The 57671-nt window shown below is 31.3% G+C and carries 58 protein-coding genes and 4 tRNA genes (1 of these 62 running past the window's edge); 34 read left to right on the top strand and 28 right to left on the bottom strand.

The features are described 5' to 3' along the window. Nucleotides 1-339 precede the first annotated feature (339 nt). Both VBY68_RS00005 and VBY68_RS00010 read left to right on the top strand, forming a co-directional pair. A complete protein-coding gene (locus tag VBY68_RS00005; RefSeq protein WP_415268466.1) occupies nucleotides 340-1395 on the top strand; it encodes an AraC family transcriptional regulator in 1056 nt (351 codons plus the stop codon). A 100-nt stretch (nucleotides 1396-1495) separates the two neighbouring features. After that, nucleotides 1496-2746 carry a nuclear transport factor 2 family protein gene (locus VBY68_RS00010; protein WP_415268467.1) on the top strand — a complete coding sequence of 417 codons (1251 nt, stop codon included), beginning with the start codon at nucleotides 1496-1498 and terminating at the stop codon, nucleotides 2744-2746. 66 nt (nucleotides 2747-2812) lie between these two features. Here the strand turns inward: VBY68_RS00010 and VBY68_RS00015 are convergent, their stop codons facing one another. The 6 genes from VBY68_RS00015 to tsaD all read right to left on the bottom strand — a co-directional run bounded on the left by VBY68_RS00015 (nucleotide 2813) and on the right by tsaD (nucleotide 9948). Beyond that, nucleotides 2813-4441 (bottom strand): pyruvate dehydrogenase complex dihydrolipoamide acetyltransferase, encoded by a 1629-nt coding sequence (locus VBY68_RS00015; protein WP_415268468.1) that lies wholly within the window; start codon nucleotides 4439-4441, stop codon nucleotides 2813-2815. Nucleotides 4442-4444: 3 nt separating this feature from the next. Further along, nucleotides 4445-5440, bottom strand: a complete 996-nt coding sequence (pdhA, locus tag VBY68_RS00020; RefSeq protein WP_099216561.1) for a pyruvate dehydrogenase (acetyl-transferring) E1 component subunit alpha — start codon at nucleotides 5438-5440, stop codon at nucleotides 4445-4447. Between the two features lie 142 nt (nucleotides 5441-5582). Beyond that, entirely contained in the window at nucleotides 5583-6257 is a 675-nt protein-coding gene (locus VBY68_RS00025; protein WP_415268469.1) for a hypothetical protein, read from the bottom strand. Between the two features lie 68 nt (nucleotides 6258-6325). Next, nucleotides 6326-6991 (bottom strand): M15 family metallopeptidase, encoded by a 666-nt coding sequence (locus tag VBY68_RS00030; RefSeq protein WP_415268470.1) that lies wholly within the window; start codon nucleotides 6989-6991, stop codon nucleotides 6326-6328. A gap of 57 nt (nucleotides 6992-7048) precedes the next feature. Further along, nucleotides 7049-8854, bottom strand: coding sequence for an LTA synthase family protein (locus VBY68_RS00035; RefSeq protein ID WP_415268471.1), 1806 nt, complete (start codon nucleotides 8852-8854; stop codon nucleotides 7049-7051). A gap of 65 nt (nucleotides 8855-8919) precedes the next feature. Next, complete coding sequence (gene tsaD, locus VBY68_RS00040) at nucleotides 8920-9948, bottom strand: tRNA (adenosine(37)-N6)-threonylcarbamoyltransferase complex transferase subunit TsaD (RefSeq protein ID WP_415268472.1); 1029 nt, start codon at nucleotides 9946-9948, stop codon at nucleotides 8920-8922. Nucleotides 9949-10144: 196 nt separating this feature from the next. On the opposite strand from tsaD, the gene VBY68_RS00045 reads away from it, so the two are divergent. From VBY68_RS00045 to VBY68_RS00065, 5 genes are all read left to right on the top strand, one after another. After that, nucleotides 10145-14533: a translocation/assembly module TamB domain-containing protein gene (locus VBY68_RS00045; protein ID WP_415268473.1), complete on the top strand. Its 4389-nt coding sequence runs from the start codon at nucleotides 10145-10147 to the stop codon at nucleotides 14531-14533. A gap of 12 nt (nucleotides 14534-14545) precedes the next feature. Further along, the gene (locus VBY68_RS00050; protein ID WP_415268474.1) at nucleotides 14546-15469 is read left to right on the top strand and encodes a polyprenyl-phosphate transporter; all 924 of its coding nucleotides are present in this window, start codon (nucleotides 14546-14548) and stop codon (nucleotides 15467-15469) included. A gap of 33 nt (nucleotides 15470-15502) precedes the next feature. Continuing rightward, nucleotides 15503-16510 (top strand): DUF368 domain-containing protein, encoded by a 1008-nt coding sequence (locus tag VBY68_RS00055; protein ID WP_415268475.1) that lies wholly within the window; start codon nucleotides 15503-15505, stop codon nucleotides 16508-16510. Further along, entirely contained in the window at nucleotides 16491-17252 is a 762-nt protein-coding gene (locus VBY68_RS00060; protein WP_415268476.1) for a shikimate dehydrogenase family protein, read from the top strand. The genes VBY68_RS00055 and VBY68_RS00060 overlap by 20 nt, the downstream gene beginning before the upstream one ends. Before the next feature lie 86 nt (nucleotides 17253-17338). Beyond that, nucleotides 17339-19183, top strand: coding sequence for a DUF349 domain-containing protein (locus tag VBY68_RS00065; RefSeq protein ID WP_415268477.1), 1845 nt, complete (start codon nucleotides 17339-17341; stop codon nucleotides 19181-19183). Between the two features lie 58 nt (nucleotides 19184-19241). Here VBY68_RS00065 and VBY68_RS00070 read toward each other — a convergent pair whose 3' ends face one another. After that, nucleotides 19242-19649 carry a hypothetical protein gene (locus VBY68_RS00070; protein ID WP_415268478.1) on the bottom strand — a complete coding sequence of 136 codons (408 nt, stop codon included), beginning with the start codon at nucleotides 19647-19649 and terminating at the stop codon, nucleotides 19242-19244. A 21-nt stretch (nucleotides 19650-19670) separates the two neighbouring features. Beyond that, nucleotides 19671-21341, bottom strand: coding sequence for a M1 family metallopeptidase (locus VBY68_RS00075; RefSeq protein WP_415268479.1), 1671 nt, complete (start codon nucleotides 21339-21341; stop codon nucleotides 19671-19673). 91 nt (nucleotides 21342-21432) lie between these two features. Here VBY68_RS00075 and VBY68_RS00080 point away from each other — a divergent pair, with 91 nt between their 5' ends. The 4 genes from VBY68_RS00080 to VBY68_RS00095 all read left to right on the top strand — a co-directional run bounded on the left by VBY68_RS00080 (nucleotide 21433) and on the right by VBY68_RS00095 (nucleotide 25142). Then, nucleotides 21433-22233, top strand: coding sequence for an SDR family oxidoreductase (locus VBY68_RS00080; protein WP_415268480.1), 801 nt, complete (start codon nucleotides 21433-21435; stop codon nucleotides 22231-22233). A gap of 125 nt (nucleotides 22234-22358) precedes the next feature. After that, the gene (gene fsa, locus VBY68_RS00085) at nucleotides 22359-23012 is read left to right on the top strand and encodes a fructose-6-phosphate aldolase (protein WP_099216550.1); all 654 of its coding nucleotides are present in this window, start codon (nucleotides 22359-22361) and stop codon (nucleotides 23010-23012) included. A gap of 65 nt (nucleotides 23013-23077) precedes the next feature. Continuing rightward, on the top strand, nucleotides 23078-24730 hold the full coding sequence (menD, locus tag VBY68_RS00090; protein WP_415268481.1) for a 2-succinyl-5-enolpyruvyl-6-hydroxy-3-cyclohexene-1-carboxylic-acid synthase: 1653 nt from the start codon (nucleotides 23078-23080) through the stop codon (nucleotides 24728-24730). Between the two features lies 1 nt (nucleotide 24731). Next, nucleotides 24732-25142 carry a S1 RNA-binding domain-containing protein gene (locus tag VBY68_RS00095; protein ID WP_099216548.1) on the top strand — a complete coding sequence of 137 codons (411 nt, stop codon included), beginning with the start codon at nucleotides 24732-24734 and terminating at the stop codon, nucleotides 25140-25142. 1 nt (nucleotide 25143) lies between these two features. Here VBY68_RS00095 and VBY68_RS00100 read toward each other — a convergent pair whose 3' ends face one another. After that, nucleotides 25144-26376: an alpha/beta hydrolase-fold protein gene (locus VBY68_RS00100; RefSeq protein WP_415268482.1), complete on the bottom strand. Its 1233-nt coding sequence runs from the start codon at nucleotides 26374-26376 to the stop codon at nucleotides 25144-25146. Nucleotides 26377-26469: 93 nt separating this feature from the next. On the opposite strand from VBY68_RS00100, the gene VBY68_RS00105 reads away from it, so the two are divergent. The 7 genes from VBY68_RS00105 to ftsY all read left to right on the top strand — a co-directional run bounded on the left by VBY68_RS00105 (nucleotide 26470) and on the right by ftsY (nucleotide 31311). Beyond that, nucleotides 26470-27309 carry a 1,4-dihydroxy-2-naphthoyl-CoA synthase gene (locus VBY68_RS00105; RefSeq protein ID WP_099216546.1) on the top strand — a complete coding sequence of 280 codons (840 nt, stop codon included), beginning with the start codon at nucleotides 26470-26472 and terminating at the stop codon, nucleotides 27307-27309. A gap of 104 nt (nucleotides 27310-27413) precedes the next feature. Continuing rightward, the gene (locus VBY68_RS00110; RefSeq protein WP_099216545.1) at nucleotides 27414-28022 is read left to right on the top strand and encodes a fumarylacetoacetate hydrolase family protein; all 609 of its coding nucleotides are present in this window, start codon (nucleotides 27414-27416) and stop codon (nucleotides 28020-28022) included. Between the two features lie 41 nt (nucleotides 28023-28063). Beyond that, nucleotides 28064-29308, top strand: coding sequence for a competence/damage-inducible protein A (locus tag VBY68_RS00115; protein ID WP_121147030.1), 1245 nt, complete (start codon nucleotides 28064-28066; stop codon nucleotides 29306-29308). A 166-nt stretch (nucleotides 29309-29474) separates the two neighbouring features. Then, on the top strand, nucleotides 29475-29714 hold the full coding sequence (rpmB, locus tag VBY68_RS00120) for a 50S ribosomal protein L28 (RefSeq protein WP_047790661.1): 240 nt from the start codon (nucleotides 29475-29477) through the stop codon (nucleotides 29712-29714). A gap of 27 nt (nucleotides 29715-29741) precedes the next feature. Then, entirely contained in the window at nucleotides 29742-29924 is a 183-nt protein-coding gene (gene rpmG / locus VBY68_RS00125; protein ID WP_013070733.1) for a 50S ribosomal protein L33, read from the top strand. 28 nt (nucleotides 29925-29952) lie between these two features. Further along, complete coding sequence (locus VBY68_RS00130; RefSeq protein WP_099216543.1) at nucleotides 29953-30105, top strand: DUF4295 domain-containing protein; 153 nt, start codon at nucleotides 29953-29955, stop codon at nucleotides 30103-30105. 252 nt (nucleotides 30106-30357) lie between these two features. Next, nucleotides 30358-31311 (top strand): signal recognition particle-docking protein FtsY, encoded by a 954-nt coding sequence (gene ftsY / locus VBY68_RS00135; protein ID WP_121147031.1) that lies wholly within the window; start codon nucleotides 30358-30360, stop codon nucleotides 31309-31311. Nucleotides 31312-31377: 66 nt separating this feature from the next. On the opposite strand, the gene VBY68_RS00140 is transcribed toward ftsY, so the two are convergent. Then, a complete protein-coding gene (locus VBY68_RS00140) occupies nucleotides 31378-31977 on the bottom strand; it encodes a nitroreductase family protein (protein ID WP_415268483.1) in 600 nt (199 codons plus the stop codon). A gap of 96 nt (nucleotides 31978-32073) precedes the next feature. Between VBY68_RS00140 and VBY68_RS00145 the strand changes: the two genes are divergently transcribed. Beyond that, nucleotides 32074-32430, top strand: a complete 357-nt coding sequence (locus VBY68_RS00145; protein ID WP_099216540.1) for a winged helix-turn-helix transcriptional regulator — start codon at nucleotides 32074-32076, stop codon at nucleotides 32428-32430. A 112-nt stretch (nucleotides 32431-32542) separates the two neighbouring features. Beyond that, on the top strand, nucleotides 32543-34189 hold the full coding sequence (locus VBY68_RS00150; protein WP_415268484.1) for an amidase family protein: 1647 nt from the start codon (nucleotides 32543-32545) through the stop codon (nucleotides 34187-34189). 45 nt (nucleotides 34190-34234) lie between these two features. Here VBY68_RS00150 and VBY68_RS00155 read toward each other — a convergent pair whose 3' ends face one another. Both VBY68_RS00155 and VBY68_RS00160 read right to left on the bottom strand, forming a co-directional pair. Then, nucleotides 34235-35338 carry an SMP-30/gluconolactonase/LRE family protein gene (locus VBY68_RS00155; RefSeq protein WP_415268485.1) on the bottom strand — a complete coding sequence of 368 codons (1104 nt, stop codon included), beginning with the start codon at nucleotides 35336-35338 and terminating at the stop codon, nucleotides 34235-34237. 67 nt (nucleotides 35339-35405) lie between these two features. Next, nucleotides 35406-35981, bottom strand: coding sequence for a Crp/Fnr family transcriptional regulator (locus VBY68_RS00160; RefSeq protein ID WP_121147035.1), 576 nt, complete (start codon nucleotides 35979-35981; stop codon nucleotides 35406-35408). Nucleotides 35982-36109: 128 nt separating this feature from the next. Here VBY68_RS00160 and rimO point away from each other — a divergent pair, with 128 nt between their 5' ends. Next, a complete protein-coding gene (rimO, locus tag VBY68_RS00165) occupies nucleotides 36110-37462 on the top strand; it encodes a 30S ribosomal protein S12 methylthiotransferase RimO (RefSeq protein WP_415268486.1) in 1353 nt (450 codons plus the stop codon). Between the two features lie 274 nt (nucleotides 37463-37736). Here rimO and VBY68_RS00170 read toward each other — a convergent pair whose 3' ends face one another. Further along, nucleotides 37737-38093, bottom strand: a complete 357-nt coding sequence (locus tag VBY68_RS00170; protein ID WP_099213874.1) for a winged helix-turn-helix transcriptional regulator — start codon at nucleotides 38091-38093, stop codon at nucleotides 37737-37739. A gap of 111 nt (nucleotides 38094-38204) precedes the next feature. On the opposite strand from VBY68_RS00170, the gene VBY68_RS00175 reads away from it, so the two are divergent. The 3 genes from VBY68_RS00175 (at nucleotide 38205) to ygiD (ending at nucleotide 40275) form a co-directional block, all read left to right on the top strand. Next, complete coding sequence (locus VBY68_RS00175) at nucleotides 38205-38717, top strand: NAD(P)H-dependent oxidoreductase (RefSeq protein ID WP_099213873.1); 513 nt, start codon at nucleotides 38205-38207, stop codon at nucleotides 38715-38717. A 16-nt stretch (nucleotides 38718-38733) separates the two neighbouring features. Continuing rightward, the gene (locus VBY68_RS00180; RefSeq protein WP_415268487.1) at nucleotides 38734-39309 is read left to right on the top strand and encodes a YceI family protein; all 576 of its coding nucleotides are present in this window, start codon (nucleotides 38734-38736) and stop codon (nucleotides 39307-39309) included. Between the two features lie 135 nt (nucleotides 39310-39444). Continuing rightward, nucleotides 39445-40275 (top strand): 4,5-DOPA-extradiol-dioxygenase, encoded by an 831-nt coding sequence (gene ygiD / locus VBY68_RS00185; protein ID WP_415268517.1) that lies wholly within the window; start codon nucleotides 39445-39447, stop codon nucleotides 40273-40275. A gap of 55 nt (nucleotides 40276-40330) precedes the next feature. Here the strand turns inward: ygiD and VBY68_RS00190 are convergent, their stop codons facing one another. The 6 genes from VBY68_RS00190 to VBY68_RS00215 all read right to left on the bottom strand — a co-directional run bounded on the left by VBY68_RS00190 (nucleotide 40331) and on the right by VBY68_RS00215 (nucleotide 45638). After that, entirely contained in the window at nucleotides 40331-42550 is a 2220-nt protein-coding gene (locus VBY68_RS00190; RefSeq protein ID WP_415268488.1) for a nitric-oxide reductase large subunit, read from the bottom strand. A 2-nt stretch (nucleotides 42551-42552) separates the two neighbouring features. Further along, the gene (ric, locus tag VBY68_RS00195) at nucleotides 42553-43275 is read right to left on the bottom strand and encodes an iron-sulfur cluster repair di-iron protein (protein ID WP_415268489.1); all 723 of its coding nucleotides are present in this window, start codon (nucleotides 43273-43275) and stop codon (nucleotides 42553-42555) included. Between the two features lie 65 nt (nucleotides 43276-43340). After that, complete coding sequence (locus VBY68_RS00200; RefSeq protein ID WP_306460126.1) at nucleotides 43341-43829, bottom strand: RrF2 family transcriptional regulator; 489 nt, start codon at nucleotides 43827-43829, stop codon at nucleotides 43341-43343. A 68-nt stretch (nucleotides 43830-43897) separates the two neighbouring features. After that, on the bottom strand, nucleotides 43898-44323 hold the full coding sequence (locus VBY68_RS00205) for a DUF2147 domain-containing protein (protein ID WP_273694813.1): 426 nt from the start codon (nucleotides 44321-44323) through the stop codon (nucleotides 43898-43900). A gap of 45 nt (nucleotides 44324-44368) precedes the next feature. Further along, the gene (locus VBY68_RS00210) at nucleotides 44369-44896 is read right to left on the bottom strand and encodes a KdsC family phosphatase (RefSeq protein ID WP_121148703.1); all 528 of its coding nucleotides are present in this window, start codon (nucleotides 44894-44896) and stop codon (nucleotides 44369-44371) included. Next, entirely contained in the window at nucleotides 44880-45638 is a 759-nt protein-coding gene (locus VBY68_RS00215; protein WP_415268490.1) for a Rossmann-like and DUF2520 domain-containing protein, read from the bottom strand. Before VBY68_RS00215 ends, VBY68_RS00210 begins: the two co-directional genes overlap by 17 nt. A gap of 152 nt (nucleotides 45639-45790) precedes the next feature. Here VBY68_RS00215 and VBY68_RS00220 point away from each other — a divergent pair, with 152 nt between their 5' ends. The 4 genes from VBY68_RS00220 to VBY68_RS00235 all read left to right on the top strand — a co-directional run bounded on the left by VBY68_RS00220 (nucleotide 45791) and on the right by VBY68_RS00235 (nucleotide 49281). Beyond that, nucleotides 45791-47200, top strand: a complete 1410-nt coding sequence (locus VBY68_RS00220) for an MATE family efflux transporter (RefSeq protein WP_415268491.1) — start codon at nucleotides 45791-45793, stop codon at nucleotides 47198-47200. Between the two features lie 75 nt (nucleotides 47201-47275). Next, nucleotides 47276-48433, top strand: a complete 1158-nt coding sequence (locus tag VBY68_RS00225; RefSeq protein ID WP_415268492.1) for a trans-sulfuration enzyme family protein — start codon at nucleotides 47276-47278, stop codon at nucleotides 48431-48433. After that, on the top strand, nucleotides 48434-49150 hold the full coding sequence (bshB1, locus tag VBY68_RS00230; RefSeq protein WP_415268493.1) for a bacillithiol biosynthesis deacetylase BshB1: 717 nt from the start codon (nucleotides 48434-48436) through the stop codon (nucleotides 49148-49150). Between the two features lie 55 nt (nucleotides 49151-49205). After that, nucleotides 49206-49281: transfer RNA gene (locus VBY68_RS00235), tRNA-His, on the top strand. A gap of 81 nt (nucleotides 49282-49362) precedes the next feature. Here the strand turns inward: VBY68_RS00235 and VBY68_RS00240 are convergent. Beyond that, complete coding sequence (locus tag VBY68_RS00240; protein ID WP_121148711.1) at nucleotides 49363-50274, bottom strand: lysophospholipid acyltransferase family protein; 912 nt, start codon at nucleotides 50272-50274, stop codon at nucleotides 49363-49365. An 89-nt stretch (nucleotides 50275-50363) separates the two neighbouring features. On the opposite strand from VBY68_RS00240, the gene VBY68_RS00245 reads away from it, so the two are divergent. After that, nucleotides 50364-51011, top strand: coding sequence for a rhomboid family intramembrane serine protease (locus tag VBY68_RS00245; RefSeq protein WP_415268494.1), 648 nt, complete (start codon nucleotides 50364-50366; stop codon nucleotides 51009-51011). 31 nt (nucleotides 51012-51042) lie between these two features. Here VBY68_RS00245 and VBY68_RS00250 read toward each other — a convergent pair. Together VBY68_RS00250 and VBY68_RS00255 are read right to left on the bottom strand one after the other, a co-directional pair. Beyond that, a tRNA-Gly gene (locus VBY68_RS00250) sits at nucleotides 51043-51115 on the bottom strand. 41 nt (nucleotides 51116-51156) lie between these two features. Beyond that, a tRNA-Gly gene (locus VBY68_RS00255) sits at nucleotides 51157-51229 on the bottom strand. 513 nt (nucleotides 51230-51742) lie between these two features. Here VBY68_RS00255 and VBY68_RS00260 point away from each other — a divergent pair. Next, the gene (locus tag VBY68_RS00260) at nucleotides 51743-51937 is read left to right on the top strand and encodes a cold-shock protein (RefSeq protein WP_099213861.1); all 195 of its coding nucleotides are present in this window, start codon (nucleotides 51743-51745) and stop codon (nucleotides 51935-51937) included. Nucleotides 51938-52162: 225 nt separating this feature from the next. Here the strand turns inward: VBY68_RS00260 and VBY68_RS00265 are convergent, their stop codons facing one another. The 3 genes from VBY68_RS00265 to VBY68_RS00275 all read right to left on the bottom strand — a co-directional run bounded on the left by VBY68_RS00265 (nucleotide 52163) and on the right by VBY68_RS00275 (nucleotide 53856). Beyond that, nucleotides 52163-52300, bottom strand: a complete 138-nt coding sequence (locus tag VBY68_RS00265) for a hypothetical protein (protein WP_164723440.1) — start codon at nucleotides 52298-52300, stop codon at nucleotides 52163-52165. Between the two features lie 841 nt (nucleotides 52301-53141). Beyond that, nucleotides 53142-53297: a hypothetical protein gene (locus tag VBY68_RS00270; protein WP_164723439.1), complete on the bottom strand. Its 156-nt coding sequence runs from the start codon at nucleotides 53295-53297 to the stop codon at nucleotides 53142-53144. Nucleotides 53298-53409: 112 nt separating this feature from the next. Continuing rightward, nucleotides 53410-53856 carry a GNAT family N-acetyltransferase gene (locus VBY68_RS00275; protein WP_099213859.1) on the bottom strand — a complete coding sequence of 149 codons (447 nt, stop codon included), beginning with the start codon at nucleotides 53854-53856 and terminating at the stop codon, nucleotides 53410-53412. A 29-nt stretch (nucleotides 53857-53885) separates the two neighbouring features. On the opposite strand from VBY68_RS00275, the gene VBY68_RS00280 reads away from it, so the two are divergent. Continuing rightward, nucleotides 53886-54320, top strand: coding sequence for a GNAT family N-acetyltransferase (locus VBY68_RS00280; RefSeq protein ID WP_415268495.1), 435 nt, complete (start codon nucleotides 53886-53888; stop codon nucleotides 54318-54320). Nucleotides 54321-54364: 44 nt separating this feature from the next. Further along, complete coding sequence (locus tag VBY68_RS00285; RefSeq protein ID WP_415268496.1) at nucleotides 54365-55243, top strand: MBL fold metallo-hydrolase; 879 nt, start codon at nucleotides 54365-54367, stop codon at nucleotides 55241-55243. A gap of 34 nt (nucleotides 55244-55277) precedes the next feature. On the opposite strand, the gene VBY68_RS00290 is transcribed toward VBY68_RS00285, so the two are convergent. Then, a tRNA-Met gene (locus tag VBY68_RS00290) sits at nucleotides 55278-55351 on the bottom strand. 104 nt (nucleotides 55352-55455) lie between these two features. On the opposite strand from VBY68_RS00290, the gene VBY68_RS00295 reads away from it, so the two are divergent. Both VBY68_RS00295 and VBY68_RS00300 read left to right on the top strand, forming a co-directional pair. Continuing rightward, nucleotides 55456-55839 carry an START-like domain-containing protein gene (locus tag VBY68_RS00295; protein ID WP_099213856.1) on the top strand — a complete coding sequence of 128 codons (384 nt, stop codon included), beginning with the start codon at nucleotides 55456-55458 and terminating at the stop codon, nucleotides 55837-55839. Between the two features lie 105 nt (nucleotides 55840-55944). Then, on the top strand, nucleotides 55945-56775 hold the full coding sequence (locus VBY68_RS00300; RefSeq protein WP_121148723.1) for an aminotransferase class IV: 831 nt from the start codon (nucleotides 55945-55947) through the stop codon (nucleotides 56773-56775). A 2-nt stretch (nucleotides 56776-56777) separates the two neighbouring features. On the opposite strand, the gene VBY68_RS00305 is transcribed toward VBY68_RS00300, so the two are convergent. After that, nucleotides 56778-57335 carry a YqgE/AlgH family protein gene (locus VBY68_RS00305; RefSeq protein ID WP_099213854.1) on the bottom strand — a complete coding sequence of 186 codons (558 nt, stop codon included), beginning with the start codon at nucleotides 57333-57335 and terminating at the stop codon, nucleotides 56778-56780. A gap of 95 nt (nucleotides 57336-57430) precedes the next feature. Then, on the bottom strand, nucleotides 57431-57671 hold the 3' portion of the coding sequence (locus tag VBY68_RS00310) for a LytR/AlgR family response regulator transcription factor (RefSeq protein ID WP_415268497.1). The gene runs 509 nt beyond the window's last position; only the last 241 of its 750 coding nucleotides appear in the window; its start codon lies off the right edge, out of view; its stop codon occupies nucleotides 57431-57433.

The raw sequence follows: 57671 nt of genomic DNA on the forward strand, positions 1-57671 counted from the left end.
TTAAGCCCATTAGCGCCGATGGTACTGCCACTGGTGGGAGAGTAGGTCGTTGCCTTTCTTTTAAACCTCAATCTTTTATTAGATTGAGGTTTTTTTTTGATCTTATTTTAAATTCAATACTTTATTACTACTAAACTAAAAGATCAAGATAACTCCAAAATTGAAATTAACATAACATGTTTTATTTTAAAGAAAACTATGAATACATTAATATAGTATAGTTCTAGTAACACGTTATCTTAAAAAGCTTTTAAAACGTTACTTAGTAATGATTTTTATACTAAATAAGATTTGTACATTGAAATTTGTTTTTTAATATTTACGCTTTATAAATACGAAATGAGTTTGGATAACGAAGTTTTATTTTTTATTTGTTCTTTAGGTGTTTTTAATGGGTTTTTAGTCAGTATTTATTTTCTACTGATTGATAAGTCCAAAAGAGTACCTAATTTTATATTTGGGTTGTTAGTTTTCTTTTTAACTATTAGAATAGGTAAATCAGTTTACACAATATTTACTCCAAGGGAAGAAAGAAATTTGTTAATCATACAAATTGGCTTATCAGCGTGTTTTTTAATTGGTGTCTCGTTATATTTTTACTTAAAAGCATCTGTATTTAAAACGAAGAGGATTCCATTAAAATGGAAACTTCATTTTATTTTATTATTTCTAATAATAACTATAGTTGGTGTTATAAAGCCTTACTCAAATAATGCTCTTTTTTGGAATACATATTTTGTGAAGTTTATTTATTTTGTTTGGGGTGTTTATATACTATTATCAGCCTTTATTTTAAAAAATACTTTTAGAAAGTTGTTTTTCAAAAATGTAAGTTGTACTACTTCTGAGATATGGCTATTAGCTGTTTATACGAGTAATCTACTAATTTACTTAGCTTATATAGTTGGTTACTTTTATTTTTATTTTATAGGAACTGTTACCTTTTCAATAGTTTTTTATGGTTTAGTATTACTTTTTCTTTCAAAGAAAAATAGAGAGTCAATTTTTAGAGATTTACCTGAAAAATATTCAGCAAAAAAGATTGAAAGTGATGAAGCTATCTCATTAAAATTACAATTAGATACTTTAATGGGAGAGCAAGAGTTGTATAAGAATTCTGATGTGAAGTTATCTGATATTTCAGCTAAAATAGGCATATCTTCTCATAAATTATCTCAATTTTTAAATGATAATTTAGGAAAAAGCTTTGCTATGTTTTTAAATGAATATAGAATTGAAGAAGCAAAGAAAATCATAAGTAAAAATCATAAAATAACATTAGAGAGTATAGGTTTTGAAGCTGGTTTTTCTTCAAAATCAAACTTTTATGCGACTTTTAAAAAAGTAGTTGGACAAACACCTGCTCAGTATCAAAAGCAGTTTTTGGAAGACTAAATTAGTACAGAATTATAATTTAGTACGCCTAAATTATAACATTTCATCAAAATAGAGTTTTGTTTTAAGAGGTTTGAAGTAAAATTTAAATCTTTTAAAAATGAAAATTATAACTACGTTAATTTCAGCTTTCTTTTTTATCTCTAGTTTTTCACAAGATAAAGAAGATCTTAAAGAAAAACTTCTTGTTAATATCTATGGAAGTAAACAACAAAAAGTAATTAATTATGACAAGAGTTTTGTGTCAGATGATAAGTTGCTTTATGAAAGTATAGATCGCCCAGAAGTAAATTTAACACTTTCTGATAAAGAGTTAATAGAGAAAACATTAAATAATTATATTGAAGGAAGTTCTTATAATGAACTTAAGATTCTTATAAGTTCATTTTCAAATGAAGCAACTCTTTATTTAAAAGGAAAAGATGGCTTCAAAAAATATAGTCCTGAAGAGTATACAAATTTTTTCTCCCCTGATAAGAAAGGAAAGTTTAATGGTAGAATAGGAGAAATAATATCTATCGATATCACTAATGATATTGCTACTGCTAAAGTTGAAATTTTAATACCTAATCGTAAATGGAGGTTTATTGACCTTTTTTTATTGAAGAAGTTTACCAACCAATGGAAGATTATAAGTAAAGCAGCCACAAGAGAGTCGTCAAATGAAACAGGAAATAAAATTTTGTTTGTTGTTTCTAATACTGATTATTATTTAGGAACAGACATTCCTACAGGTAATAGTTTTGATGAAATAATATTAGCTTATGAAATGTTTAAAGATGCTGGTTTTAACATAGATATTATAAGCCCTAAAGGAGGAGCAATTCCATTAAAATATTTAAATACATCTGAAAAAATAAAGAAAGAGTATTTGTATGATAATGATTTTATGTATGCTTTAAAAAATACTAAAAGGCCAACACAAGTTCATTCGACAGATTATAAAGCTATTTATTATGTAGGAGGTGGTAGTGCTATGTTTAATGTGCCTAAGAATAAAGAAATACAAAAAATAGCGATGGATATTTATGAAAAGCAGCAAGGAGTTATAAGTGCGGTTTGTCATGGTACAGCAGGAATTGTTTTTTTAAAGAAAAGTAATGGGGAATATGTGGTTAAAGATAAACGTGTGAATGGGTTTCCAGAAGATCATGAAAAGAAGGACAAAGAATATTTTAAAAGCTTTCCTTTTTTGATAAGGAAAACAGTGGAAAGTCATGGAGGAAAATTCTTTTATTCAAATGCTCAAGAAGAACATGTAGAAGTTGATGGGCGATTGGTAACTGGACAAAATCCAGCTTCTGTACCTAAATTGATAAGGGAGGTAATTAATATTATAAATTCAAAATAAGGCAAATTTACTTCATAAAAAAAGCTCACCAACGGTGAGCTTTTTTAGTTATAATTTTATTGAAAACTAGGCTAACATAGTAACTGGGTTTTCAATATAGGTTTTTAATGTTTGTAAAAACTGAGCACCAACAGCACCGTCAACAGTTCTGTGATCACATGCTAAAGTTAATTTCATAGTGTTTCCAACTACTATTTCTCCGTTTTTAACTACTGGCTTTTGCACAATTGCACCTACCGATAAAATTGCAGAATTAGGTTGGTTGATAATTGAAGTAAAACTTTCAATACCAAACATTCCTAAGTTAGAGACAGTAAATGTACTTCCTTGCATTTCTGCTGGAGTAATTTTTTTGTTTCTAGCTTTACCAGCTAAATCACGTACAGCAGCTCCAATTTGTGTTAAACTTAATGCATCGGTATGTTTTACAACAGGAACGACTAAACCTTCATCTACAGCTACAGCAACACCTACGTGAATATGACTATGGAATAAAGTATTGTCATCGGTCCAAGTAGTATTTACTTGTGGATGCTTTTTTAATGCCATTGCACATGCTTTTACTACCATATCGTTAAATGATATTTTAGTATCAGGAATAGCATTGATAGTTTTACGAGAAGCCATTGCATTGTCCATATCTACTTCAATATTTAAGTAGAAGTGAGGGGCAGAGAATTTAGAATTACCTAATGCCTTAGCAATAGCTTTACGCATTTGAGAGTTTTTAACTTCAGAAGTGTTTTCTTCTCCAGCAATCGCAAAATTAGTTACTGCTGATGGAGCATCACTACTAGTAGCTACTGGAGCTTCAACTTTAGCAGTTGGAGTATAGTTTTCAACATCTTTTTTGATGATACGACCATTTTCACCAGAACCTTTAATGTCTGCTAAATTAATTCCTTTGTCCTTAGCAATCTTTTTTGCTAAAGGAGAAGCAAAGATTCGTCCACCATTATTATTTGATACAGTCTCTGCTGGAGTAGCAACTGTTTCTGTTTTATTTTCTACAGCTTTAGGAGCTTCTTCTTGTTTTTCAGAAGTTTCTCCACTAGTTAAAGTACCAGTTTTGTGAGCTTCTACTAAAGAAGAAACGTCAGTTCCAGCTTCACCAATAATAGCTAATAAACTATCTACTGGAGCACTTTCACCTTCTTGAACACCAATATGTAATAAAGTTCCTTCGTTAAAAGATTCGAATTCCATTGTAGCTTTATCAGTTTCAATTTCAGCTAAAATATCTCCTTCTTCAACATTGTCACCTACTTTTTTTAACCAAGAAGCAACGGTACCTTCAGTCATAGTATCACTTAAACGAGGCATTGTTACCACTTTTACTCCTTCAGGAACAGTGGTGTTAGTAGATTCTGTTTTTGGCTCTTCTGCTTTAGGAGCTTCTGTTTCTGTTTTAGCAGGCTCAGAAGTATTTCCATTTAATAATGAAGAAAAATCTTCTCCTTCTTCACCAATAATAGCTAATAAACTATCAACAGGAGCTGTTTCACCCTCTTGAACACCGATATGCAATAAAGTTCCTTCGTGAAAAGATTCAAACTCCATTGTAGCTTTATCTGTTTCAATTTCAGCTAAAATATCTCCTTCTTCAACTTTATCTCCTACTTTTTTTAACCAAGAAGCTACCACTCCTTCTTCCATCGTATCGCTTAAGCGAGGCATGTTTATAATTGTAGCCATAGTTTACTTAGATTTTATAAATGGATAATCTTCTTGTTCGTATACCATATCATATAATTGATTTAGCTCTGGATATGGAGATTCTTCTGCGAATTTCTCACATTCTTTAACCATGTCTTTTACTTCTTTATCAATTGTTTTGATTTCATCTTCTGTGGCATACTCCTTTTCTTTGATGACCTCTAAAACTTGAGTAATTGGATCTATTTTTTTATACTCTTCAACCTCGTCTTTAGTACGATAATGTTGAGCATCAGACATAGAGTGACCTCTATATCGGTAAGTTTTCATTTCTAAGAAAGTAGGGCCGTCGCCACGACGAGCTCTTTGAATAGCTTCATCTACAGCTTCAGCAACTTTGATAGGATTCATACCATCAACTGGTCCACAAGGCATTTCATACCCTAATCCTAACTTCCAAATATCAGTATGGTTTGCAGTTCTTTCAACAGAAGTTCCCATAGCATATCCATTGTTTTCAACAATAAATACTACTGGTAATTTCCAGTTCATTGCCATGTTAAAAGTTTCATGTAAAGAACCTTGACGTGCAGCCCCATCACCAAAATAACATAAAGTAACAGCATCGCTACCTTTGTATTTATCTCCAAAAGCTATACCAGCACCTAAAGGAATTTGTCCTCCCACAATTCCGTGACCACCATAGAAACGGTATTCTTTAGAGAAGATATGCATAGAACCTCCCATACCATGAGAAGTACCTGTAGCTTTACCATATAACTCTGCCATAACACGTTTTGGATCTTCACCCATACCAATTGGTTGAACGTGATTACGATAAGCAGTAATCATTTTATCTTTAGTCAAATCCATTGCATGTAATGAACCTGCCAAAACAGCCTCTTGACCGTTATATAAGTGTAAAAAACCTCTAACTTTTTGTTGAATGTAAACTGCTGCTAGCTTGTCTTCAAACTTTCTCCAAAATAGCATATCTCTATACCAGTTGATATAGGTTTCTTTGGTGATTTTCTTCATTATATACTTTAGTTGTTTATTTAAATGTTTGTTTGTTTTACCTATAGCAAAACGTAGCTACAAAAATAAGTAGTTTTTAGTAATTTAAAAAAACTTATTACTAAAAGTTGAAGAAAGGTTTTAGATAAAAAAAATGTGGTAATTACTGCTCCTTAGCTACAATAATCGTGGCTTTAGCACCTGTAGCTAAATTCCATTCATTAGATGAAATTAACATACCAGCGTCATTATATATTTTAAAAGCAGCTGTATTAGGGCCTGAGGTTCCTTGATTTAAAGCAACAATCTTTATAGTATTTATTCCTTTATCTAGGGGAAGGTTAAAAGATTGATAACGTTGTTTTAGTGTAAGGTTACTAACAACTGGAACATCATTTATATAGATAGTAACTTTGTCTCCATCTGGATATTGATAATCTCTACAAATAATATTAACACTTTTTGACTTAGTACTAAAACTACCTAAATCTTGATCAATAACTGGGTATTGATACATACCATTAATTTGTTTGAAGGCTTTTAAGTATTGTTCTTCTGCAATTTTAGCTTTGGTTAAAATTCCTTTGTTCTCTAAATCTTTTTGAGCTTGCTTTTTTTGGAGTTCTTTTTGTTGTTTTTGATGAGCAGTTTTAAACCCGTTGTTATTATCAAAATCTAGCGTTTTAGGTTTTTTTACTTCTTTAGCAGGCGCAGTAATAAAGCCAAAAGAAGAGCCCCCCTTTTTTTTGCCACCAATTGTACCATCCATCTGTGCAAAAACATTGGATGTTACGCTACATAAAAAAACGATTACAAGTGTTGGTACTATTTTCATCATTGCAAACAAATCAAAGCAAATATAATGCCGATTTTTAAGTGGTTTTTAAAATTTAGAGTTAAAGCTAGTTATTTTACAGGAAAATCAAAAAAGGTTTTAGGAAATGGTTCTCCTCTTAAGGTAAAATGCCACCATTCTTTACTATAAGATCTAAAGCCATGTTTACGCATTACTTTTTGTAGTAATTGTCTGTTCTTTTTTTGTTGTTTAGTAAGGTTCTCATAAGTAATGTGAGACGAAATCCCAAAGAAATCATAAGGACTTCCCATGTCTAGTTCTTTACCTGTTTCTAGATGTATAATTGTTAAGTCGACAGTACTTCCTCGTGAATGTCCTGATTTTGAAGAAATATATCCTTTTTTAAATAAATGACGTTTATTAATCTCAGGATAGTATTGTTGCTTCATTAATGTATCGTTTATTACTCGAGCCCATTTTACAAAATGATTTACTGCTGTTTGTGGACGATAAGCATCATAAACTTTTAACCCTAATTTTTGACTTGCTAACTCATCTTGAACTTTTTTTAAAGCTTTAGCAGTAGGAGTAGTAGCTATAAGAGTATTTTCTTCATATCCATTAACTGGAACTCCCATAAAGTTGTTGTTATGACAGTATCTTAATTCGCCTTGAATGGTAGGAGATATATCTTTTATATATGAAAATCCTTTTGGTAATTTCTGAGATTGAACTGCTAGTGAGGTAAGTAAAAATAACGATAAAATCCATTTCATAGGGTAAAAGTAATGAAATGGATTTTAACAGTTTCTCTCTTAATGAAAGATTAACTTTTATTTATCTAAAAAATCTTGATAGGCATCCTGACTGATAGCTCTTCCTAAAGAATCTAAAGGCTGATAATTGCCTTCTTGTATTACAGGTTTATTGCTTACATAATCATAAACAAAAGTTCCGTTTTTAGAAATAGTACCAAATCCTTTATTAAAGACATAATGTACATATTGATTTTCAGAAGTGTTAAAAATGTTTTTTCCAAACTTAAATTGTTCTGGTTTGCCCCCCAACATGTCTGTTAAAGTATATGCTAAATCACTTTGAGCGCTAAAATTATCAATAGTAATTCCTGTTTTATTAAGAGCTCCACCCAACCAAACCATTGGGATTTGAAATCTTTTAGGGGAATTAAAATATCCTTTATGTTTAGGTAACGGATGTCCATGATCAGATAAAATAACAATTAATGTATTATCCCACCAAGGTTGTTTTTTGGCTTCGTCAATAAACTTACCTATAGCTTTGTCTGTATAAGCTTGAGCGCTTCTGTATAAATTTTCTACAGATTTTTTACCAAATTTATATTCTCCAGGAAATTCATAAGGTTCATGACTAGTTAATGTCAGAGCTACTTCAAAAAAAGGTTCTTTAAGGGTAGGAGAAGATAAATCTTTCATAAACCGATCTAAAAAGATATGATCATGTGCTCCCCATTTTGAGTTCCAGTTTTCTTTGTCAAACTCAGTTCCATCTACAATTTTATCAATTCTACCATTACGTAAATAGGTAATCATGTTTCCAAAATTACTATCGCCACCATAATAAAAACTAGTGTTGTACCCTAGTTTTTTCATTTCTTTGGTAAGTATTGGTAACTTTCTTGCTTTGTATGGAATTTTCATAATGCTTTTTGTTGGCTGAGGGTAATAGCCACTTAAAATAGCAGGAACCCCTTTGTCTGTTCTGTCTCCATTTCCATAGAAATTAGTAAACAAAATCCCTTCTTTAGCTAGTTTATTTAGGTTTACGGTAACATCAGGTTCCCCTCCTAAAGCTCCCACAGCTTTTGCTGAAAGGCTTTCCCAAATAAGGATAATAACATTAGGCTTTTTAGTATTTAAAATAGAGTCTGTACTTGCTGTTAAAAGTTGATTCTTAGTTTTATTGATGATGTCTTTAGCAATATTATTTTTATAGTGGACATAAGGGTTTTTATCATCAGTTTTATGACTAATTGTATTAGCAAAGTTCCAGATGAAATTTACCGCAGCGTGATTAGCAAACATGCTTTTAGAGAAGTATACATTACTTTGGTTAATAGGAATATTAGCAAAACCACCTCGCATAGGGATGATTAAACCACCTATTAACAATAAAAATACTGGAGCTTCTAAAAAATGTCTCTTATTTAATTTATCAAGTGCTTTATTTAAAATTTTATTAAATAAATAAATAGCAACTGCAGAAAGTAAAATCCAAGCAAATAAACCACCAATCAACTGTAAAGTACTTACTGAAGCTAGCATTGCTTTAGGAGTGTTAATGTAATTTAAGACAGTAACATCTATACGAACTCCCCAGAATTTATACAAAGAAATATCCGTTAACATAAACAAATTAATTACTAAAAGAATAGGGAAAGTGTATCCTTTAATAATGTAACCAATAATTTTCTTAGGAATCCATATTGAAAGTAAAATAACTAAAAAGGGAATAGCAGCTAAGTAAGCAGCAAAAGAAAAGTCTAATTGAATACCATATATAAACGTTTTTAACGTAGTAAAAAAACTTAATTCAGAAGTTTTATCGAAGTAATACAATAAGAACAAAAAGCGAGCGAGTAAAAAATATATTACCCACAAAAAATAATATGTAATACTAAAAAGAAATCTGTTTTTAAAGTTAGTCATTGTAGTATAAAAGAGATTTATTCAGTAACTTTTAAACGAGCTTTAGCAGTTACGGAAATATCAGAATAATCGTTGTTTAAATACTTTAAATATCCAGCTATGGCAATCATTGCAGCATTGTCAGTTGTGTATTCAAATTTTGGAATATAGGTGATCCATCCCCAGTGCTTTTCTGCTAAAGTTAAACGTTTTCTTATTTCTGAATTGGCAGAAACACCACCAGCAATTGCTATATGTTTAATACCAGTTTGTTTTACGGTATTTTTAAGTTTGTCCATCAAAATTTCAATAATAGTATATTGAATAGAAGCACAGATGTCATTAAGATTTTCTTTAATGAAATTAGGGTTTTCTTTTACATTTTTTTGAACAAAATATAAGATTCCAGTTTTTAAGCCACTAAAACTAAACTCCAAATCACCAACCTTAGGTTTCGTAAATTTAAAAGCTTTAGGATTCCCTAATTGAGCATATTTATCAATTAAAGGTCCTCCCGGATAAGGCAAACCTAAAATTTTAGCAGATTTATCAAAGGCTTCACCAACTGCATCATCAATTGTTTCACCTAAAACTTCCATTTCAAAATGATTGGTGATTTTTACAATTTGTGTGTGCCCACCACTAATAGTTAAGCAAACAAAAGGAAATGGAGGTATTTTACTCTCTTCTTCTTTAATAAAATGAGCTAAAATATGTGCTTGCATATGGTTGACATCTATCAGAGGAATGTTTAGTCCTAAGGCTAAAGATTTAGCAAATGAAGTACCAACTAATAATGAGCCCATTAACCCTGGGCCACGAGTAAAAGCAATTGCATTTAAATTGTTTTTAGTTATACCAGCTTGTTCAATAGCTTGTTGTACAACAGGAACAATATTTTGTTGATGCGCCCTTGAAGCTAGTTCAGGAACCACACCGCCATATTTAGCATGAACTTCTTGGTTTGCTACAACATTACTTAACACTTTTCCGTTACAAATTACCGAAGCACTTGTGTCGTCACAAGAACTCTCAATACCTAAAATATAGATGTTTTCTGTACTCAAATCTTTTCGGATTTAGGTTACAAAAATATTGATATTACGTTAGATTTTCGTTAAAAATAACATTTCTTTAAAATAAGGCAGCATTTTTGCAGTTTGCTGATTACTTTTGTTAATAGGATTATAAATAAGGGAAGTTATTAAAAGATTAGGGAACATAATAGGTAGAATAATAAAGTACGCAGTACTTTTTCTGCTCTTGCTTTTTCTTTTACTATCGTTACCTTTTGTACAAAGTCAACTTGCCAAACAAGCAACGAATTGGGTAAACAAAGAGTTTAATACCAATATTGTTGTAAAAAAAATTGATTTATCATGGTTAGGAAGTGTTCAGTTAAAAGAAATTGAGATTAGGGACCATCATAAAGACACTTTAATATTTGTAAATAACCTAACTACTTCCTTACAGAACGCCAAACGAATATTAGAAAATAAAGTAGATTTAGGTGAAGCCTCTTTAAGTGGAGTTCATTTTTATATGAAAACCTATAAAGGAGAAAAGAATGATAACATGTCTATTTTTGTAGACAGTTTTGAAGATGGAAAACCAAGAGACAGTTTAGCTGCACCATTTATTCTTAAAAGTGATAAAATTTCTTTAGAAGATTTAACTTTTAAGTTAATGGATGAAAATAAGCAAGATCCACTGGAGTTTGCGGCATATAAAGCAGGAGCTGAGTTAAACGATTTCTCGATTATAGGTCCTGATGTTTCTATGAAAATAAGAAATATGTTTTTCACAGGAAACAGAGGGGTTAACGTGTCAAATTTATCGACAGACTTCACGTATACAAGATCCTACATGGATTTTAAAAATACAACGTTAGAAACAGATAATAAAACTAAACTTCATGCAAAAGTTAAGTTTACTTACAATCGAAAAGACTTTGTAAACTTTAATGACAAGGTAAGAATTAAAGCTAAGTTCCAAGAAAGTGTAGTTTCAGTAAAAGATTTAAATAAGCTATACAATGAAATTGGTGGGCATGATTTTCTGTATATAAGCGGAGATATTGATGGTGTTTTGAATAACTTTAGTGCCAATAATGTAAGAGTACATTCAAAGGGAGGTATGAGAATTATTGGAAATATGGGATTTGTTAATGCCGTTAAAACCAGTAGAGGTTTTGTGTTTGATGCAGACTTAGATAACCTTACAGCAAATTACTTTCAATTAAGAAATGTACTACCAAACTTATTAGGGAGAACATTACCAACAGAATTTCAAAGACTTGGGAATTTTACTTTGAATGGGATAGTGAGAGTAACTCCACAACAAATGGATGCTACTGTATCAGTAAAATCAGAAATCGGAACTGCAATTTCAGATCTTCAATTAACAAATATTGATAATATAGACAAAGCAGAGTACACAGGAGAGGTAGAATTTAAAGATTTTGACCTTGGTGTTTTTGCTAACGACCCTGTATTAGGAACCGTTTCGTTAAAAGCAGATGTTAATGGAAGTGGGTTTAATGTTGATAATGTCAATACCATAATTATAGGGAGAATAAGTAGTCTTTTTTTTAATAAGTATGAATATAAAAACTTACAAGTAAACGGACAGTTCCAAAATAAAAAGTTTGATGGTTTGCTAAATGCAGACGATGATAACTTCAAATTAAAATTTGAAGGACTAGCAGATTTTTCATCAGAGATTAACAAATTTGATTTTATTGCTGATGTTGATAGAATTGATTTGAAGAAAACAAACTTATTTACTCGTGATAGCATTTCTGAGTTAAAAGGAAATATTAACTTAAACATTTCTGGAAACACATTTGATGATATTGTAGGGAAAGCAACCTTTAAAAATTTAGTGTACAGAAATCAAAAACAGAGTTACCCTTTTAAGAGTTTTGAAGTAAACTCATCAGTAAAAGATAGTATTAAAAATATAGAAGTAAACTCGGAAGATATTGTAAAAGGGTATGTAAAAGGAAAATTTTCTTTTGAAGAATTACTACCAATTACACAGAATGCTTTGGGTAGTGTGTATACAAACTATCGTCCACATGAAGTAGCGCCAAATCAGTTTTTAGATTTTGACTTCACAATTTATAATCAAATTATAGATATTTTTTTGCCAAACATTTCAATAGGAAAAAATACACGATTAAAAGGTCGTATTAATTCAGATAAAAACTCGTTAAAACTTACATTTGAGTCTCCTGAAATAAATGCATATAAAAATATAATTGAAGGAGTGGTACTGAGGTTAGATAATAAAAACCCTTTATATAATACTCACTTAACAGCTAATAAGGTTAATACAAAGTATTATAATATTGAAAAATTAAACTTATTAAATCGTACTCAGAACGATACATTGTTTTTTAAATCGCTATTTAAGGGAGGAAAAGATTATGCAGAAAGCTTTAGTTTAGATTTCTTTTATACAATTAATGAATTTCAAAAATCTGTTGTGGGAATTCAAAAATCTAAATTACACTATAAAGGTTTTGATTGGTTAATAAACCCAAATGATGACAGAAATAATAAAGTAACATTTGATTTACAAAAAGATGATTTTACAATTAGTCCTTTTGTTCTTAAATCAGGAGAGCAAAGAATAGATTTTAAAGGAATTGTAAGAGACAGTACTTATAAAGACATACAAGCAAATTTTAATAAAGTAAAACTAGCTAGTTTTTTACCACCAGTGGACAGTTTAAAATTAGATGGAAAACTAAATGGGAGGTTAGAGTTTAAGCAAGAAAATGAAATTGTAGCTCCAGAAGGAAACTTATATGTAGAAAATTTTTACATAAACGATTATTCGCAAGGAAATTTAGCACTAAATGTTACGGGAGATAATTCTTACGAGAAATATAATGTCAATTTATCTCTAGAAAATGAAAATGCAAAGAATATATCCGCTACTGGAGGAATTGACTTTTCTACAGAAAGACCAGTTATTGACCTAGATATTTATCTGAAAGAGTATGATATTGCTGCTTTCAGTCCATTAGGAGAAGATGTATTATCAAAGCTAAGAGGAAAAGTAACAGGAGACTTTACTGCAAAAGGGTATTTGAGAAATCCTGATTTTAAAGGAATCTTAAATTTTGAGAATGCAGGATTAGCTTTCCCGTATTTAAATGTAGATTTTGACTTAAAAGGAAATACGAGTGTTGTTTTAGATAAACAAGAATTTATTTTTAAAGACATAATTCTAGAAGATACAAAGTACTTAACACAAGGGGATTTATCTGGAAGTATTGTGCACCAAAATTTTAAAGACTGGTTTTTGAATTTTGACATTAGTACTCAAAATTTATTGATTCTAGATACACAAGAAACAGAAGAGTCTCAGTACTATGGAACTGGCTTTTTAAATGGGGAAGCAAAAATCAGAGGACTTACAAGTTATTTAGATATTGAGGTTAACGGAAAAACAAACAAAGGAACCCTATTTGTAATTCCGTTAAGTGATGTTAAAACGATAGATAATTATAAGTTAATCCGATTTAAAACAGGAGAAGAAGAAGAGGGAGCAAAAGGAAAAGTTATTGGAGATATAAAAGGCCTAGATTTAAGGCTTAATCTAGCTGTAACAAAAGATGCAGTAGCTCAGGTGGTAATTGATAAAGTTTCGGGAAGTGAGTTAAAAGGAAGTGGAGAAGGAAATCTTAGAATTGATATTGATACACGAGGTAAGTTTAACATGTTTGGAGATTTTACCGTAGACAATGGTTTCTATAATTTTAAATATGCAGGAATAACCAAGCCTTTTATTGTACAAAAAGGTGGGACTATTTCTTGGAATGGAGATCCTTATGAAGCCGACTTAGATATAACTGCAGTATATAGAACTAAAGCAAACCCAGCACAGTTACTAGATAATATTAATTCAAATCGTAAGATTCCAATTGATTTATACACGAAAATTACAGGAGGATTATTTAGTTCAAAACAAGAATTCGATATTAAAATACCAAATGCAAATTCAACAGTAAGTTCAGAGTTAGAGTTTATTTTGAATGAGAATGATTTAAATACCAAAATGCAACATTTCTCTTTTTTATTAGCCTTTGGTACATTTTATAATCCGGATGCTATTGGTAGTAGTGCTAGTTCAGGAATTACAGGTACAGCCTCTGAAATTGCTTCAAGTATTTTAACGAATATGTTAAATAGTGACGGAAATAAATTTCAGTTAGGAGTAGGATATACACAAGGAGATAGAGGAAATGTAGATAACCTTAATTCAGACGATCAACTGGATGTTTCGGTATCAACGCAATTGACCGATAAAGTATTAGTGAATGGGAAGGTAGGAGTACCGGTAGGAACTAACACACAAACCAGTGTAGTTGGAGAGGTAAAAGTAGAGGTACTTTTAAATGAAGAAGGTAATTTAAGAGGTACAGTATTTAACCGTCAAAATGAAGTACAGTATTCTACCGAAGAAGAAGGATATACACAAGGAGTAGGTATTTCATATCAAGTTAATTTTAATAACTTGCGCGACTTAGGAAAAAAACTAGGTTTTAATAAAAAAGACAAGAAAAAAGAAGTAAAAAAAGACAGTCTAAAACCAAAGAAAAAAAGCCTAATCAACTTTAAATCTAAAGAAAAAAAATAACCAAACTATTTTATGAATAGAACTATTAAGGATTACTTCGTAATCATGTTAAAAGGAATGGCTATGGGGGCTGCTGATGTAGTACCAGGTGTTTCAGGAGGCACTATTGCATTTATTTCAGGAATTTATGAAGAGCTGTTAGGTTCTATTAGTAATGTTAATTTAAAACTACTTAAAACTTTACGAAAAGAAGGTTTTGCATCAGCTTGGAGGCAAATAAATGGTAATTTCTTAGCTTCTCTTTTTGTAGGAATTTTTATTAGTATTGTTTCATTAGCAAAAATGATTTCTTGGTTATTAATACATCACCCAATTTTGGTATGGTCTTTTTTCTTTGGGTTAGTATTAGCAAGTATTATTTATATAGCAAAACAAGTTACTCAATGGAACCTTGTTTCGGGAATTCTATTAATTTTAGGAGCTATATTAGCTTATTATATCACAACTTTAAACCCGTTAGTTTCTGAACATTCCTCAATGTCGTTTATGTTTTTAGCAGGAGCTATAGCCATTTGCGCTATGATTTTACCAGGTATTTCAGGATCCTTTATATTGGTATTATTGGGAGCCTATAAACCAGTTTTAGCAGCTGTAAATAATCGTGATTTTACAACTATCACATTTGTTGGATTAGGAGCAATTATAGGTTTGTTAACGTTTTCAAGAATTTTAAAATACCTGTTCGAAAATTATAAAAACCATACTCTAGTTGTGTTAACAGGATTTATAATAGGTTCACTAAATAAAATTTGGCCTTGGAAAAAAGTTTTGACATATAGAACCAATTCACATGGAGAACAAGTGCCTTTTAATGAGTTGTCTATTTCCCCATTTTCTTACGACGGAAACCCTCAATTAATGTATGCAACAGTGTTGGCTATAATTGGTTTCGGACTTATTTTATTACTAGAAAAATTAGCAGTAAAAAAGCACTAGAAAATAACTAACTTAGCGTTCTAATCAAACCGCATGTATAAAGAGCGCACGCTATCACAAAGAATAAACCTTTTTTTAAAAGGATTAATAATGGGAGGAGCTAATAAAGTACCAGGAGTTTCAGGTGGTATGGTGGCTTTTGTGATGGGGTTTTATGAAGAACTTATTTATACTTTTCAAAGAATTAACGGCAAAGCTTTTAAGCTGTTATTTAACGGGCGTTTTAAAAGTTTCGCTAGTTATACCAACTTACAATTTTTAGTATGGGTAATGGCTGGAAGTATGTTTAGCTACTTCAGTGTGTCTCTTGTTTTAGATTACTTCTTAAGAAATTATCAATTATATGTATGGTCATGGTTCTTTGGAATGATTATAGGCTCTATTTATTATATATCAAAAGATTTCGGAGACTGGAAACCTAAAACTATTTTAGGGTTACTTATTGGAGCTTCAGTTGGAATTTCTATTAGTTTTATGACACCAGCTACAGAAAATGATAATTTGTGGTTTGTGTTTTTGTGTGGAATTATAGGAGTTTCAGGAATGACATTACCAGGGCTTTCAGGCTCATTTATTCTTATATTACTAGGGAACTATGTACTGTTGTTGGTAGATAGTGTAAACGTGTTAGGAAGTGTAATTACAAACCTATTGTCTGGAAACTTTGAAGTTTTAAATAATCAAGTAAAAGTTCGTTACTTAAAGATAATAGGTGTTTTTACAGCAGGGTCAGCCTTTGGACTTGTATCTATTTCACATGTTTTAGGTTATGTATTAAAAAGATGGCATCAAATTGTAACAGCAATTATTATAGGTTTTATAACTGGATCGCTTGGAGTTGTTTGGCCATGGAAAGAAACTATTTATAAAAAACAAGAAGGTATGTTTTTGCTTGATCAAAGCGGAAATAAAATTATAGAAAACTACCAGAGATTTATTCCCAATTTTAACAATCAAGAAACATGGATTTCAATAGGATTCATTATTATTGGAGTTGCATTAATATTAATTATTGATTTTTATGACCAAAAAAGAAAATAAGCATTTATATGCTTTAGTAGGAAAGAATATTTCGTACTCATTTTCTCGTGGATACTTTACCGAAAAGTTTGAAAAACTAGACTTAAAAAATCATGAGTATATCAATTTTGATATTCAATCAATACATGAGCTTCCTCAAAAAATAAAAGAAAATAAAAAACAGTTAAAAGGAATGAATGTAACAATTCCATATAAATTAGATGTTTTTAATTTTTTAGATAGAATAGATAAGAAAGCTTTAAAAGTAGGTGCAGTAAACACTATTAAAATAACTAAAAAAGGAAGATTAAAGGGGTATAATACTGATGTATATGGTTTTAAAAAATCATTAAAACCATTATTAAAAAAACGACATAAAAAAGCCTTGATATTAGGAACAGGAGGAGCGTCAAAAGCAGTAGCTTATGTACTTGAAGGTTTAGGGATAAAGTATAAATATGTTTCTAGAGCCCCTGAAGGAAAAAAGCAAATTTCGTATCAAGATATTGATAAAGAACTTATAGAGTCATATACCGTTATTGTAAATTGTACCCCTTTAGGTACACACCCAAATGTGGAGAATTCTCCTGATATTCCATATGAGTTTTTATCAGGTAAACATTTATTGTATGATTTAATATACAACCCACCAGAAACCACTTTTTTGAGAAAAGGGAGAGAGCAAGGAGCAACTATAAAAAATGGATTAGAGATGTTACAGCTTCAAGCAGAAAAAGCTTGGAAAATATGGAACGATAGCTAAAATTTTAAAAACTAAAATAAAATTTGCTATTCTCTAAGAATCCTTATCTTTATAATCTAAATCAAAGGAACTTAAACATTGTAGATATGTTAGAAAATAACGAAGAGAAAGTAGAAAAACCAATTACAGAAGAGCAAACGAAGACAAATAACGATACTGAAAATGCTGTTAATGAGGTTGAAAATGAAGTAGCCAATGAGTCTGAAAAAGCAGATGAAAAGCATGAAATTCCAATGCTAGACTACGCTTCGATGGAGTTAGAGAAATTGGTTGATGAATTAAAAAAACTGCTAAAAAGTCACCCAATACAACAACTAAAATCAAATGTAGATGCTATTAAAACAGCATTCAATTCAAAGTTTGGAGCTTTATTAGCAAAGAAAAAAGAAGCATTTTTAGCAGATGGAGGAAATTCTATAGACTTCCAGTTTTCTAGCCCAGTAAAAACAGAATATAATAATTTATTAGGTGAGTATAAAGCGAAACGCGATGCTTACTATTCTCAGTTAGAAAAACAACTAAAAGAAAATTTAGAGAGAAGAAATAATTTAATTGAAGAGTTAAAGACTTTGATTAAGGGTGCTGACCCTAAAACGATGTATAACGATTTTCAAGAAATTCAAAATCGTTGGAAGAGTGTAGGAGCAGTGCCAAAAACAAAGTACAATGATACTTGGAGAACATACCATCATCATGTAGAACGTTTTTACGATTTACTACACTTAAATAAAGATTTTAGAGAGTTAGACTTCAAACATAATTTAGAAGAAAAACTGCGATTAATAGAAAGAGCAGAAGCTTTAAGTGATGTAGAAGATGTTAATGTGGCTTTTAAAGAGTTACAAGAATTGCATCGTATGTGGAAGGAAGATATAGGACCTGTATCAAGAGAACATAGAGAAGATGTTTGGGGTAGGTTTAGTGAAGCAACTAAGAAAATTCACGATAGACGCCATCAACACTACAGAGAGTTAAAGTCAAAACATCAAGAAATGATTGATGCTAAATTGGCTATAGCTGCAGAAATCAATGCGTACGACACATCAAACAATAAAACACACAACGACTGGCAAAAAAGTATCGCAGAAATAGAAAAGTTACGCAAAAAATACTTTGACATAGGTAAGTTACCTTACAGTAAAAGTGAGGCTGTATGGCAAGAGTTTAAAACAGCTACAAAAAAGTTTAACTCTGCAAAAAATGCTTTTTATAAGCAAGAAAAAAGTGCTCAAAACGAGAACTTAAAAAAGAAAATGGAATTGGTAGAGCTTGCTGAAAGCTTAAAAGATAGCGAAGACTGGAGCGAAACTACCAATACAATGAAACGCATTCAATCTGATTGGAAAAAAATAGGGCATGTGCCTAGAAAATTTTCTGACGATATTTGGAAGCGATTTAAGAATGCTTGTAATCATTATTTCGACAGGTTACACGCACGTAAAAATGAAGAGAATAAAGAGCAGTTAGCTGTAGTAGAAGCTAAAAAAGAATTTATAGAGCAAATTAAAACTGCTGAAATATCTACAGAAGAAGATGTAGAAAAAACATTGGCAGATTGGAGAGCATTAGGAGCTTTACCAAGAAATGCACGTTACTTAGACGAAAAATTCAATAAAGCAATGGATGCACATCTAGATAAATTAGACATGGGCAGAATTGATATTGAAATGATGAAGTTTAAAGGTGTTGTTGATACTTATTTAGCGCAAGAAGATTACAGAAAATTAGATAGTGAACAGTTCTTTATTAGAAAGAAAATAGATGAAACTGTACGCGAAATGCAACAGTTAGAAAACAACTTAAGCTTTATTTCAAACGCTACAGAAGATAACCCTTTAGTACAAAATGTTCGTAAGGGAATTCAAGACTTTAAAGACCAATTAGATCTTTGGCAAGAAAAACTAGACTACTTAAAAAGATTAGATTACTAAGATAATTTAGCAATCATAAAAAAAACTCGAATCTTAAATGGTTCGAGTTTTTTTATGTTTAGTTTTTAGCAAGTTGTTTGGCTATCATGAACTCAAAACTCAATAGAATAAGGATAATCAAGGTTTTAGCTAGAATATAAATCCACCCTAAATAAGTAATAGTTTTTAAATGATAGAGAGTAACTCCAACAGAAAAACAGCAATATAGTAGGTTTGCAATTGCGATTCCTTCTAAAAAAGACTTAAGATTATTGTGCTTTTTTCGATAACAGTAAAAATCATAGATAGCAAAGAGCAAAGGAAAAACCGCTAGAAAATAAAGAGTAGAAGGAGGGATTCCTATGATACTTTCAAATTTTACTAATACAATACCCAATAAAAAAGCAGATAAAACTGCTCCTAATCCATCAATTAAGAACAGCTTTTTAGGATTAAGTGTAAAACTTTTTAATAACCGCTTAATCATAAAAATGATAGAATGAAGTTTTTAAACGGATTTAGAATTTACATAATAATTTTTGTCAACTTCAATAGAGTTTCCTTTAATAGTTTTTGTTTGCCAATTCTCGTTAGGATTTAGTAATTCAACTTTTTCATCAATAATTACCTTTACAGGCATACTAAAACCTTTAACAACATTATTCCAGCGATATTTTAAGGTATTGTTTTTAATTGTATACTCTAACTCAGGAATCTTCACCGTACGTAAATATTGATCGAATACTTTACTTAAATCAATTCTAGATTTATCAATCATGTATTGTTCAATTTCTTTAGTAGTTACTGTTTTATGGTAAAAATCAGCATTCAAACCACGTAAAATTTGACGCCACTTTTCATCATCATTTACCAATTGACGAATGGTATGTAACATATTTGCTCCCTTATAATACATATCACCTGAACCTTCATTGTTTACGTTATAATGACCAATAATTGGTTTATCATTTTGAATAGAACTTCGTGTTCCAATAACATATTCAGCAGACGCTTCTTTTCCGTAATAATAATCTAAGAACAAGTTTTCTGAATAAGCAGTAAAACTCTCATGAACCCACATATCGGCGATGTCTTTATCTGTTATATTATTTGCAAACCATTCATGACCAGATTCGTGAATAATAATGAAATCAAATTTTAAGCCCCAGCCAGTTCCAGATAAATCTCTACCTAAATATCCATTTTTATATTGATTTCCGTAAGTAACTGAACTTTGATGTTCCATTCCTAAATACGGAACTTCTACTAGTTTAAAACCATCTTCATAAAAGGGATATTTACCAAACCAATGTTCAAAAGCTTTCATCATCTTAGGAGCATCTTTAAACTGCTTTTTGGCTTTTTTAAGATTGTCACGTAACACATAATAATTCATGTCTAACTCTCCATCTTCACCTTGGTATTTCTCAGAAAAATGCACATAATCCCCAATATTTACATTTACTCCGTAGTTGTTAATCGGATTGTCAACAAACCAATGGTAGGTGGTTGTGTTATCATTGTGTTGTTCAATATTACGTAAACGTCCATTAGAAACATCCATTAAGTTTTTAGGTACACGAACACTAATCGCCATACTATCTACTTCATCATACATATGGTCTTTATTTGGCCACCAAACACTTGCGCCTAATCCTTGACATGAAGTAGCAACAAAATGATTTCCATTACTATCTTTTTTCCAAGAAAAACCACCATCCCAAGGAGCTCTAATCGCTTCTTTAGGATTTCCTTCGTAATACACATCAACAGAATTTATAGCTCCTTCTTTTTGCGGAGATTTCAGTTGAATAAAATGTGCATTACCTTCAGAAACAACTTTTAGCTCTTCATTATTTTGAATCGCTTTGGTAATTTTTAAAGGAGGTTGCAAGTCTATTTGTAAAACTTGATGAGGTTTTAAAACTTTATATTGTACAGTGTTTTTTCCTTTAATAAATTTTTTATCAGGATTCACAGCTACATTAAGGTGGTAATATGTTAAGTCCCACCACGATCTTTCTGGAGTAATAGAACCACGCAAAGAATCTTGGCGTGTAAATGTTTCACTTTTAGAAAATAATGATGTGCTTTTTTGAGCAGTAGAAGAAGAACATCCAGCAATTAATATCGCCAAAGATGTCATAAAAACTGATAAAGAAAATGTTTTTTTATGCATAGTGTTTGTTCTTGATGGATAAAACGCTAAGATAAGTTTTAAAGTTTTTTTATTGGAGGCAACTTTAAGATATTTGCTTAAAATTACAAGAATGTCAAAAATAGTTTTCATAACAGGAGCTTCTTCAGGAATAGGAAAATCAATTGCTACTTATTTACATGATAGAGGATTTAAAGTTTACGGAACAAGTAGAAATCCTCAAAAAGTAAATGCTCCGTTTCAAATGGTAGCATTAGATGTAACTAATCAAGAATTGATAAAGAAAGCTGTAGAAGAAGTAATTACTGCTGAAGGAAAGATTGATGTGTTAATAAACAATGCAGGAAAAGGAATTACAGGCCCTATTGAAGATACTCCAACAGAAGAAATAAAAGATAATTTTAATACAAACTTCTTTGGAGTAATTGATGTAGTTAAAGAAGTATTACCTTATATGCGAAGGCAACAATCAGGAACGATTATTAATACAACATCAATCGCAGGGTACATGGGTTTACCTTTTAGAGGGATTTATTCTGCAAGTAAAGGAGCGTTAGAATTAGTAACAGAAGCGTTGAGTATGGAGGTAAAAAGCTTCGGAATTAAGGTTGTAAACGTAGCTCCAGGAGATTTTGCCACGAATATTGCTGCGGGAAGATACCATACACCTGTTTTTGAAAATTCTGCTTACAAAGAAAAATATGCTGAAAATTTAGCTTTAATGGATGCTCATGTTGATTCGGGAGCAGACCCAATACTTATGGCAGAAGCAATTTATAAAATCATTGAAAATAAGAATCCTAAAATTCACTATAAAGTTGGTGGATTTATGGAGAAATTTTCAATTGTATTAAAAAGAATCTTACCTGATAAAGTTTATGAAAAATTACTAATGAATCATTATAAATTGTAAATTCGCAGAAGATTAATAATTAAAGAAAATTACGGCATAAAATATTGTTTTATGCGTTGTTTTAAAGAGAGTTGTACTCTCGTAGAATTCAAAAATTAGAACACAACTACATAATAAATATACAGATGAAATTTTTTATTGATACAGCTAACTTAGATCAAATTAGAGAAGCACAGGCTTTAGGTATTTTAGATGGGGTAACAACAAACCCGTCATTAATGGCTAAAGAAGGTATAACAGGAGAAGATAACATTATCAACCACTACAAAGCAATTTGCGAAATAGTAGAAGGAGATGTTTCTGCTGAGGTAATCTCTACTAATTTTGACGGAATGGTGAAGGAAGGAGAAGCGTTAGCTGCTTTAAACCCTCAAATCGTAGTAAAATTACCTATGATTAAAGATGGTATTAAAGCATGTAAATATTTTTCTGATAAAGGAATAAAAACCAATGTAACTCTGGTATTTTCAGCAGGTCAAGCATTATTGGCAGCAAAAGCAGGAGCAACATATGTGTCTCCGTTTATTGGTCGTTTAGATGATATTTCTACAGATGGTTTAAACCTAATCGCTGAAATTCGCCAAATTTTTGATAACTATGCTTTTGAAACAGAAATTTTAGCAGCTTCTGTGCGTCACACAATGCATATTATTGATTGTGCTAAGATTGGTGCTGATGTTATGACTGGACCTTTAAGTGCAATTGAAGGATTATTAAAGCACCCATTAACAGATATTGGTTTAGCTAAATTTTTAGCAGATTATAAAAAAGGAAACTAACCAACAAAGTAGGTTTTAGTATTTTGTTATTCCCGCGAAAGCGGGAATCTCATTTTTAAAAAGATATGTACCCAAAAAAAGAACTCGCACAATTAGTAGTTTCAGCATGTAATCAATTTAATATTGATACTGTTGTAATTTCACCAGGCTCTCGTAATGCACCGCTTACTGTTGGATTTTCAAATCATCCAGGAATAGAAGCACTAAGTGTAGTAGATGAGCGTTGTGCAGCCTTTTTTGCAATGGGAATAGCACAACAAAAGCAACAACCTGTAGCTATTGTATGTTCTTCAGGATCAGCTTTGTTGAATTATTATCCTGCAATAGCAGAAGCTTTTTATAGCAATATTCCATTAGTTGTAATTTCAGCAGATAGACCTAAGCATTTAATTGATATTGGTGACGGACAAACTATTCGTCAAGAAAATGTGTTTGAAAACCATATTTTGTTTTCGGCTAATTTGATTGAAGAAGAAAGTCAGTTAAAAAATAATATCAGTTTATTAATTGAAGCATTACAAACTTCAATCACTCAAAATGGACCAGTTCATATCAATGTTCCGTTTGATGAGCCTTTATATGAAACAGTAGAAGAACTAACATCTTTTGATTTTTCAAGTGTTATTGCGAGTAAAAAGAAGCAGTTTGTTGATTTAAACAAGTTAACTTCTATTTGGAATACTTCAACTAAAAAAATGATTTTGGTAGGAAGTAGCTTTCCAGATACTGAACTTCAAAAAATATTGAATGTGTATGCGGAAGATACCTCTGTTTTAGTGTTTACAGAAACAACATCAAACGTATACCATCCAAAATTTATTAATAGTATTGATAAATTAATATCTAAGTTAACTGAAGACGAGTATAAAGAACTACAACCTGAAGTATTAGTTACTTTAGGAGGAATGGTAATATCAAAAAGAATAAAACAATTCTTACGAAAGTTACAGCCAAAACATCATTGGCATGTTGATGAGTTAAAGGCAATGGATACTTATCATTGTTTGTCTGAGTTTATACAAATAAAACCAGTTGCATTTTTAACAGAACTCTCACAGGAAAAGAAAAATGTAGATAGTGATTATCAAACAAGATGGCTGGAAGAGAAAAAACATAGAGCTATTAAGCATGAAGAATATTTGAAAAGTTGTGAATATTCGGATTTAAAATCTTTTGAGGTTATTTTAAATAATATTCCTGATAATTCACAAGTACAAATTAGTAATAGTTCTATAATCAGGTACTCGCAATTGTTTGATGTAAACTCTACGCTGCAAGTATTTTGCAACAGAGGAACAAGTGGAATTGATGGAAGCACAAGTACAGCTGTAGGAGCAGCATTTGCTTCAAAAAATCAAACAGTATTTATAACAGGAGATTTAAGTTTCTTTTACGATAGCAACGCATTGTGGAATACCAATATACCGAAGAATTTTAGAATTATTATTTTAAACAATGCAGGAGGTGGAATTTTTAGGTACATACCAGGTCCATTAACAACAAATGCTACGAAGTATTTTGAGACACCACATGGTTTAAACGCTGAATATTTGTCAAAAATGTATGGTTTTGAATATGTTCAAGTAAAAGATTTAAAGAGCTTGCAAACAAGTTTGACTTCGTTTTATTCAGAATCGAATCAACCAAAAATAATGGAGGTTTTTACCCCAAAAGAAATAAATGATGTAGTTTTAAAAAACTATTTTAAAAACTTATAAGATGGAATTAAAAGAAGGTGATAAGGTAGATTTAGTAATTGGTGTTCAAACCGCTTTAGGTTACACCGTTTTGATTAATGAAGCTTATGAAGGTTTGCTATATAACAATGAAGTTTTTAGTGATGTAGAAGAAGGGATGCGAACAGTAGGGTATATTAAAAAGATACGTGAAGATGAGAAAATTGATGTATCACTGCGTCCTCAAGGATTTAAAAATGTAATTGATTCAGATATAGATAAAATACTTAAAAAGTTAGAAGAAAAAGGCTTTTTGTTATTAACAGATAAAAGCTCTCCTGAATCAATTAAATTTCACTTACAAATGAGTAAAAAAGCATTCAAGAGAGCTATTGGCAGCTTGTATAAGAGTAAAAAAATAGAATTACAAGAAGACAGAATAGTGTTAAAATAACCTATTCTTGTCCTTCCTTCTCTTCAATAATTTCCTCGTCATTATTTTTAATTTCTTCTTTCTTTTTACTTCCCATTAAATCGTTTACACGTTTAATATTTTCGTAAAAAGCATTAGCATTAGGGTCAGAAGGATCCATTTTACCATAAGCAGCTTTGTAATAAAAATCAGCTTTTTCATAGTCTTTTCCTAACTCGTAATACTTACCTATGTAAAAATCACCCATGTGAGAATCAGGATACTTTATCATTACAAAATCACCTAAAACTCTAAGGTAATCACCATCTTGTCTGTCAATTACAATATCTTCAATAACAAAAATATCATCCAAACGAACATTTAAGTTAGAACCGTATAAATATTGAATATCTAAATATTTTTTCTCTACGTATTTAATAGCGTCTAAAGGAGCTAAATCTTTAACATTAGTTTCATATTCCTCTTTAGTAATCTTAGAATATAAACTAAACATTTGTGTAAAAGCTCTAGGAATGGTTTCTCCAATCATAGCTAAATAGCTAGGAGAAGAATCAAACTCATCAAAAATAACATTAAAGTTTTTAGCTTCATATGATGTTAACAAAGTTCTAATATCACTAAATCGATTATATTGTTTAGTATCAATATACTTTTTATTATTACTAGTGTACAAAAAGTAAGTGTTGTCTATAGAACCTAATCTGTTAAGAGAGTACGACTCCATTATTGCAGGAGCAAACTGAGGAAAATCAGGTGTAATACAGATATAAGAATTAAAAACAGGCTTTTCATCTTTTAAATAATGAGTGATAAAATTAGCAGCCTTTCCTTCACCAACAATTGTCATAAAAGGAGAAGTTCTAAAATTCCCTTCCATAAAAGGAATCAATTCATGTTTAATAAAATTAAAAAAATGTACACCAGTACTTGTTAAGGAATTATTAGAAGGTATAATAGAAATATCTTTTCCATAAGTACTCTTCATATCAACTCCTACCACAATTTGTCTTGGCGCTTTATCAACATTAGCATAAAGCTTAGCATTTCCCACATATAAATCAAAAAGGTACTCATCACCTAAAACAATAGCAAGAGGGTAGTTAGTAGTTTCGTCTACATCATATCCTTTAGGAAGGTAGATTTTTATGTTTCTATCTTTTCCTAACTCTTTCGAATTGACTTTTTGAGTAACAATTTTTTGAGAAAAAAGACTAGTACTAATTAATAAGGTAAATAATAAATATACTTGTTTCATATTGGGGTAAATTATATCGTTCAAATATAGAAAAGAAAAATAAAGTTATTATGTTATTTTTGTACAACTAAATAACGACAATATTTTAAAATTATGATACAACCAGACTGGAAAGTTGCCAAAGAGTACGAAGATATTACCTATAAAAAGTCACACAACGTTGCAAGAATAGCATTTAACAGACCAAATGTACGTAATGCGTTTCGACCAAAAACTACTTCAGAGTTATTAGATGCATTTCATGACGCACATGAAGATACTAATATTGGAGTTGTATTATTATCTGCTGAAGGACCATCAACTAAAGATGGAGTTTGGAGTTTCTGTTCTGGAGGAGATCAAAATGCACGTGGACATCAAGGATATGTTGGAGATGATGGTTACCACCGTTTGAATATTTTAGAAGTACAACGTTTAATACGTTTTATGCCAAAAGCAGTAATTTGTGTTGTTCCAGGTTGGGCAGTAGGTGGAGGACACAGTTTACATGTAACTTGTGATTTAACCTTGGCGAGTAAAGAACATGCTATTTTTAAACAAACTGATGCAGATGTAACTTCGTTCGATGCAGGATATGGTTCTGCTTATTTAGCTAAAATGGTAGGACAAAAGAAGGCTCGTGAAATCTTTTTCTTAGGAAGAAATTACACAGCACAAGAAGCTTATGAAATGGGGATGGTAAATGCAGTAATTCCTCATGACGAGTTAGAGCAAACAGCTTTTGATTGGGCACAAGAAATCTTAGCAAAATCACCAACCTCTATTAAAATGTTAAAGTTCGCAATGAATTTAACGGACGACGGAATGGTAGGACAACAAGTATTTGCAGGAGAAGTAACTCGTTTAGCATATATGACAGATGAAGCTAAAGAAGGACGTGATGCGTTTTTAGAAAAACGTAAGCCAAATTTCCCTAAAACTTGGATACCTTAAAATCAGTTATCAGTTATCAGTTATCAGTTATCAGTTATCAGTTGTGGATTGTCATTTCGAACGAATGTGAGAAATCTCTAAGTTAAACGTAAAACAAATCAACATTGAAAATAATTTGCATAGGGCGTAATTACGCAAAACATATAGAAGAATTAGCAAATGAAAGACCAGAAAACCCAGTGGTTTTCTTAAAGCCAGATTCGGCTATTCTTCCTAAGAAAATGCCATTTTTCATTCCACCATTTTCAAATGATATTCATTATGAGGTAGAAGTATTGGTAAAAATAAACAAAGTAGGAAAACATATTTCTCCAAAATTTGCACACAAGTATTACGACACTGTTGGATTAGGGATTGATTTTACAGCTCGTGATGTGCAAGCACAATGTAAAGAAAAAGGATTGCCTTGGGAAAAAGCAAAAGCTTTTGATGGTAGTGCTATTGTAGGAGAGTTTTTTCCAAAAGAAGATTTTGACTTAGAAAACTTATCTTTTCAATTACAGAAGAACGATGAGGTTGTGCAAGATGGAAATACATCTAGTATGTTGTGGAAAATTGATGAATTGATTAGTTATGTGTCACAATATTTTACCTTAAAAAAAGGAGATATCATTTTTACAGGAACTCCTGCAGGAGTTGGGAAAGTAGCAGAAAATGATATTTTAACAGGAACTATTGAAGGGAAACAAGCTTTTCAAATAAAAGTAAAATAAAATATATCCCGCTTCGGCGGGATTCTTTTTTAGATATATAAATGAATGCAGAAATCATTACGATAGGAGATGAAATCCTTATCGGACAAATTGTAGATACCAATTCTCAATGGATTGGTCAAGAACTTAATAAAATTGGAATTTCGGTTTATCAAATCTCCTCAATTCAGGATGAAAAACAACACATATTAAATGCGCTAAAAGAAGCAGAAAGTAGAGCAGATATTGTGATAATAACTGGAGGATTAGGTCCTACCAGAGACGATATCACAAAAAAAACAATTGCTGAATATTTTCAAGATAATAAGATTGTTGAATATCCAGAGGTGGTCGATAATATTAAAAATTTATTCAAAAAAGTTAATCACCCGTTCAACGAAATTCAGAAGTACCAAGCACAGCTTCCATCAAAAGCAACATTATTAATGAATCGTTTAGGAACAGCACCTGGAATGTGGTTTTATGAAAACAATACGGTTTTTGTATCACTTCCAGGAGTTCCTTATGAAATGAAAGGGTTAATGAAGTATAGTGTACTGCCTAAGTTGCAGTCTACTTTTAAATTACCATTTATTTCACATAGAACAATTATGACTGTTGGTACAGGTGAAACAATTATTGCTGAAAGAATTTCTGATTGGGAAGATAGTTTACCAGATTTTATAAAATTAGCATATTTACCATCTTACGGAAGTGTTCGTTTACGATTATCAGCTAAAGGAAATGATGAAGATTTGTTAACGAAAGAGATGGAGAAGCAAGTTGCTGCACTATATGAATTAATTCCTGAGATAATTGTAGGTGATGATAATGAAACCTCATTAGAAAAAGAGGTAGGAAAACTGTTAAAAAAATATGGTAAAACTGTAGCTACTGCAGAAAGTTTAACAGGAGGAAAGATAGCATCAACTATTGTTTCCGTTTCAGGGGCGTCATCCTATTTTATGGGTGGATTTGTTACTTATACAGCTGCGTTAAAACAACAACTACTTGGGGTTTCTAAAGAAACAATAGATAAGTTTACCGTTGTAAGTAAAGAGGTAGCAAAGGAAATGGCGAAAGGATGTTTAGAAAAATTACAAACAGATTTTGCTATTGCTGTAACTGGAAATGCAGGCCCAACAACCGATCATAATGACAAAAGTGTAGGTTTGGTGTATATTGGTATAGCAACGCAAAGTGGAGTGGAAGTTCACGAGTTTAATTTCGGGCAACCGAGAGAAAAGGTTATTAATAGAACGGTAACCAAATCTTTAGAACTACTACAGGCTGCCATATTAAAATAAATTAGTATTTTTGCCGCCGTTACGCTTCCAAATAGGTTAGATGCTGAACCTAGTTTTGAAAAGATTAAAATTAATTAAAAATTTAATCGAGAATATTTTTGTGCAGTAAATTAAAATGCATAAATTTGCACCTCGTTTAGAAATAACACTAAAAACTGTCAAGAAGATGTCTAGAGTTTGTGAATTAACAGGAAAAAAAGCGATGGTAGGTAATAATGTATCTCACGCTTTAAATAGAACTAAAAGAAGATTTAACGCTAATTTAATGACTAAGCGTTTCTATATTCCAGAAGAAGATAAATGGGTAACTTTAAAAGTATCTGCTTCTGCATTAAAAAATATTAATAAAAAAGGAATCTCTGCGGTTATTAAAGAAGCTAGAGAAAAAGGTTTCTTAACTAAATAATTCCTTACTAGATAAAATTTTAGAGAGATGGCAAAAAAAGGAAACAGAGTTCAAGTAATTTTAGAGTGTACTGAGCATAAAGCTTCTGGTCAACCAGGAACTTCTCGTTATATTACAACAAAGAACAAAAAGAATACTCCTGATAGAATGGAATTAAAGAAATTTAATCCAATCTTAAAGAAGATGACAGTTCATAAAGAAATTAAATAATAAGCTACGGCGTAAACTTTAATATAAAATGGCAAAGAAATCAGTAGCATCGTTACAAACAGGTTCGAAAAGATTAACCAAAGCTATCAAAATGGTAAAGTCTCCTAAATCTGGAGCTTACACATTTGTTGAAGCTATTATGGATCCATCACAAGTAAGTGACTTTTTAGCAAAAAAGTAATTCTTGTATACAGTTTAAAGAAAAGCTACTTTCATTAGAGAGTAGCTTTTTTTATATTTACACGTTGGTATTAACAACATAAGTATAAGTTGGGCGTTACCCTAGCGGGTCGGGCTTTCGGCAGTCGCTTCCCGAAGCATCGGGAGAGCTTCAACAAATGCCTCAATCCCTAACGCAAGAGTAATGACAATTTGACCGTATTAATAAAACGGTATAGTTTTTAACCTATGTAAGCGATTATAAAATTTAAGAATGAGTTTTTTTAAGAAAATCTTCTCGAAAGAGAAAAAGGAAACCTTAGATAAGGGGTTAGAAAAAACCAAAACAAGTTTTTTCTCTAAATTATCAAAAGCAGTTGCAGGAAAAGCAAAGGTTGATGATGATGTATTAGATAATTTAGAAGAAGTATTGGTATCGTCTGATGTAGGAGTTGAAACAACTTTAAAAATTATTGATAGAATAGAAGAACGTGTATCTAGAGATAAGTATTTAGGAACTGAAGAATTAAACCAAATCTTACGTGAAGAAATAGCAGGTTTATTATCAGAAACCAATACAGGAGATGAAACAGAGTTTACTATTCCAGCTAATAAAAAGCCATATGTTTTAATGGTTGTAGGAGTAAATGGAGTAGGAAAAACAACTACAATTGGTAAGTTAGCTTCACAATTTAAAAAGAAAGGTTTAAAAGTGGTTTTAGGAGCAGCTGATACGTTTAGAGCAGCAGCAATAGACCAGTTACAAGTTTGGGCAGATAGAACAGATGTACCAATTGTACGTCAAGAAATGGGCTCAGACCCAGCCTCTGTAGCTTTTGATACCGTACAGTCAGGAGTTAACCAAGATGCTGATGTAATCATTATTGACACAGCAGGACGTTTACATAACAAAGTAAACCTAATGAATGAGTTAACAAAAATAAAGCGTGTAATGCAAAAAGTAATACCAGATGCACCACACGATGTATTGTTAGTGTTAGATGGTTCAACAGGGCAAAATGCTTTTGAACAAGCAAAACAATTTACTAAAGCAACAGAAGTTACTTCATTGGCAGTAACAAAATTAGACGGAACAGCAAAAGGAGGAGTGGTAATTGGTATTTCAGATCAATTCCAAATTCCAGTTAAATATATCGGAGTAGGAGAAGGTATTGATGATTTACAAGTGTTTAATAAACACGAATTTGTAGATTCTTTCTTTAAGTAATATTATTCCCGAAAAGACAGAAAACAATCATAAAAAAAACTCCCAATTTGGGAGTTTTTTTATTTTTTAAATTGTCTCAATAACCTTATCAAGAGCTAATCTCGATTTAGGTTTTCTATCAGGTTGGTTAGAGTCCTCTTCATCTCTATAACCTATAGCTACAGCAACAAGAGTGTTATAACCTTCGTTATTCAAAATTTTGTCATAATTTTCAGGTTCAATACCTTCCATTGGAGTAGCATCAATTCCCATTTCAGCACAAGCACTTAAAAAGACTCCTAAAGCTAAATATACCTGCTTATCAAACCAAGCTTTAATCTCTTCCTCAGGTTTTGGTTTTATAAACTCTTTATAATAGTTTACAGCTCCTTCTGGTAGTTCTTTCTCAATTTGTTTTTCAAATAAAGTTATGTCATTAATTCTGTTAAACACAACAACAGTGTCGCTCTCAAGAACCTTATTAGTGTTTAGCCAAGATACCTCTGAAAGTTGTTGTTTAGTATCAGCATCAGAAACAAAAATAAATTTCCAAGGTTGACTATTTATTGATGAAGGACTTAGCTGTAAAACTTGTTGCAACTCTTTAATTTTTTCGGATTCAATTTTTTTTGAAGCATTGTATTTTTTGGTAGTGTAACGTTGCTGCATTAATGTTATAAAGCTCATATTCTATTTTTTTAATTAAACTATAAAAATTATAGTAGCAAAAGTAATTATAGTATTTTATCTTTGCAATAACGGTCAAAAAGGATAGTATAAGTTATGGAGGTACAAACATCTAAAACACTTAAATTTAAAGGAAAAGAGTTTCCTTGTTGCACAAGTCTTACCATGGGGGTTATTGGAGGAAAATGGAAAACTGTCATTCTTTTTCATTTAATAAAAGGAACACTCCGTTATAGTGAGTTAAGAAAAGAAATTCCAATGGTTACAGAACGAACACTAAGCTTGCAGTTAAAGTCGTTGGAAGAGGATGGAGTAATTAAAAGAAAGGTGTATACATCAAAACCTCCTTTAAAAGTTGAATATTCTTTAACTGATTTAGGAAAAACATTGATTCCAGTAGTGCAGTCTATTGCAGATTGGGGAGACTTTGTAGTAAACAACTACTCCAAGTAAAAGTTAGTAAACCGCAAGTTATTTGAATTCATATAAGAGAAAGCTTCTTTTTAAAGTAAAAGAAACTTTTCGTTTTTTTATAATTACATTTGATAATCAAATACTTGACTCCATGAGAAAAATACTACTATTACTATTAATCACTTTATTTATTAATTCATGCAAGCAAACACCCAGTAAATTGTACTTTAAAAAGTATGATGGATCTTCAGAAATAGAAGCACAGCAAAAGCATGAAAAGAAGAGAATGCAGTTTAAGCTATTACAGTCTCATTTTTTAGATTTAAATAAAGAATTCAAACCTTTTGAAAAGGAGCTATCAAAATTTTCAGAAGAAGAATATCAACAACTAAAACCATTAATTTTAGAAAAAGATATTCCAACTATTCAAAAAAGCATAACAAATAAAAAACTCACCTACGAAAAACTAACATTATTCTATTTATATAGAATTCGAAAATATGAAAGTGATAGCACAAAGTATTTGAATGCAATTATATCACTAAACCCAAAGGTTTTAGAAGAAGCGAGAGCAAAAGATAAAGAAGCTAATGAGGTTAATGAATATTCGCTTAGTGGAATTCCTATTTTAATAAAAGATAATATTGATGCAGAAGGAATGATAACTACAGCAGGAGCAGTAGCCTTACAAAACAATTTAACCGATAACGATGCTTTTATTGTCAAAAAACTAAAAGAAGCAGGAGCGTTGATTTTAGGAAAAGTAAACTTAAGTGAATGGGCATATTTCTTTTGTGAAGATTGCCCGTTAGGTTATAGCGCTACAGGGGGACAGACCTTAAACCCTTATGGAAGAAAAATTTTTGAAACAGGAGGCTCTAGCTCAGGAAGTGGAGTTTCTGTAGCAGCTAACTATGCAGTAGCTGCTGTAGGTACAGAAACAGCAGGGTCTATAACTTCACCATCAAGCCAAAACTCAGTAGTTGGGTTAAAACCAACAATTGGTGTTTTAAGTCGCTCAGGAATTGTTCCGATTTCAAGTACGTTAGATACATCAGGGCCGATGACTAAAAGCATAGTAGATAATGTTATTTTATTTGAAGCAATGCTTGGGAAAGATAACGAAGATGCTGCTTCTTTAGAAATAGAAGATTTTAATCCTAAAGAATTACTTAATGAAAGTTACACAATTAAAGGAAAAAGAATAGGAGTACTAAAACCTATATTAACAGATTCTATTTATAAAACAAGTGTAGAAAAGTTACAAGAAGCTGGTGCAGAAATTATAGAGATAACTCCACCAGAAATTTCATTTGATGGATTTATTACGCTGTTAAATATAGATATGAAATATGATTTACCTAAATACCTATCTACTTATGCAAACAAAGAGCTAACAGTAAAAGGTATAGAAGATGTAGTTGCATACAACAAAAAAGATTCTATTAAAAGAGCTCCTTACGGACAACAGCTATTTGAAGGAATATTAAAAGACACAACAACTTTAGCACAGTTAAAAGTCGTAAAAGATAGTTTGAGTTTTAACGGAAAGAAGTTTTTACAAGATTTAAAAACTCAAAATTTAGATGTTATTCTATCCATTAATAATTATCATTCTGGTATTGCAGCAGTAGCGAAGTACCCAACATTAACAGTTCCTATGGGATATAAAAACTCTGGAGAACCTGTTAGTTTAACGTTTATAGGGAAACCTTTTACTGAAAAAGAATTATTGCAGCTAGGGCATACATTTGAACAACTAACAAAAGTAAGAAAGACTCCTGTTAATTATCATTAATAGGACTACATATAAAATAAAACTCCCAATTTGGGAGTTTTTATTTTAATCTTCTAATTTGTATTTTCCAATATGACCAGACACATCTCCGCCGAGATAAAGATATCCATTATGCTCTTCAACAGAACTAGCTTCTGACACAACTTTACCAGTCGTGTCATAATAAGTTTTTAAAATCTCTCCATCAGCACTCAAATGCATAATCATTCCATAGCGAGCTACTTTAGGTTGTAAAAATAGAGGAAGACCATAAACTAACTTTTTTACAAGAGGTTTAGAATGTATTTCATCTAAAGAAGGATCTCTTTTAGTTGAGAAACCAAGCCAAAAGCTACCATCGGTTCTTCTAGAGATTCCATTAGGAAAACCAGGTAGGTTGTCTAGAAAAACATCTGTTGTTCCTTTATTACTACCTTTTAACCTGTATCTAAGGATTCTGTATTTAGCTAAATCCACCATTAATACAAAATCATCATTTTGAGAAACCGCAACACCGTTTCCAAAATAAGTGCCATCTATGAGTGTTTTTACTTCTTTAGTTTTAGGATTGTAACTATAAAGACCTCCATCGGGTTTCGCTTCCATTAATAGTTTCCAAATATGTGTTCTGCTAAAAGGAATTTTAGAAGAAGTATTGGTAAAATAAATAGTTCCATCAGAGGCAATATCTACATCGTTGGGAATAAGAAATTTATTTCCGCGCTCATCTTCACTTGCTAAAATTGTGATTTTTCCATTTTTGTCAACACTTATTAAGCCTCTTTCTAAATCGCAAGCAATTAGGTTTTGATTGCTGTCAAAATGTAGACCAGCAACCCAAGATTCTGTATTACAAAACACAGAGACTTTGCCTGAGGTGTCAATTTTTAAAATTCTACCGTCTGAAAAATCTGTTTCAGAAATATGTACTCCACAATATATGTTTCCTTGTTTGTCTACGGCAATATCCTCAGGGCCATACCAACCGTCTAAATTGATGTGTTGGGTTGAGCTTAAGAGTTCATTTTCAAGAAGCGCGCCTACTAACTTAGGAGGTGTGGGAGGAGACCAAGCTTCTGGATTAATTGAACACGATTTAAAAGTAACACTGGTTATAAAAATGAGTAAGATTAATAATGTAGCGTATTTTAATAATGATGCAATTTTCATTGTATTTGTTTTTATAATTTATAAAGACAAAGAAAATGACAGCAATTTATTTCTATCTTGATAAATGTTAGGAAATAGTAACTTCTTTTCGAATTCTACTCAAAGATTCAGCAGCTATACCAAGAAAACTTGCGATTTGGTATTGAGGAGCTCTTAAAACAATTTTTTTATCATAGTTTTTAATAAAGTCTAAATACTTTTTCTTAGCCGATTTTGTTTGCATAGTTAGAGCTCTTTGTTGTGCACAAAGGTGATTTTGCTCAGCTAAAACTCTACCAAATTTCTCAAAATTGGAAGATTCTTTATATAATTGAGTTAAACTTTCAAAAGAAACTTTATAAACTACGCTGTCTTCAATAGCCTCTAGAAACTCAAGGGAAGGGGTTTGGTATATAAAACTATCAAAAACTGTTATAAAGTGTTTATCACAAGAAAAATAGGTTGTAAACTCTTTACCTTCTATATTTTTAAATGTTCTAAAAAAACCAGATTCAATAAAGTATAAATCCTTCGCTTTTTTCCCTTCTTTAATAACTAATGTTTTTGCTTTGTATTCTTTTCTTTCTAATCGATTATAAAATATTTGAAACTCATTCTCAGTAAGTCCAATTAAGTCATGTAGCAATCTTTTGAGTTCGTCCATTTTTTAATATAAAGTTCAATTAACAGCGAAGTTATCTAAAGTAAGGCTAAGAATCAAACTAATTTTTAAGGGTTTAAAGTTAAAGAAGTTCAATTAAAACGTATCTTTGCACACCGAATTTTTATAGTATGCGTACCAAAACAACAAAACAAAATAAAATTAACGTAGTTACTTTAGGCTGCTCTAAAAACGTTTACGATAGTGAAGTGTTAATGGGTCAGTTAAAAGCCAATGGTAAAGAAGTGGTTCATGAAGATGAAAATGATGATGGAAATATTGTAGTAATTAATACGTGTGGTTTTATTGGTAAAGCCAAAGAAGAAAGTGTAGAAACTATTTTACACTACGCACAGAAGAAAGAAGAAGGTGAAGTAGATAAAGTGTTTGTTACTGGTTGTTTAAGTGAACGTTACAAACCAGACTTAGAAGCTGAAATAACGAATGTAGACCAGTATTTTGGTACACACGATTTACCAAACTTATTAAAAGTTTTAGAAGCTGATTATAAGCATGAGCTAATTGGTGAGCGTTTAACTACAACTCCAGAGCACTATGCCTATTTAAAAATTGCAGAAGGTTGCGATCGTCCGTGTTCGTTTTGTGCTATTCCATTAATGAGAGGTAAACATGTTTCTACTCCTATAGGAGATCTGGTTACAGAAGCTACCAAGTTGGCAGAAAAAGGTATCAAGGAAATCATGTTAATAGCACAAGATTTAACCTATTATGGATTAGATATCTATAAAAAGCGTGCCTTAGCAGATTTACTAAAAGAGTTGGTAAAAGTTGATGGAATTGAATGGATTCGTTTACACTATGCCTTTCCAACAGGTTTTCCAATGGATGTATTAGAAGTGATGAAGAACGAACCAAAGGTTTGTAATTATTTAGATATTCCGTTACAGCATATCAACACAGAAATTTTAAAATCGATGAAACGTGGTACAACGCATGAAAAAACGACTTCATTGATTCATAAATTTCGAGAAGCAGTGCCAAATATGGCAATTCGTACAACATTGATTGTTGGATATCCAGGAGAAACAGAAGAGCAGTTCCAGGAATTGAAAGATTGGGTAGAAGAAATGCGTTTTGAGCGTTTAGGAGCTTTTGAATATTCACACGAAGAAAATACAGGAGCATATGTTTTAGAAGATGATGTTCCTGCTGATGTTAAGTTCAGACGAGTAAACGAAATTATGGAAGTACAGTCTCAAATTTCTTGGGAATTGAATCAAGAAAAAATAGGGAAAACCTTTAAATGTTTATTCGATAGAAAAGATGGAGAATACTATTACGGGCGTACCGAGTTCGATTCTCCAGACGTAGATAATGATGTGATTGTAGATGCTCGTGAACACTATATTAAACTAGGAGAGTTTATTGATATAGAAATTTTTGATGCAGGTGATTTTGATTTACATGGAAAACCATTAGTAAAACAAGAAAGACCAGTGCCTTTAAATCAAAAGAAGAAATAAAATCAAACCTGCTAAAAGCAGGTTTTTTTATGCATATTTGCTGTATGAAAAAAGCCTATTTTAATTGGAGTTCAGGAAAAAACTCTTCATTAGCATTGTATAAAATATTACAACAAACAACTAAATCATAGTATAGATATAGTTACACATTAACTTGTTTTTTAGTCTATCTAGAAATGATAGTCACTTTCATTGAAGGAATTATGTTTATTTCAGTTGAATTTGTTCGAAATGACGTTATGTAATGTTGAGAGATTAATAAAGAAGCGTCAACTTATTTTAAGGTTAGTTCTCTATGCTCAATTCCCCACTTAACCATAACATCTAGGGTAGTATGTAATCGCATTCCAGATTCTGTTAATTCATATTCAACAGTAACAGGATTAGTATCGTAAATGGTACGTTTAATTATTCCGTTAGCTTCCAAATCTTTTAATTCCTTAGATAGCATTCTCGGAGAAATTTTACCGATGTTTCGTTGTAGTTCTTTAAAGCGCATTTTTCCGTATAGCAAACTACCAATAATAGATAGTTTCCATTTTCCGCTTATTACATTTAAAGTATCTCTTAATGCTAATACATATTGAACAGAGCACCTTTTTAGCTCTTCCATTTGAACAACTGTTTCCATGTTTATTGGGTTGGTATACTTTTGTATACTGGTATACTAAAGTATAGTAGTTACTTTTATATAGCAAATATACATACTTTTGTGATATAAAAAACAAGTAAAAATAAAAGAATGAAACACTTAGTAATTGTAACACACCCAAATATTGAGGAATCAAACGTAAATAAGTCTTGGATAAATGAGCTGCAACAGCACGATGATAAAGTAACAATTCATCAATTATATAAAGAATATCCAGATTTAAATATTGATGTAGCAAAAGAGCAAGAGTTGTTATTGAATCATGATAGTATCGTTATTCAATTTCCGTTGCATTGGTTTAACACTCCCTTTTTATTAAAAAAATGGATGGATGAGGTACTAACATATGGTTGGGCTTTTGGTCCAGGAGGAGATAAGTTAAAAGGAAAGAAATTCCGTTTATCTGTATCAACAGGAGGTACCGAGGAAACCTATAATAGTTTTGTATCTTTAGAAGACTTATTAAAATCGGTAACCGTTTCGTTTCAGTTTTGCGGATCAGAAGTTTTGCCATCGCATGTGTTTTACGGAGCAAATGACAACCCAAAGCTTGAAGATATTAAAGTAAACTCAAAACAATACGCAGATTTAATCTTAAATTAATTAAAACCTATAAACAATGAAAAATTTTAAAAATCCTTTAGTGTTAGTATTAATAGCATTTGCAACACTATCGTTTACTACCATTACAAAAGAAATAAAGAAAGTAAATACTAAAGAGAGTAAAGTGGTATGGAAAGGTTATAAAGTAACTGGCTCTCATGAAGGAACAGTTAGTTTACAATCAGGAGCCTTACACTTTGATGAAGATAAATTAGTAGGAGGGGAGTTTGTAATAGATATGACTTCTATTGCGGTAACAGATTTATCAGGAGATTACCAAAAGAAATTAGAAGGACATTTAAAATCAGACGATTTTTTTGGTATAAATAATCACCCAACAGCAAAATTGGTTTTTACCAAGGTGAAAGCTAAAGGAAAGAATTCATACAAAGTAACAGCAGATTTGACTGTTAAGAATAAAACAAATCCTGTAACTTTTGAAATTTCTGTATACGGAGGAAAAGCAACAGCTTCATTAAAAATTGATAGAACAAAGTATAATGTAAAATATGGTTCTACTAGCTTTTTTGATGGTTTAAAAGATAAAGCAATTTACGACGAGTTTGATTTGGTAGTTGATTTGGTTTTTTAAAACCCAACTAAGATTGTATGCATACCTCAAACTTTGGTTTGGGGTATGTTTTTAATTATATAAGTAATCAATAATCCCTCTATGAAACGAACAACGTTTTTACAGTTATTAGGGTTAGCATCAGTAAATTTGAGTATGGGAACACTTAATGGTTTAAAAAAGTTATCAGATAGTTTGCCGGCTTCTCAAACAATGCCAGTATTGTTCTTGGGACATGGGAGTCCTATGAATGCTATTGAAGAAAACGAGTTTACTAGAGGCTTTAAAAATATTTCAAAAACACTACCCAAACCCAAGGCGATTATTTGTGTTTCGGCACACTGGTTTACTAAAGGAACAAAAGTAACTGCGATGGAAATGCCTAAAACAATTCACGATTTTGGAGGTTTCCCACAAGAATTATTTGAACAACAATATCCAGCTAGTGGAAGTCCTGAATTAGCTAAAGAAACAAAACAATTATTGCATCCTAATTTTGTAGAATTAGACGAGCATTGGGGATTAGATCATGGTGCTTGGACTGTATTAAAACATTTATATCCGAAGGCTGATGTGCCAGTAATTCAATTGAGTATTGATTATACCAAAGATGCCAATTATCATTTTGAATTGGCTAAACAACTAGCTTCATTAAGGCAAAAAGGTGTGTTAATTATTGGCAGCGGAAACATTGTTCATAATCTAAGATTAGTTGATTGGAAGAATTTTGATAAGGATGATTATGGATATGATTGGGCTATTGAAACAAGAGAAACAGTTAACAAATATTTGCTAGAAGGAAATTTTAAACCATTGATTAACTATACAAAACAGTCAAAAGCATTTCAGTTAGCAATTCCAACACCAGACCATTATTTACCTTTAATTTACAGTTTAGGATTACAGCAAAAAAATGAAGAGGTTCAGCTTTTTAATGACAAGTTATTGGCTGGTTCTTTAAGTATGACCTCACTGAAAATAGGGTAATAAAAAAAGTCTGTATAGATGAGGCCTACACAGACTTTTTATAAAGTAAAGAGGGTTAAGATTTTTGTTTTATAGCGTTAATCGTTGTCTTAACTACAAACCAACAGAAACACACAATACCAAGAGAGAATACAATATCTCCTATCATTCGCATCCATTTTAAGGTTTGCACTGTAGGGTTGTATAATAATTCAGGGTCCCTAGCAAAAGAATATCCTTTGGTAATTGAAGTATATGCCTGAATGATACCTACTGGAAGTAAGCTTAAGATGACCATTAAAACCAATCCGCCATTTAAAAACCAAAAGGCATTTTTTACCAGTTTTTCGTTCCAAGAAATATTTGAATACAAGCGTAAACAGATTAAAATAAAGCCCATACCTAACATTCCATACACTCCAAATAAAGCAGTATGAGCATGTACAGCTGTAGTGTTTAACCCTTGGATGTAGTATAGAGCAATAGGAGGGTTAATCAAAAATCCGAAGACACCAGCACCTACCATGTTCCAAAACGCAACTGCAATGAAGAAGAAAATTGGCCATTTATAACGTTGAATCCAAGCATTCTTTTTTAATAAATTCCAGTTTTCTCTAATTTCAAACCCCATTAAGGTTAATGGTACTACTTCTAAAGCACTAAATGTAGCTCCTAAAGCAATGGCTTGTACAGGTGTTCCTGAATAATATAGATGATGTAAGGTACCAATAATACCTCCTGCTAAGAAAATAGTAGCAGAAGCTATAGCTGTTTTGCCTGCTGTATGTGTTGAAATAATTTTCATTCGAGAGAAAATATAGGCAATAATTACTGTAGCAAATACCTCAAAGAATCCTTCTACCCATAGGTGTACGAGCCACCATCTCCAATAATTAATTACAGGTAATGAACTGTTTTCTCCATACATTAATCCAGAGAAAAAGAACATACCGATAGCAACTACAGCTATTAATAGGATAGAAAGCAAGTGTTTTGAGTCGTCTTTTTTACGGATACCATACAGCACATGTCTACCAACCATAACTACCCATAATATTAAACCGATACCTAAGAAAATTTGCCAGAATCTACCCAGATCCATGTATTCGTATCCTTGATGACCAAAGAAGAAATTAGTCGTTAAATCTAAAAATTGGTGTACACCTAACCATTCTCCTAGCATAGAGCCTAGTACAATTATTAATAGGGCAATAAATAAGAAATTGATACCAAAAACTTGATATTTCATTTCTTTACCACTAATAATTGGAGCTAAGAATAATCCTGTTGCTAACCAGGTAGCGGCAATCCAAAATACAGCAAGTTGTGTATGCCATGTTCTAGAGATTGAATACGGAAGGTATTCAGATAAGTTAAAACCAAAGAAAGCTTGTCCTTCTACTGTGTAATGTACAGTAACAATACCCAAAACAACTTGTAATACGATCAAGAGTGAAATGACTAAAAAGTATTTTAATACGGCTTTTTGAGATCTAAATAGTTTTAGGTCTAGTAAAGGGTCGTTGCTTGGGTTTGTTACTGCTTCTCCTTTTTCATGATTTCGGATGTAATAATAGGTTAGTACACCTATAAACAGTAGTAATAAAATTATTGAGAACCCAGACCAAATTTGAGAATCTGGAGTAATTGTATTGTTAATTAATGGTTCGTGAGGCCAGTTTGAAGTATAGGTATATTCCTGATCTGGTCTTTCTGTACTGGCTGCCCATGAAGTCCAGAATAAAAAGGCATTAAGCTTAGCTAGTTTTTCAGTATCGGTTAAAGCACCTTCAGGAATAGCATATTTTTCATGACCTTTTGAAAAGATATTCGCATAGTGTGCAGCGTTTGCTTCAATAGCTTCTTTTCGCTCTTTTGAAATTGTTATTGATTGGTCTTTTTCATTAAACGTATTAGTTCTAATGTTTTTTACCAAACGTGCTTTTAAAGCAGCTTTATTTTCTTCATCTAAAGCATTATAATTTTTGTTGAAGTCTTTTTTAGCCCAATAGTCTAATAAATAAACCGCTTCTTTATGAATCCAATCTGCTGTCCAGTCTGGAGCTACATAACTTCCGTGTCCCCAAATAGAACCCACTTCCATTCCTCCAATAGACTCCCATATATTTTGTCCATCTTGAATATCTTTTTTTGTATATATAGTTTCATTACTTCCGTTAACTTTTACTGTTTCAGGTATAGGGGGTTGGGTTTGGTAAATTTCTGTACCTACCCATATTAATGCAATAAATGATAATACCACTACTGCAATAAATCCAGTCCAAATTTTTCTCATTATTAATTATTTAATTGATTTTCTAATTTGATTGCTTTTTTAAATAGAATATTGTTTTCTAAATGAATGTGTTTGTGTAAGTCTTCTTCAAACTCTTGTAGCATAGCTAAAGCAACTTTGTAAGTGTTACAGGCATCTTCTGGTGGAGTATAATTGTTAGTTAGTTCTGCAATTGTTCTAAATCTATTTCCTTCATTGTCATGTTCGTCATGCATCATGTTTATAGGGTTTTCTACCGTGCCAAATGGAGGTGGAGTAAAGGCTATATTGCTGTTGCTAGCTGTAACTAACTTTTTTATAAAAGGAAATAAAATAAGTTCTTCTTTCTTCATGTGAGTTGTTAATTCACCAGCGCTTTCTTTAAATAGTTGTAAAACCTTGTGCAACTCAGGATGATTGTTACCATGTACCTTAGCTATTTTAGTTAAGTACTCTAAAATTTCAGGAATTTGTTTTTCTACATAGGTATGATGATTTTGGTAGACGTAGTCGCACAAGAAATCTAATGACCAGTTTTGATAATCGTTAGTAGATTTTGAACCTTTATCAATTCGGATGAGTTTATTGATTAATGTATCTGGAACAATATTTTTCTTTGTTGAAACTTCTTGAATAGTCCTGTTACCATTGCAACAAAAATCGATGCCATATAGTTTGAAAATTGTAGCTGTTTTATAGTTGTTTGCAACTATATCTGCCACTGTTGTGTTGTTATTTATTTCCATTTTGTTTCAGTTTATATTTATAAATTATAAAAAGACCTTTTTGTCTTTTATTGTTGTAAATTTTTTTATTCCCGTTTTAACCAGAAAGTGTTTTTCTTATCTTGGGTGTATAATACATCGTGAAGTGTGTTTTCTTCTAACATTTTTCTCAAATTATCTCTAATCTCTACAAACTTAAAGTGGAGAGGGCAGGGAGAGCTATCGTCGCATTGCTTTAAACCCAACCCGCAACCTGTATAAATACTATCTCCATCTAATACACGAACTACATCACTTAAACGGATTTTTTTAAGGTCGGCTTTGTTAATTACAAATCCACCATAAGGGCCTTTAATAGAGTCGATAATATTATTTTTCGTTAAAATTTGTAATATTTTTCCTGTAAAAGCTTCTGGAGAGTCAATAGCAGCAGCGATGGCTTTAACACCAACTTTGTTATCTAAGCTAGATTGTTCTGCAACAAAAATAGTTGCTCTTAAACCGTATTCACAAGATTTTGAAAACATATAAAAATAATATGCTACAAAGATATTAGTTTTCTTTAAAAAAGACACTAGAGTCTTTTATTTTTTTATAAAAAAAGCACCATTAAAAAATGATGCTTTTGAATCTTATTTTGTGTTTAGTTTTTTCGGTGCCAATAAGCTGTTCTACCAAAGGCAGCAAAACCTATATAACCTCTAATTTTTAACTTGTTGTTATTTTCAAGTTTAATATAACACTTGTATTCTTTTCCGTTTTTAGGATCTAAAATTTTTCCGCCACTCCATTCGTCACCATCTTTTTTTAATCCTGTTAAAATGTTCATTCCTAAAATAGGGTTGTTTTTACGCTTTCCGCTACATTTATCACAAACAGCTTCTTGACGGTTCTTGTCAGTAATTTCTACAATTTTAGCGTATGCCTTTCCGTCTTTTTTATATACTTCAATTACAGAATCAACCTTATTGGTTTCTTCATCTCGGTTTTCCCATTTTCCGAAAATAGTTTGTGCACTCATAGATAAGCTAACGGTTGTAAATAATAAAGCAAAAAGTATTTTTTTCATAATTTAAAAGTTTTAATAGTATATCGTTTTCAAAAAGTATTCCAATTAATCGTATTGTGCGTCAAAGTTGCTGTCCCACTTTCCTTGCACACGTAATACTTGTTCTATAATATCACGAGCACAACCGTTACCACCTGTTTTATCAGAAATGTATTTTGAAATTTGTTGTATTTCACGTGCTGCGTCGTTAGGGCAAGATGGCATACCTACAAGTTTCATTACAGGATAATCAGGAATATCATCTCCCATATACACTACATTTTCAGGATTCAATTTGTATTTTTCAACCAATTCATTAAACTGTTGAATTTTATTATGAGCTCCTAAATAAATATCGGTAATACCTAAACCTTCTAAACGTGTACGTACACCTTCGTTTTTTCCACCAGAGATAATACAAACCCTGTAACCAGCTTTTACAGCAGATTTTAAGGCATATCCATCTTTAATATTCATTTGACGTACCAATTGTCCGTCAGGAAAAACGGTTACAATTCCGTTAGTTAATACTCCGTCTACATCAAAAATAAAAGTGTCTATTTGAGGTAAGTATTCTTTATAACTCTTTTCCATTTTGTTGGATTGATTTTGTAATAAGTTTATAAATTTCTTGTTGTTCGGCATTTAACAATGCTAAATGATCTTGAATAGTTTTTTGATCGTTTCTTTTAGCAGGGCCTGTTTGTGCTGCATCAGGACTCAACTCGGTTATTTTTTGAGCTGTTTCTTGAATTAATGGTAGTAGTACTTCAAAAGGAACTTGGTGTTCATTACAAATATCAGCACCAATTTTATACATGTGGTTGGTAAAGTTGTTTACAAAAACGGCAGCCACGTGTAATCGTTTACGTTGTTCTGAGTTGATACGGTATATCTTTTTTCCAATAGTTTTAGCAAGCGTTTCTAACAACTGTAAATCTTCTTCATTTTCAGCTTCTAAACAAAATGGAATTTTATTGAAGTCAACCTTTTTGTCTTTAGAAAAGCTTTGTAATAAGTAAAAAATACCTTTACGTCCAGTGTTTTTTAACGACTGCATAGCTACACTACCAGAAGTGTGCACTACCAAACCATTTTTTTGTTCAATTTTACGAGAAACATCACCAATGGCATCATCAGAAACAGCAATGATATATACATCAGCTTTTGTTAAAAGCTCTATGCTATTTGTAATAGAAGTAACTTCTTTTAAATGCTCTACTTGCTCTATATTTCGAGCATATACTTGCACCAACGATACTTCGTCTGTTTTACTAAAAGCATTGGCTAAATGTGTAGCTACATTACCGCCTCCTATAATGGCAACTTTAATCATAGCACGAAGATATTGAAATTAATTAAAAATATTTTCGCATATTTGTTCCATTATGATTGTATAAGTCGCCTAAAATAGAAGTGTTGCCTGAGCAGCAAATAGTTATGTCTTACTCTTTTTAAGACAATTTTATGTATTTATAAAACTTTATAATGACTGATAACAATCAAATATCAAAACAAACCATATTCTCACTTTTTAAAGATGCTGTTTTAGGAAGACAGCAAGATTTTACGACAGGAAGTATTCGTAAAGCTATTTTTTTATTAGCAATTCCGATGATTTTAGAAATGCTAATGGAATCTATTTTTGCTCTGGTAGATATTATTTATGTATCGAGAGTAAGTGTAAACGCAGTAGCTACTGTAGGGTTAACTGAGTCAGTACTAACTTTAGTATATGCAGTAGCGATAGGGTTAAGTATGGCGGCAACTGCTTTAGTGGCCAGAAGAACAGGAGAAAAAGATTCTGAAGGAGCAAATCAAACAGCAGTACAAGTTATTTTTTTAGGAGTATTTATTTCAATTCTTATTAGTGTTGTTGGAATTTTATATCCAAAAGAAATACTAGCATTAATGGGAGGGGAGCCAGACTTAATAGCTGAAGGCTTTGGGTATACCCAAGTATTGTTAGGAGGAAACATTACTGTGATGCTACTCTTTTTAATCAATGCAATTTTTAGAGGAGCAGGAAATGCTTCTATCGCAATGTGGACGTTGATTTTATCAAACGGATTAAATATTATTCTCGATCCTATTTTTATCTTCGGTTTAGGTCCTGTACCGGCATACGGAGTAGAAGGGGCAGCTATAGCAACGACAATTGGTAGAGGTACGGCAGTAGTCGCTCAATTAGCAGTTTTATTTTTTGGAGCAGGTAAAGTTAAGTTAGCTATTAAAGATTTAGTAGTGAGAGTTTCAGTAATGATAAACTTAATCAAGGTGTCATTAGGTGGAATAGGACAATTTATTATCGGAACTTCAAGCTGGGTATTTTTAATGCGAATTATGTCTGAATTTGGAAGTGAAGTACTTGCTGGATATACAATTGCTATTCGAATAATGATGTTTACTTTAATGCCTGCTTGGGGAATGAGTAATGCAGCAGCAACTTTGGTAGGGCAAAATTTAGGAGCACAACAACCAGAGAGGGCTGAGAAATCTGTTTGGATAACTAGTAAGTACTGTGCAATTTTTATGGGAGCAGTTTCATTGATTTATATAGTTTTTGCTCCAACCTTTTTAGGATGGTTTTCAGAGAATATTGAAGTTGTTGAAAATGGAGCTTTGTGTTTACAAATTATGGCGGCAGGATATATAGCTTATGCTTACGGAATGGTTGTTATTCAGTCTTTTAATGGTTCAGGAGATACTAAAACACCAACCTATATCAATTTTGTATGTTTTTGGCTATTTCAATTACCATTTGCATATGTAATGGCAATTACATTAGATTTTGGCCCTATTGGAGTCTTTTTAGCAATAACATTAGCAGAAATTTTAATAGCTGTTGTAGGTATTTGGTTGTTTAAAAAAGGAAAATGGAAATCAGTTAAGGTATAAGGTAGTTTTTGTAACTTAGCTACTAAAGTTCTGTAAAGAAATCTAAAGTCTAAGATTTTAAAACCTCTTATTACCATGAATACTAAACCTAAATTAGGCATTAATACTATTTGTACGCATGTTGGCGAAATAAAAGATGAACAGTTTAAAGGAGCTATTTCACCAATTTATATGTCAACTTCTTATCAATTTGATAATGTTGACGTAAAAAGATACCCACGTTATTTCAATACGCCTAATCAGGAAGCTTTGTCTAAAAAGATAGCGGCTTTAGAAAAAACAGAAGCAGGTTTGCTATTTGGTTCAGGTATGGCAGCGATTAGTACTTCATTATTAGCGTTTTTACAAAAAGGAGACCATGTGGTATTACAAGAAACGTTGTATGGAGGAACCTATAATTTTGTAGTAGAAGAGTTTGATAAATTCGGAATAGAATATTCGTTTACGAATAGTTTAGCTATTGAAGACTTTGAAAAAGAAATTCAGCATAATACGCGTGTGATTTTTATTGAAACTCCATCCAACCCTTTATTAAAAGTGGTAGATATACAGGCTGTTGCTAATTTGGCAAAGGAACATGGTATTGTAACAATGATAGATAATACATTTGCCTCTCCAATTAATCAAACTCCAGTTGATTTTGGAATTGATATTATGATACATTCTGCGACTAAATATATGGGAGGTCATTCAGATATTTTGGCAGGAGCAGTAGCTGCTTCAGAAGAATATATACAACGAATATGGAATTTAGCAAAGAACCTAGGAGGGAGTTTAAGTGATTTTACAGTGTGGTTGTTAGAACGTAGTTTAAAAACGATGAATTTACGCGTAAAGCGCCAAAGTAAAAATGCTCTAAAAATGGCAAAATATTTAGAGAAGCATGAACACATAGCTAAGGTGTACTACCCAGGGTTAAAATCGCATACAGATTATGAGTTAGCTAAATCTCAAATGAAGTATTTTGGAGGCATGTTGTCTTTTGAGTTACAAGAAGAAATTAATGCGATGGATTTTCAACGTAATTTAGCATTAATAAAACCGTCTATGAGTTTAGCAGGAGTTGAAAGTACTATGCTGAGTCCTACACAAACGTCACATGCATTACTTTCGCCTGAAGAAAGAGCAAAGCAAGGAATAAAAGATGGACTTATTCGTTTTTCGATAGGAATAGAAGAAACAAAAGATTTAATTAAAGATATAGAACAAGCAATACAAAAAACAATAGAATAAATGAAACTAGATATATTAGCTTTTGGAGCACATCCAGATGATGTAGAATTAGGATGTGCTGCTACCATAGCCAAAGAAATTTCACAAGGAAAAAGAGTAGGGATAGTTGATTTAACTCGTGGAGAACTAGGAACAAGAGGGTCAGCTGAATTGCGTGATGAAGAAGCTGCAATTGCAGGCGAAATTTTAGGAGTTTCAATACGTGAAAATTTAGGTTTTGCAGATGGCTTTTTTAAGAATGATAAAGAACATCAACTAGAAATTATAAAAATGATACGTAAGTATCAGCCAGAAATAGTACTGTGTAACGCTATAGACGATCGTCATATTGATCACCCAAAAGGAAGTCAGTTAGTGTCAGATGCTTGCTTTTTAAGCGGTTTACTTAAAATAGTAACTGAACTAGATGGAGCTCAGCAAGAAAAGTGGAGGCCAAAACAAGTATACCATTACATACAATGGAAAAACATTGAACCTGATTTTGTAGTAGATGTTACTGGCTTTATGGATAAAAAAATAAGCTCAGTAATGGCGTATTCATCACAGTTTTTTGATCCAAAAAGCAATGAACCAGAAACGCCTATAACCAGCAAAAATTTTACTGATAGTATAGAGTATAGAGCTAAAGACTTAGGAAGATTAATAGGAGTTGATTTTGCAGAAGGCTTTACATCAGGACGTTACGTGGCAGTAGAAAATTTAAGTAAATTAATTTAAAAAAAAGTTTTGCCAAAATACTAAAAGCTTGTATATTTGCACCCGCAAGTTACATGGTGATTGTAGCTCAGCTGGTTAGAGCGCCGGATTGTGGTTCCGGAGGTCGCCGGTTCGAACCCGGTCTTTCACCCGAAAAGCAAAAGCCTTTCTTTATAGAAAGGCTTTTTTTGTGAAATAAATTTGTGTAAATAAAGAATAAAAAAGCTTCTCAGTTATTTTTGAGAAGCTTTTCTGTTTTCTAGCCATTGTTCATATTTGTCTTTGTGCTTAAAACGTTTATGTGTCCATAAATAACACTCTGGTTGTTCTTTTATGTTTCTTTCGGTTATTTCTAAGTATTTATCGGTAATCTGATAGTTTTCAAAATTTTTAGGAGACTCGGTTATGATTTCAAATTCTGTTTCATAGTAACCTCTTTTAATTTTTTTAGCACAATAGTTAATAACGGTAAGGTTGTATTTTTTTGAAAGCATTTCTGCACCCGTGTGTATAGGAACTCTAACGCTTAAAAAATCAGTCCAGTAATGAGTTTTATGTACTTGAGGAGATTGGTCGCTCAATAATATGTAAAGGCCTTGTATGTTGTTTTGGTAATTTTTGTGAATACCTTTTACTGTTTCTGAAGTTTTAAATCCAGTAATACCAAATTTGGATCTAGAGTTTTTTACGGCTTTTTCAAAATATTTGTTAGCAAGTTTAGTATAAGCTCCAAAAACTTGAATATCTAGTACTAGGGGTAAGCTAAAAGACCATTCCCAATTTGCTTGATGAGCTCCAACTAAAGCGATGCTTTTTCCTTCTTTAGCAAGTTTGTTTATAATTTCAGGGTTTTTGTACTTGTAACGCCTGAGTATTTCTTTTTCACTAATTGTGAAAGATTTAACGCTTTCAAAGATTAAGTCAAAGAAATGTTTGTAGAATTTTTTTGTTATGTTTTTTATTTCTTTATCGTCTTTTTCTGGAAAAGCTGTTTTTAGGTTTTGAATCACTACTTTTTTACGATATCCTACTAAGTTGAAAATAACAAGACGAAAAAAATCAGAAATTATATACAATAATCTCATGGGTAAAATTGATAATATCCATATTAGCGGATAGACAATTATAAATATGAGTAGTTTCATTGAGTTTTAATTTTAGGCAAATATCGTATTAATTAATGAATGATTTACTTTATTAACTTTTGTTTATGTTTGTGGGTATATACAAAATTATGAGTCAAATTATTATTATACTAATTGTAGCTAATGTATTAGTATCTCTTAAAGGGTTTAGTGATGCTGCTTTTTTTGATCGCTATAAATTTCAGGTTCAAAAAATATTAGGAGGAGAGAAAGTAAGAATGTTAACTTCTGGTTTTTTACATGTTGATTGGTTACATCTAGGATTTAATATGTATGCTTTGTATTTATTTGGAAAAGTGGTTGACTTAAGCTTTGGAACATTAAACTTCGTATTAATTTATTTTGTGAGTTTGATAGCTGGAAGTATGTATTCGTTGTATCAACACAAAAGAGTACCTTATTATAGTGCGGTTGGAGCATCGGGAGCAGTGTCTGGTGTAATATTTTCTTCTATAATGTTGTATCCAGGTATGGAGTTAATTATGTTGCCGATACCAATTCCAATTCCGGGCTATGTGTTTGGTATTGGTTATTTGTTGTATTCTATTTATGGAATGAAAAATCAGGTAGGGAATATTGGTCATTCAGCACATTTAGGTGGTGCTATTGGAGGATATTTGATAACATTAGTGTTGAGACCAAGTGTTATAACAAATCATACGATAATGATTGTTATTATGGCATTAATTATTGCTGGGTTATTTTTCTTTGGAGATAAACTAAAATTCAATAAATAAAAAAAACCGAAACTAATGTTTCGGTTTTTTGAGCGAGAGACCAGGTTCGAACTGGCGACATTCAGCTTGGAAGGCTGACGCTCTACCAACTGAGCTACTCTCGCATTGGTAAAGTTTTCGCAATTACTTGCTATGTTTTAATTAGAGCGGGAGACCAGGTTCGAACTGGCGACATTCAGCTTGGAAGGCTGACGCTCTACCAACTGAGCTACTCCCGCAGTAAAGCGGTTGCAAATATAAGACTGTTTCTAATATCTGCAAAGACTTTTTTGAAAAAAATTAGAGAAAAATTTACTGTTTGTGTATAACTTTCAGAAAGTGAATACTATAGGTTTTAAAAAGATTTTAGAAAAAGTAAGAGTGTTTTATAAATATGAGTGTTAAGTTTAATTTTTACTGTAAAAACGTAGTGAAACTAGTTCTATTCTTGTTGTAGAGAGTCATGAATTATAGTTTTAGAAATTAAAAAGAAGCTAATTTCCAAATAATCAATTAAAAAAGACTATCTTTGCCATGTTCAAGTAGAACACCTTAATTATTTCAAGGTAGTATATAGTAATTAGTTTTTTTGAGTTTATTCTCTTCTTGCCTTTTTTATTTCATTATTCCTTTATTTTTTTTAAGTGTTTATAAGCATAAAAGCTTTTTATAACTGTGTAATAACATTATAAAAGCCTATATAAAGGTTCTTCTTTTACAAAACATATATAATAATTTAAAATTTAAGTAAGATGCAAGAAGGCACAGTAAAATTTTTTAATAACTCAAAAGGATTTGGGTTTATTACATCATCAGAATCAGGAGAAGATATTTTTGTACATAATTCAGGATTGATTGACGATGTTAGAGAGAATGACAAAGTACGTTACGATACCGAACAAGGTAGAAAAGGCTTAAACGCTTTTAATGTAGAAATTGTAGATTAAAGTTGTGGTTATTTTATAACCTAAACCTAACTATACAAAAGAGGCTATCTGAAAAGATAGCCTTTTTTTATGCTTAAATTTTAAGTGAATCGTTTTTCAAAACAAAAATGAATAACTAAAAACTGTTTCAAATAACTAAAAATAAAAGCAAGGAATTTATGAAGATATTACAATACAGTATTTTAAAATACTCTTATGAGTTAGAGTAATAAACAGAGTATCCGGTTAACTACTCTGTTTTAAACTGTAGAATAAATTAATATTAACAGTCATCATTATCCATAAGTTCACCACAGAGGTAGCAAAATCCATTAATTCTATTTGGTGCGCTACTACAAGGTAAGGGGCGACCATTCCCTCCATTAATAGATTTTTGTTTTGATTTGTTTAGAACTGATCCTAAATTTGAAATGTTTTTTAACATAATTTGAGTTTTTTAATTTCTCAAATCTAAAAAGTGAAAAATAACTCAATGAAAGAAAAACCGTAAAATGAATAAGGATAAACCTTACTTAATTAAAATTAACAAATAAGTTTAATATGTTTACAACATACATGGTTGCACATGTTTTCCGTATCTGTATAGCATAAAGATTCTATACATGGTTCAATAGGTGGGTCACCTGGGTCAACATCTAGATATGGACTACCACCTAAAATTATTTTTTGCTCAGATTTATTTAAGGTTGTGCCTAAGCTTAAAATATTCTTTAACATAATTTAAAATTTAAAGTTTCTCAAAAATAAAAAGTGAAAAATAACTCAATGAAAGAAAAACCGTAAAATAAATAAGGGTAAACCTTACTTAACTAAAATTAACGTATAAAAAACTGCAGAAATAATAATACCCACTAGCGTGGGCATTATTAAGGGGATGTTAAACTAATTAATTATCATTCTTAATTTATCACCCCGTTAAAAAAGTTTAGATATTAAAGATACAAAACCTATTCGTAATTAAAAAAAGAACCCACTCAAAAATATTGAGTGGGAAAATTGCTATGAAAAAGAACTTAAGACGTCTCTTAAGTACTGCAAAGGTACTTAGAATTTAATAAATAAAAGAGTAAAAAAAACGTAAAAAAAGTAAGGTTAAACCATAAAAACTTTTGAATTGTAATTTTTATCATTCTAATAAAAAGTACAGATTTTAAGGTTAAAGTATTAATGAAGATAAAAAAGCGGGAAAAACCCGCTTAGTGTTTTAAAATGGTTGAGGTTGGCATTGTGGCTCAGCACAACCAAACCAAATTCGAGAACAGGTATTGTCAGGTAATAAACATTGTGCTTTACCACCGTTAATAGATCGTTGTTCCTTTTTGTTTAAACTAGTTCCTAAGTTTGAGATGTTCTTTACCATAATAAAAGTTTTAAGTTTCTCAAAATTAGGGTATTTAAAATATAATACTAGAAAAAAAACCGTAACATAAGTAAGGTTTTATATTATTTATTTTAAACTTTCTTTAAGTCTCTTAGAAGAAAGATTTTTCATTCCTTATAATTTTAAGAAAATGAAAACCATAGATTTCAAAACCTTCATTGTAGTAAAACTTATGAGATTTTCTATTGGCAGTATAGGTGTTTAATTCAACAGCTTCACAACCTTTAGTCTTCGTATAGTCGTACACCCATTTAAAAAGTTGTTTACCTATATTGTTACCTCTGTATGTTTCATCAATAATAACATGATCAGGTTCTACACTTTTACCAATATAGTGTCTCATACTGTACCAAAGCCCACAAATACCTACAAGTTTATTATCATCAAAAACACCTATACATTCATAGTTTGGGTATTGAGCCATTTCTAAAACTCTAGTTTCTAAAATATCCTGAGGTGTGGTAGTATTGGCTTTACGTAAAAGAGGAAGGATTGTAAGAATATCTTCTTTATTAATTAGGTTAAAACTTATATTCATTCTGTATTTTTGGATTAAAGAAATTTAAGATGATAAAAATAAAAAATATATCAGCTCAAGAAACCTATAAAATTCGATTAGCTGTTTTACGTAATAATATTGATTTGCCTTATAAGTTTAAGGAAGATGAATTTGAAAACACTTTTCACTTAGGAGCTTTTTACAACAATAAATTGGTAGGTATAGCATCTTTTATGCGAAATAGAATTGATGTTGTTAAAGGAGAGCAATATCAATTAAGAGGAATGGCAACGTTACCTGAAGTTAGAGGGATGGGAGCAGGAAGATTATTAATAGAAGAAGCAAAAAGAGCTTTAAAAGCTAAAGATATTAATGTTTTATGGTGTAATGCAAGAAAAGAAGCAGTTGAGTTTTATGAAAGTTTAAATTTCGTAACAATAGGTGAGGAGTTCGAAGTACAAAAAGTAGGTCCTCATTTTAAAATGTATTATATTGTAAACTAGAGGTTTGTTTAGCGACCATTACTCAAAAATTAAAACACTTTAGTATGAAAACATTATTACAGTTAACTTTATGTTCGTTACTATCATTTAATATTTTTTCACAACAAAAAGAAGTAAAAATTATTCCTGAAAAATTAACAGAGAATATATATGTTTTGAAAGGGCAAGGAGGAAATATTGGAATTTTTGTGGGAGAAAAAGGTGTATTTATGATTGATGATCAATTTGCTCCTTTAAGCAAAAAAATATTAGCAGCTATTAAAACAATTACGGATAACCCAATAACTTATTTAATTAATACACACTGGCATGGTGACCATATAGGTGGAAATGCTAACTTTCAAAAAGAAGGAGCAGTGATTGTATCTCATGAAAATGTACGTAAACGGATGAGTATTGATCAAGTAGTTAGAGGTAAGAAAAGGTTAGCATCACCAAAAGAAGCATTACCAGTGATTACTTTTTCAGAAGATATACAGTTTTATATTAATGAAGAACCAATTTTGATTACCCATGTTCATAATGCACATACTGATGGAGATGCATTAGTGTATTTTGGAAATAGTAATGTATTGCATGTAGGAGATGCTTATTTTCAAGGAAAGTTTCCATACATAGATATAGACTCAGGAGGTACAATAGATGGATATATAGGAGGTATTGAAAAAATGATAATGATAGCAGATGATGATACTAAAATAATCCCAGGACATGGAAATGTATCATCAGAAAAAGAATTGAGAGCATATTTAAGTATGTTGAAAGACTTAAAAAGAGCTATTGCTTCAGAAATAAAAAAAGGAGCGAGTTTGGATGAGGTAAAAAGTAATTCTTCAATAACGGAGAAATATAAAAGTTATAATGGTTGGATTACAGAAGAAAAAATAAAAGAAGCAATTTATAAAAGTTTGAAAATGAAGTAAAAATAAAAACCCAAATCGAATGATTTGGGTTTTGTAGCGAGGAGCAGATTTGAACTGCCGACCTCAGGGTTATGAATCCTGCGCTCTAACCAACTGAGCTACCTCGCCTGATTGCGGGTGCAAATATAATTACTTTTTGGTTTTAGGCAACAAACATTTAAATTTTTTTTTAAAAAATAATTATCTATATTGGCGCTTAAACAAAAAAATAAATGAGCAAAGTTAAATTTGAGTTAGAGTTTCCTATTCATGCATCTCCAAGCATGTTATATCAATATTTTGCAACGCCAGCAGGTTTAGAAGAATGGTTTGCTGATAGAGTAAATTCACGAGGAAAGCTTATTACTTTTATGTGGGATGACTCTGAAGAAGAGGCTAAGATAATTACTAAAAAAGCAGATGAGCGTATTAAGTTTAAATGGACTGAAAGTGAAGGTGATGATAGTTATTTTGAATTCAGAATACAAGTAGACCCATTAACCAAAGACGTTGCTGTAATTGTTACAGATTTTGCTGATGATGAAGATGATGCAGAAGAAGCAAAAATGCTTTGGCAAAATCAAATAGAAGAATTAAAGCATACAATAGGAGCTTAACACACAAGGAGAAAAGAACTAAAAGATAAACTCGGCAATTTTGTCGAGTTTTTTTGTGGCTAATATTCACCTAAATTGTAAGTTTGCAATTAAAATTTTTAAGAAATGGTAAACTTTAATGGAACTTTAATTTCTGATAGCGAAGTACAAATTTCAACAAAGAATAGAGCTTTTAAGTATGGCGATGCTATTTTTGAAACAATTAAAGTATTAAATGGTAAAGTTGTTTTTGTAGAAGACCATTATTTTAGGTTAATGGCATCAATGCGAATGCTCCGTATGAAAATACCAATGAAGTTTACTCTTGAATTTTTGCAAGATGAAATTCTTAAAATAACCAAAGAATTACCTGAATCTTCTACTTATAGAGTACGATTAACTGTTTTTAGAAAAGACGGAGGTTTGTATGCACCTGTTACAAATGAAATAGATTATATTATTGAAGGAACTCCATTAGAAAGTATAGAAAAAGAGGTCTATAGAATGGATGTTTTTAAAGATTTTTATAATTATTCAGGTTTGCTTTCAACAATAAAAACAACCAACAGAATGCTGAATACTTTAGCAGCTGTTTTTGCTGAAGAAAACGATTTAGATAACTGCATTTTATTAAATGAACGCAAAGGAGTTGTTGAGGCTATTAATGGGAATATTTTTATAGTAAAAGGAAATACAATAAAAACCCCAGCTTTAACAGAAGGATGTATTAAGGGAATTATCAGAAAAAAGGTAATTGAAATTATAGAAAAACACCCAGAGTATACAGTAGAAGAAACAACTATTTCCCCTTTTGAAATCCAAAAAGCAGACGAAGTTTTTATAACGAATGCTATTATAGGAATTCAACCAGTTACTAATTATCGTAAAAAAGAATTTTCAACAGATATAACTAATAAAATAAAAAGTAGTCTAAAATTAGCAATAGTTACTAGCTAGAACTAATTCATTTGGATATCGCTAGGAGCGTTAGCCCAAATTTTATACTTACCACCTCGTTCCAATAACTTGTTTTTCCAAAAGCTTTGGTCATTGGTGGTTAAAATATTTTCGTAGTCATTCTCTGCTACAAACCAAGAGCTCATTAACAGTTCTTCTTCTAGTTGGTTTGTCCCCCAGCCAGAATAGCCTAAAAAGAAACGAATGTCGCTAGCTTTTAACTGCTTTTTGTTTAATAACTCTTTTAAAAGATCAAAATTTCCACCCCAGTAAATACCGTTTGCAACTTCAATACTGTTAGGAAGTAAATGTGGAACTTTATGGATAAAGTATAAATTATCCTGTTCTACGGGTCCGCCCTGATATACTGTAAAATCACAGTCTATCTCAGGAACTAAATCGCTGAGTACATGGTTTAAAGGTCTGTTTAAAATAAAACCTACCGAACTTTTTTCATTATGCTCAGTAAGTAAAACGATGGTTCTTTTAAAAGAGCTATCATTTAAAATTGCTGGTTCAGCAATTAACAACCTACCTTTTTCCGGTTTAAATGCAACCATAATTTTTTAGTTTATAAACACTAAGATAAATAAAATATTAATAAAACTTTAACAAAAGTGTTAAAAAACCAGAGGAAATAGGGAAAAAACTGTGGTTACATTTTTTCTAAAACGCTAATAACTTCATTTTTTTTACGAACTGAAACAGGAACAGTTGTTTTGTTTTTTAAAACTAAATATCCTCCATCAGATTTTATAAATTCTTTAATGAATTGAATATTAATAAGATGACTTTGGTGTACTCGTAAGAAATCATATTCCTTTAGCATGTCAGCAAAGTGTTTTAAAGTTTTTCCAACCAATATTTTTTGACCGTCATTCATAAAAAACTCTGTG

Origin of the sequence: Tenacibaculum ascidiaceicola (assembly GCF_047470925.1) — a bacterium.
In the GTDB taxonomy this organism is placed as follows: Bacteria; Bacteroidota; Bacteroidia; order Flavobacteriales; family Flavobacteriaceae; genus Polaribacter; species Polaribacter discolor.

Bases quoted from the DNA above. Each gene is read 5' to 3' on its own strand.
- VBY68_RS00005 (WP_415268466.1), top strand. From the start codon at position 340: ATGAGTTTGGATAACGAAGTTTTATTTTTTATTTGTTCTTTAGGTGTT.
- VBY68_RS00010 (WP_415268467.1), top strand. From the start codon at position 1,496: ATGAAAATTATAACTACGTTAATTTCAGCTTTCTTTTTTATCTCTAGT.
- VBY68_RS00015 (WP_415268468.1), bottom strand. From the start codon at position 4,441: ATGGCTACAATTATAAACATGCCTCGCTTAAGCGATACGATGGAAGAA.
- pdhA (WP_099216561.1), bottom strand. From the start codon at position 5,440: ATGAAGAAAATCACCAAAGAAACCTATATCAACTGGTATAGAGATATG.
- VBY68_RS00025 (WP_415268469.1), bottom strand. From the start codon at position 6,257: ATGATGAAAATAGTACCAACACTTGTAATCGTTTTTTTATGTAGCGTA.
- VBY68_RS00030 (WP_415268470.1), bottom strand. From the start codon at position 6,991: ATGAAATGGATTTTATCGTTATTTTTACTTACCTCACTAGCAGTTCAA.
- VBY68_RS00050 (WP_415268474.1), top strand. From the start codon at position 14,546: ATGAATAGAACTATTAAGGATTACTTCGTAATCATGTTAAAAGGAATG.
- VBY68_RS00055 (WP_415268475.1), top strand. From the start codon at position 15,503: ATGTATAAAGAGCGCACGCTATCACAAAGAATAAACCTTTTTTTAAAA.
- VBY68_RS00060 (WP_415268476.1), top strand. From the start codon at position 16,491: ATGACCAAAAAAGAAAATAAGCATTTATATGCTTTAGTAGGAAAGAAT.
- VBY68_RS00065 (WP_415268477.1), top strand. From the start codon at position 17,339: ATGTTAGAAAATAACGAAGAGAAAGTAGAAAAACCAATTACAGAAGAG.
- VBY68_RS00070 (WP_415268478.1), bottom strand. From the start codon at position 19,649: ATGATTAAGCGGTTATTAAAAAGTTTTACACTTAATCCTAAAAAGCTG.
- VBY68_RS00075 (WP_415268479.1), bottom strand. From the start codon at position 21,341: ATGCATAAAAAAACATTTTCTTTATCAGTTTTTATGACATCTTTGGCG.
- VBY68_RS00080 (WP_415268480.1), top strand. From the start codon at position 21,433: ATGTCAAAAATAGTTTTCATAACAGGAGCTTCTTCAGGAATAGGAAAA.
- fsa (WP_099216550.1), top strand. From the start codon at position 22,359: ATGAAATTTTTTATTGATACAGCTAACTTAGATCAAATTAGAGAAGCA.
- menD (WP_415268481.1), top strand. From the start codon at position 23,078: ATGTACCCAAAAAAAGAACTCGCACAATTAGTAGTTTCAGCATGTAAT.
- VBY68_RS00095 (WP_099216548.1), top strand. From the start codon at position 24,732: ATGGAATTAAAAGAAGGTGATAAGGTAGATTTAGTAATTGGTGTTCAA.
- VBY68_RS00100 (WP_415268482.1), bottom strand. From the start codon at position 26,376: ATGAAACAAGTATATTTATTATTTACCTTATTAATTAGTACTAGTCTT.
- VBY68_RS00105 (WP_099216546.1), top strand. From the start codon at position 26,470: ATGATACAACCAGACTGGAAAGTTGCCAAAGAGTACGAAGATATTACC.
- VBY68_RS00115 (WP_121147030.1), top strand. From the start codon at position 28,064: ATGAATGCAGAAATCATTACGATAGGAGATGAAATCCTTATCGGACAA.
- rpmB (WP_047790661.1), top strand. From the start codon at position 29,475: ATGTCTAGAGTTTGTGAATTAACAGGAAAAAAAGCGATGGTAGGTAAT.
- rpmG (WP_013070733.1), top strand. From the start codon at position 29,742: ATGGCAAAAAAAGGAAACAGAGTTCAAGTAATTTTAGAGTGTACTGAG.
- VBY68_RS00130 (WP_099216543.1), top strand. From the start codon at position 29,953: ATGGCAAAGAAATCAGTAGCATCGTTACAAACAGGTTCGAAAAGATTA.
- ftsY (WP_121147031.1), top strand. From the start codon at position 30,358: ATGAGTTTTTTTAAGAAAATCTTCTCGAAAGAGAAAAAGGAAACCTTA.
- VBY68_RS00140 (WP_415268483.1), bottom strand. From the start codon at position 31,977: ATGAGCTTTATAACATTAATGCAGCAACGTTACACTACCAAAAAATAC.
- VBY68_RS00145 (WP_099216540.1), top strand. From the start codon at position 32,074: ATGGAGGTACAAACATCTAAAACACTTAAATTTAAAGGAAAAGAGTTT.
- VBY68_RS00150 (WP_415268484.1), top strand. From the start codon at position 32,543: ATGAGAAAAATACTACTATTACTATTAATCACTTTATTTATTAATTCA.
- VBY68_RS00155 (WP_415268485.1), bottom strand. From the start codon at position 35,338: ATGAAAATTGCATCATTATTAAAATACGCTACATTATTAATCTTACTC.
- VBY68_RS00160 (WP_121147035.1), bottom strand. From the start codon at position 35,981: ATGGACGAACTCAAAAGATTGCTACATGACTTAATTGGACTTACTGAG.
- rimO (WP_415268486.1), top strand. From the start codon at position 36,110: ATGCGTACCAAAACAACAAAACAAAATAAAATTAACGTAGTTACTTTA.
- VBY68_RS00170 (WP_099213874.1), bottom strand. From the start codon at position 38,093: ATGGAAACAGTTGTTCAAATGGAAGAGCTAAAAAGGTGCTCTGTTCAA.
- VBY68_RS00175 (WP_099213873.1), top strand. From the start codon at position 38,205: ATGAAACACTTAGTAATTGTAACACACCCAAATATTGAGGAATCAAAC.
- VBY68_RS00180 (WP_415268487.1), top strand. From the start codon at position 38,734: ATGAAAAATTTTAAAAATCCTTTAGTGTTAGTATTAATAGCATTTGCA.
- ygiD (WP_415268517.1), top strand. From the start codon at position 39,445: ATGGGAACACTTAATGGTTTAAAAAAGTTATCAGATAGTTTGCCGGCT.
- VBY68_RS00190 (WP_415268488.1), bottom strand. From the start codon at position 42,550: ATGAGAAAAATTTGGACTGGATTTATTGCAGTAGTGGTATTATCATTT.
- ric (WP_415268489.1), bottom strand. From the start codon at position 43,275: ATGGAAATAAATAACAACACAACAGTGGCAGATATAGTTGCAAACAAC.
- VBY68_RS00205 (WP_273694813.1), bottom strand. From the start codon at position 44,323: ATGAAAAAAATACTTTTTGCTTTATTATTTACAACCGTTAGCTTATCT.
- VBY68_RS00210 (WP_121148703.1), bottom strand. From the start codon at position 44,896: ATGGAAAAGAGTTATAAAGAATACTTACCTCAAATAGACACTTTTATT.
- VBY68_RS00215 (WP_415268490.1), bottom strand. From the start codon at position 45,638: ATGATTAAAGTTGCCATTATAGGAGGCGGTAATGTAGCTACACATTTA.
- VBY68_RS00220 (WP_415268491.1), top strand. From the start codon at position 45,791: ATGACTGATAACAATCAAATATCAAAACAAACCATATTCTCACTTTTT.
- VBY68_RS00225 (WP_415268492.1), top strand. From the start codon at position 47,276: ATGAATACTAAACCTAAATTAGGCATTAATACTATTTGTACGCATGTT.
- bshB1 (WP_415268493.1), top strand. From the start codon at position 48,434: ATGAAACTAGATATATTAGCTTTTGGAGCACATCCAGATGATGTAGAA.
- VBY68_RS00240 (WP_121148711.1), bottom strand. From the start codon at position 50,274: ATGAAACTACTCATATTTATAATTGTCTATCCGCTAATATGGATATTA.
- VBY68_RS00245 (WP_415268494.1), top strand. From the start codon at position 50,364: ATGAGTCAAATTATTATTATACTAATTGTAGCTAATGTATTAGTATCT.
- VBY68_RS00260 (WP_099213861.1), top strand. From the start codon at position 51,743: ATGCAAGAAGGCACAGTAAAATTTTTTAATAACTCAAAAGGATTTGGG.
- VBY68_RS00265 (WP_164723440.1), bottom strand. From the start codon at position 52,300: ATGGAGGGAATGGTCGCCCCTTACCTTGTAGTAGCGCACCAAATAGAA.
- VBY68_RS00270 (WP_164723439.1), bottom strand. From the start codon at position 53,297: ATGGTAAAGAACATCTCAAACTTAGGAACTAGTTTAAACAAAAAGGAA.
- VBY68_RS00275 (WP_099213859.1), bottom strand. From the start codon at position 53,856: ATGAATATAAGTTTTAACCTAATTAATAAAGAAGATATTCTTACAATC.
- VBY68_RS00280 (WP_415268495.1), top strand. From the start codon at position 53,886: ATGATAAAAATAAAAAATATATCAGCTCAAGAAACCTATAAAATTCGA.
- VBY68_RS00285 (WP_415268496.1), top strand. From the start codon at position 54,365: ATGAAAACATTATTACAGTTAACTTTATGTTCGTTACTATCATTTAAT.
- VBY68_RS00295 (WP_099213856.1), top strand. From the start codon at position 55,456: ATGAGCAAAGTTAAATTTGAGTTAGAGTTTCCTATTCATGCATCTCCA.
- VBY68_RS00300 (WP_121148723.1), top strand. From the start codon at position 55,945: ATGGTAAACTTTAATGGAACTTTAATTTCTGATAGCGAAGTACAAATT.
- VBY68_RS00305 (WP_099213854.1), bottom strand. From the start codon at position 57,335: ATGGTTGCATTTAAACCGGAAAAAGGTAGGTTGTTAATTGCTGAACCA.